Source organism: Oceanobacter sp. 4_MG-2023 (assembly GCF_030689165.1).
Classification (GTDB): domain Bacteria; phylum Pseudomonadota; class Gammaproteobacteria; order Pseudomonadales; family Oceanobacteraceae; genus Oceanobacter.
In genome coordinates this window covers 1-57,671 of sequence record NZ_JAUYVV010000005.1, presented here as the reverse complement: position 1 = coordinate 57,671, position 57,671 = coordinate 1, and the positions used below count along the sequence as shown (strand labels likewise).

The following is a 57,671-nucleotide window of genomic DNA, read 5'->3' as shown; positions in this document are numbered from 1 at the left end:
TTCGATTAACCAGGCGCAGGCTGCACAACTGATACCATCGATCACCAGGGTGGCTTCTGCCATACCATTGTCCAGCCGGGCAACAAAACGTTGCTGCATGGCCTCGCTGTCGTATAGCGCCAGTGATTCCCGTGCTTGCAGTTCATGGTCGTCCAGTTCGGCGGGAGACAGTTCTGGCAGCGCGGTGCGGTGCTTGTAATAGTCTTTCAGGCCGCTGGCGACAATGGTTTCGGCAATGGCCTTGCAGCCCGGGCAACACATGGGCTGTGATTGACCATCAATCAGGGCTGACCAGCGTTTTTCGTCAGACGGGCTGACGTTTTCACCACAGTGAAAGCACCGGGTGTTATTGGCATGCTCTGTCATTGGGCGTTCAGTTGTACGACCTTGCTGTATTCCAGCTGTTCTGTGGAGCGTATCCGCCAGCCCTGATCCGGGCTTTGTAACCAGACATAACGCCGGGATGGCAGTTGTATATCGGCGGCGGCAATATAAAGCCCGGGCTCTGTGCGCTGCAGAATGATTTCAAGATCCCGCTCTTGCAGGGTTGGGTGGATCAGTTCCAGCAATAAGGTATCTGGCTCCTGTTCCAGCTGGCCGTCGAGAACCAGGCGGGCTTCATGATTGGCAAACACCAGACTGCTACGGATCTGCAGACGGCTGGCCTGATGGTCCATTTCGACATTTTCGGTATAGCTGACACCGTCTTTATAGTAGCTGTCGCTTACCAGTGAATCCTTGCTGCTGACCGCCAGGGTAATCATGACAACACCCCAGCAAACGGTAACGGCAGGAATTCCGGCAACCAGCCACATCAATGGCTCTTTGTACCAGGGTTGGGCTGGCTGGGTATCTGATTTCATAGTGCTCTCTGGGTCTGGACTGCTGGCAGGGTCTGTTTGGGTATGGTATTGCTTTTGAGTTCCACTGCCCGAAAAAAAAGCCGCCCAAGTGTAACCACTTGGACGGCGACTCTCTAGCAACTTTGTCATTCCTGTTGTCCGATCAATGGCAGAATTGGATGCAGTTGATCTAACAACAGGCTTTTGGAGTGACATTGCTGCGCCAGAATGGATTTTCTGGCGCAAGCCGATAGTCGCCTGATGGCTGACTAGGTTCTTGGTGCGATAAAGCGGCTTTCTTCACGGGCGACTTCTTCGCCGCTTTGTTGGTCTACCACAATAAACTCAATATTGGTTTTACTGGATGGTAATTTGGCGATTGCTGGGTCAATTTCAAGGTTGACGGAGATCTCGCGCAATTCGTTAACCCGAATGTTGTAGGTGTCTGGAGCATCCATGGTGGCGTTTGGCAGCCCTTCAACCTTGAGGAGATAGGTACGCGGTTGCTGCGACATATTCATCATTTTCAGGGTGTAGCTATTGGTGACGGTATCGTTCGGTGTAACGCGGTACAAGCTGCCGCGATCCCGGGCAATATCCAGTTCAAACGGCACCCGACTGGCAATGGCATAGACAAAGGCTCCCATCATCACCAACAACATAAAGGCATAACCCAGCAGTCTGGGGCGCATAAGGTGCGTTTTTTGGCCTTCCAGCTCATTTTCGGTGGTATAGCGTATCAACCCCTTGGGTTTGTTCAGCTTGTCCATAATGGAGTCGCAGGCGTCGATACAGAGCGCACAGCCAATACACTGGTATTGCAGACCATCACGAATATCAATGCCGGTGGGGCAGACCTGAACACAGAGGGAGCAGTCGACACAATCGCCCAGCTGGCTGGTGTCGGTCTCTTGCTTGGCTTTTTTGGTGCGTCTGCCCCGTGGCTCGCCACGGTTCAGGTCGTAGGATACGGCGAGAGTATCGGCATCGTACATAACAGACTGGAAACGAGCGTAAGGACACATGTAGATACACACTTGTTCACGCATCCAGCCAGCATTAATGTAGGTAGCCAGGGTGAAAAATGCGATCCAGAATATTTCCCAGCCATTGAGGTCGGCTGACAACATATCCGGTATCAATTCACGGATAGGAGAGAAGTAGCCAACAAAGGTGACCCCGGTAGCCAGTGCAACAAAGAGCCAGAGGGTGTGCTTGAGTGCTTTTTTACGCATTGTGCTGGGGGACATATTGCCCTTGTCCATCTTGATACGCTGGTTACGGCTGCCTTCAACCCGTTCTTCTATCCACATGAACAGGAACGACCAGGCTGACTGGGGGCAGGTGTAGCCACACCAGACCCTTCCTGCCAGGTTGGTGATGGTAAAGAGGCCAAAGGCTGCAATGATCAGTGCGAAGGACAACAGAATAAAATCCTGGGGCCAGAAGGTAACACCAAAGATATTGAATTGGCGTGCGGGCAAGTCGAAATAGACGGCCTGGCGACCGCCCCAGTTAATCCATACGGTGCCGTAGTATCCTAGCATTAATGCCCATAGGCTGTAGGTTCTCAGTTTCTGGAAAAAACCGATAATTTCCCGGACATATATTTTTTCACGCTTGGCGTACATGCTCTCGGTTTTCGGCGTGACGTCTTTGACAGGGATGTTACTCATGGCAGCTAATCACCTTGGTTGCTTGTGTTGGCTGGCGTAGCAGGTGGCGCCTCAAACGGGCACCTTCGGGAGCGTCAGCAAATCTATATAATGGTGTGATTATATAGTTCGTATACGGTTGATATATCTAAAAAAAGCGGCCAATGGCCGCTTTTTTCCTGTTCATTGTCACAACTCAACATCGTGTTGGTGTGAGAGGCTGGTTGCGACAATCATGAATCACTGGTGAGACAGTGAATACACGTAGGTAGCCAGCAGATGAATTTTGGCATCTGCATTGTCACCAAGGATTTCCTTGTGAGCTGGCATATTACCGTTACGACCATGACGCAAAGTCATTTCAATCTGTTTACTGGAACCACCATATAACCAGATTTCGTCGGTCAGGTTTGGCGCACCCATCATCTGGTTACCTTTACCATCAGCGCCGTGACAAATGGCACAGTTTTGCATGAACTTGGGCGCTGCTGCTTCCACCAGCGTTTCATCATGCTTCAGGCCGGACAGGCTACGTACATAGCTGACCATTTCGGTAACCCCTTCCTCGCCCAGAATCGCGATCCAGGCAGGCATGGCACCCTGGCGACCATTGGTAATGGTCTGGGTGATTTGTGCTGGAGCTCCACCGTACAACCAGTCATTGTCGGTCAGGTTGGGGAAGCCCAGTGCACCTTTGGCACCACTGCCGTGACAGACCGAGCAGTTGCTTTTGAACAGGCGTTGACCAGTTTGCAATGCATCATCGTTATGGATCAGTTCCTCAATCGGGGTCGATGAGTACTGGGCATAAAGAGGTGCAATTTCTTTCTCAAACGCCTGGACTTCGGCTTTCCACTGGTTTTCCTGGCTCCAGGCCACTTCTTGCCCGTCAACAGTAACGGTGAGGAAGCCCTTGTAGTTACCCAGGCCAAAAGAAGCCAGGTAGCCGAGACCAAAAATAATGGTGCCCCAGAACATGAACACCCACCAGCGAGGCAGAGGGTTATCAATTTCTTCAATGCCGTCGTAGCTATGACCGGTGGTCTGGTCGGTTTCTTCTTTGCGCATGCCGCGACTGGTGTACGTGATCAGCACACCACAGCTAATAATGGATCCCAATATGATGACGGAAATCCATACTTGCCAGAAAGTACTTAACATAATTACTTGCTCCGATCTTTATCGCCGTGCATGGGAAGGCCGTCGTCATCCTCAAGAAATGGAATATCTCCATCTTCTTCAAAACGTTTCCTCCGGCTGGAGCCATAGGCCCACCAGAAGATTGCCAGCATTGCAACCAGAGCAAAGATCGAACCTAGCCCGCGCACGTCGTTAATATCCATGGGATTACCGTTTAGTGATCACTGTGCCCAGCTGTTGCAGATACGCAACCAGGGCTTCGATTTCAGGTTTGCCATTAACTGCCGCTTTAGCACCTTCGATGTCTTCATCTGTGTATGGCACGCCGACCATTCGCAGGGCTTTCATCTTTTTCGGTGTATCACGGCCATCAACCTTGTCTTCAAACAACCAGGGATAAGACGGCATGATGGACTCAGGTACAACGTCACGGGGGTTATACAAGTGAGCGCGGTGCCACTCGTTGGAATAACGTCCGCCAACACGAGCCAGGTCTGGACCAGTACGTTTGGAGCCCCACAGGAACGGATGCTCATACACGGATTCGCCGGCCACAGAGTAAGGACCATAACGCTCGGTTTCAGCACGGAATGGACGAACCATCTGGGTGTGACATACATGGCAACCTTCACGGATGTAGATGTCGCGACCTTCCAGCTGCAGCGCATTTAATGGTTTCAGGCCTTCAACCGGTGTGTTGGTGTCTTTGGCGAAGAAGAGAGGAACAATTTCAACCAATCCACCCCAGCTAAGAGCGATGACGATCAGTATTACCATTAACGGCATACTTTGTTCGATAGTGTCGTGCTTAATCATCTGAATAACTCCTTACGCCTGAGCGATTGCCGTGGCGGCAATGTCTTTCTTGGCTGCACGAACCGTCATGTAGACGTTGTAAGCCATGATCAGCATGCCTGTCAGGAACAGGGCACCACCGATAACACGACCAACGTATCCAGGGTGTGACGCCGAGACAGACTCAACAAAGCTGAATGTCAGGGTACCGTCGGCGTTGACTGCACGCCACATCAGGCCTTGCATGATGCCGTTTACCCACATTGCAACAATGTAGAAAACCGTACCGATGGTCGCGAGCCAGAAGTGAGCATTGATCAGGGCAATGGAGTACATGTCACCTGCCTTGCGACCGAACATGATCGGAATCAGGTGGTACATGGCACCGATAGAAACCATGGCAACCCAACCGAGAGCACCGGAGTGCACGTGACCAATGGTCCAGTCGGTGTTGTGGGACAGGGCGTTAACTGTTTTGATCGCCATCATCGGGCCTTCGAAGGTCGACATGCCGTAGAACGACAGGGAAACCACCAGGAAGCGCAGGATGGGGTCAGTACGCAGTTTGTGCCAGGCACCTGACAGCGTCATCATGCCGTTGATCATGCCGCCCCAGCTGGGCGCCAGCAGAATCAGGGACATGACCATGCCGGAGGTTTGTGCCCAGTCTGGCAGGGCAGAGTAGTGCAGGTGGTGAGCACCGGCCCATACGTAGATAGAAATCAGTGCCCAGAAATGCACGATGGACAGACGGTAGGAATATACCGGGCGGCCAGCCTGTTTGGGAACGAAGTAGTACATGATGCCGAGGAAGCCAGCAGTCAGGAAGAAACCTACCGCGTTGTGACCCCACCACCACTGCACCATGGCGTCAACGGTACCGGCGTAGAGAGAGTAGGACTTGGTCAGTGTGACTGGCACCGCCAGGTTGTTACCAATATACAGAATCGCAATCATGATCATGAAAGCCGCAAAGAACCAGTTGGCAACATAGATATGCTTTTCCTTGCGGATAGCCAGTGTGCCGAGGAAGTTCACCACGTAAGCAACCCAGACAATCGCTACCAGAATATCGATAGGCCATTCCAGCTCAGCGTATTCCTTGGTGGATGTCAGGCCCATCGGCAAGGTGATGGCAGCCAGTACAATGACGGTATTCCATCCCCAGAAGGTGAAGCTGGCCAGAGTGTCCGAAAACAACCGGGTACGACAGGTACGTTGCACAATGAAGTAAGACGTAGCGAAGAGGGCGCTACCGCCAAAGGCAAAAATAACCGCGTTGGTGTGTAATGGGCGTAAACGTCCAAAAGACAGCCATGGGGTATCGAAGTTAAGTGCGGGCCAAGCCAGCTGGGCAGCGATGAATACACCGGCTGTCATGCCAACTATGCCCCAGACAACCGTCATGATGGCAAATTGTCTTACCACCTTGTAGTTGTATTCGGGATGGTCGATTGCTGTGCTCATGATTGGATTCCAATAACAGCGTGGGATTGAGGGTTCTAAATTTTGGCGACACATTATCGGGTGGTTATTGCCGCTTTGCAATAAACGTCCGGCAACTGTCTGATATTTCAGGGATATAACATTCGCAGAATGTACCCTGATTGCCCATTGTAATTGAGAATTAATATCATTAAATGATATGGCCTGCTCGACTGTTATTCGGGCTGTTATCCGTTATAAATACCGGTAATACGGCGTTTATGGCGGTGTCGGTTATGATAAGGCGGGTGTCTTTCCTGATCTTGACTTAACGCAATGAAGCCAAAAACGATCACCAACGAGTAGCGGAAAATGGAACTTGAGACCAAAGTGGTAACACTAAATGACCGCTAAAAATTATAGCAAAACAGTAAAAAAACCGTCTGATCCGGTTGTTGTACTGGTTCATGGGGCGGGTGCAGGCCTTGATTCCGGGTTTTTGGTCGCGGCAAAAGCGGGTTTTGAAGCCCGGGGGCTGACCGTTATCGGTGTTGAATTTGATTATATGATCCAGGCTCGGGCTGCGGGCAAGCGTCGTCCCCCGCCAGCAGTGGCCGGTCTGGTTGTGGAGTTGCGCGAGGTCGTTGAGGCGCTTGGGAAGCCAGTGGTGATTGTTGGTAAATCGATGGGCGGGCGTATTGCTTCCATGCTGGCGGCGTCTGATGGTATGCCAGCCAATGTATTGGCCGTCAGTGTACTGGGTTATCCCTTTCATCCAACGAGTAAACCGCACCAGCTCAGGGTTCAGCATTTTGAACAGATCCAGGTGCCCTTGATGATTTTCCAGGGCAGTCGGGATCCGTTTGGCCGAGCAGCGGAAATCCAGCCATTATTCGCTGCATCATCCTGGCCGGGCACTATTGAGCTGCACTGGCTGGAGAGTGGGGATCATGATTTCCAGCCGACCAGGCGTTCGGGAAAAAGCCGCGAGGATTTGCTGGATGAAGCGCTGGACGCCACCGTGACATGGATGCAGCAGCGGCTTGCTGAACGCCTTGGGAGATAGCTCAGGCAGTCAGAATGCTGAACCGTTCTTCGCGCATCAGGATCGGCTGGATCGCAGCGATGACTCTTTTGCGTTCACTGGATATGGCCCAGGCTTCCCAGTCTCTCAGGCTTTTCCAGTTGGTAATAATAATGCGATGACGGCTATCCTTGGCGTCTTTGTAAGAGGCCCCGGAGACATAGCCCGGAGCTTCAAGGATGGCTTGCAGCGTTTGTTTGATGGCATCTTCATAGGTCGATTCCATATCGTCCGCGATACGACGATCGATAATAACCTTGATCATGTGGTGCTGTTCCTGAATCGGTTGGTTTTGCAGACACTAGTGCGATGGTGGTTACAAAGCAAGTCCGGACGCAGACTCTTTGGTTGGGTGGCTGCAGGGAATCGGGCTAGCCAAGCAGGTCATGCAGTGCATTGACTGCGGTGGATGTTTCTTGCAATACCATACCGAGATTGGCCGAAGGCGTTGTTGATACCGCCAGTACGGCGTTGAGGCCGATATGGGTCAATAGCATGACTCCCTGGCTGCCCATGACCATCACCTGATTCAGCTCGCCAATATCAACCTCCTGGGAGGCGCGTTCCGCCAATACCAGCAAGGAGGCGCTCATGGCAGCAAATATATCGCTGTCAATGCCCTTTCCCAGCGCTGAAGAAATGATCAGGCCATCGGTTGTCATGGCTGCGGTAGCCAATATGGCTCCCTCAGAGTTGGTAATCATGTCGCTTAAAACAGTAAAAATCTGTTTCGCTTCAGGATGAGGTGCTGCATCGTTCATTATTTAACTTCCTTCTGGGATCGGCGTCGTTTATCAGGGCTGAGTACCCGGCAAGGTTGGTCTTTCATTTACTTGAGGCCCAGTTCCAGAATCGAGAGCATGCTCATCAGCATGACTTCGACGTCTTCTGATTTACGGGCATCGACTTCATAGACGGGCGCATTGATGCCCATTTCCTGCAGTTTGTTGATGTAGGCTGACAGCGGTGGTGTGGCAGAAATATCCATACGGGTAATGCCGACTACCAGCGCGTTGTTATCGATGAATTTACGGAATGCATCGATATAAACCACCATGTCATCGATCGGGTTTTCTGACACGTTATCGATCAGTAATACCAGCCCCAGACCACCGACGGTCAGGACGTCCCACATAAAACTGAAACGTGTCTGGCCGGGAGTACCAAACAAGTGGACTTTTTCCCCACCAGGCAGATTGATAAGACCATAATCCATTGCCACCGTGGTGGTGTCTTTGCGTAATGCAACGTCATCGCTGGCCTTGGCTTCGGTTTTAACAACCGGTACATCGCTAATGGCGGCAATTGCGGTGGTTTTCCCCGCGCCTACTTGCCCGCCAAAGATAATCTTGTAGTCCATTTTTTTCTGTGGCCTGAGTATGTGAATCGGTCCGATAGTCTACTGATCATTTTCTTTCAGCAATGAGGTTTTTGCCGCAAATTTGTCAGATTTTGCCTGGCTGCTGGAGAATTCAGGGGCGGTTGCTCGCCAACCTTCCCCTGATCCAGGGCTTCTGTCCCGGGCAGAAAACCGTCACTGACGCCCGAAGGGGTCAGAGAGAGACAGGTTTGTCCCACCCGGAGATATAAATTTCCTCATCGCTGATGGTCAGGTCGTCCGGGCCTAACACCTGTTCACCGAAGTGATAACGTGGCCGGGTTTTACCTGCGATCGCATCCTTATCGTATTGGTACGCCGTTTCTACCACTAGTTCGTTACGATGCCAATAGCGGTTGATCTCGTTTGTGCTGTAGCGCTGTTCTATTAATTGCCGGGTATGGGCTGGGGATATAATCATGGCGGATGCATTGTTGCCACCAAAGCCCTTGGCATTGATAAAGGCCACTGGGAGTTCTGCCGGGTCAACCGGCTTGTCTTGCAAGACAAACTCGAGCTGCTGTTGGTGTACGTCGTCGGCAATGGTGTGTACGGTTTTGATGCCGGGAATCACGCCTTCGGACCAGGTACCCAGCGTTGCGGTGAGCTGATCTGCTGAGGCCGCAGCGAGGGAGTGGCCCACGTATGCCTTGACGGCTGTGATTGGCCAGTTTTCCAGTTTGAAGGCCCCGGCAAGCTGCTGGTAGATATGGGATTCCGTCACCCGGTTCTGCGGTGTGCTGCTGCCATGGGCATGGACAAAGCTGCCGTTGCGCAAGATATCATCACCGAGCAGGCGGCGGGCATTGGCGACGACTTTACCCATGGTCAGGTAGTTACCGATGCCCGGGTTGGAAATGGATTTTTTATAACCATCGGCATTGATCTGTACGTCACCGATGCTGCCATGGATATTCAGCCCCAGTTCCAGCGCCAATTTATCATCGGTCAGAATAAAAAACTGTGCCGATTCAGCCAGGGTAAAGCCACAGTTTTCACCAAATGGACGGCTGGCGCGGCGGAAGTCAGCGTCTTCGGTGTCTGCGACCTTGTCGAGATCCCGTAATTTGTGTTCGGACGCCAATGCCGTCATGGCATTGTAGCCTTCGACGATTTCAGGCATCAGGGGGGCTTCTGAATTACCGACAATCACAATACGGCGCTTGCCGCTTTCGATATCGTCTTTGGCAAGGCGCAGGTTGTACAGGAAGGTGGCGCAAGCGGCGGTCATGCAGCCAGTGGTGCCCACGTTGCCAAGGACATAGGCGTTAATAAAGTCGGCGGGCATCTGGCTCATGCTCATGGCGCATTGTTTGGATGACGTGCGCTTGCCCAGCAATGCCGCTTGCATCATGCCGCCGTTGCCGGTCGCATCAGGTTGGCCCATGGAAGAACCGGCGTAAACAGCAATCTCATCAGGGCCTACCTGTTGGCACAGGGTTTCCCATTCAATGCCCAGCGATCCCAGTGCATCGGATGCGCCATAGACCGCCATTTGCAAGCCCCGGGGGTGGTGTAATGAGCGGTACAGAGTGGCCGGGTCAAAACCCAGTGGCAATTGCCCGGCACTTTGTACCGGTAAGCGCTTGTGCGTCAGACGCCAGCAGGGGTTGCCTTCTTCATCTTTAAATGGTTTGTGGAAGGGCACGGCCTTGGCATCCCATGACACGTTGTCCCATTCGCGAACCAGTGTGCCGTTCAGAATAGTGTGCTCATCGCTGGTGGCCATCAGGCTGGCGAGGCTGGTGAGGGTTTGTTCGCGTTTGGCCCCTGTCAATGATTCAAAGATCATACGACGGAATGCGTGGTGGCCTGAACTGCGGCCTGCGGCGTTGATGCCGCCAAAGCCGGTGATGACTGCCAGATTTTTCATAGTTGAGACCCCTGGAAAATTTTCCCTATCTTAAGGGGATAGAAATTCGATCAAGTAGATTAATATAGACAAAAGATAAAACAATAATGCCATTTTCAATGATATGGGGGAGACACTTTGTTGCAACATGTGACGGTGCTGCTGGTTGATCAGATGTTGGCCTCCAGTATTGCCATTCCGATTGAGATGCTGGAGGCCGTACGCGCCCGTTTGCAGGTCGCTCGTCAGGGTAATGTCAGCTTCCATATTGAGACCGGGGTTGCCAGGCCGGGAGATGTGGTGAGTCTGGGAGGACTCAAGCTTTGCCCGGACCGGGCGCTGGCGGATATTGAATCAACCAGTCTGGTGGTGGTACCCGCCCTGTGGCGCAATCCGCGACGTGTCTTGCAGACACACGGCAGTGTGATTCGCTGGATTGCTGAGCAATACCGACAGGGTGCCAGTGTGATTTCCGTTGGCACCGGGGTTTGTCTGCTGGCTGCCAGTGGCATCCTTGATGGCAAGCCAGCCACCACCCATTGGCATTATCAGGATCGTTTTGCGGCTGATTACCCAGACGTTTTGTTGCAACGACAGCATTTGTTGACTCAGGCCGGGCGTATTTATTGCGCTGCCAGTGTTAACTCCGGGGCAGACATGGTGATTCATTTTATCGGTCAGACCTGGGGGCGGGATATGGCGTTACAGATTGAGCAGCAGTTTTCACCGGAGGTACGGCAGCCGTTTGAAAACCGGGTGTACTCTGACGGGGAAGACTCCCATCATGCTGATGAAAGTATTGCGCTGGTTCAGGGCTGGATGCGTCAGTACTTGCGGGAACCTTTTTCATTGGCCCAGCTCGCAGACAAGGCCGGTTTGAGTGAACGGCAATTCATGCGCCGCTTCAAACAGGTCGTGGGGGTGACACCGCTGGTGTACCAGCAAGCCATTCGCTGCCAGGCGGCGAGGGAATTGTTGCAGCACAGCAATTTATCGGTGGCGGATATCGCCCAGGAGTTGGGATTTGGTGACAGCAGTTACTTTATCAGGATCTTTCGTCGCCTGCAGGGACAAACACCCGGCGAGTTCCGTAAAAAAGTGCGCGGTAAATTATTTACCAGTAGTTAGTTGAAACGTGCCTGAAATATTATTCTGAAATCGATTCTGGTATCGAAATCATCTATAGTTTTGGGTGATTATCGTTATTTTCCATGCTTATAGTTCAGTGATCATGGGCTGTTTAGCGCTGTATTTTGTTTTTTGATCTCGGCTTATCCAGGATTGAAATAAACAACCCTTTTTGTAAAAAAATTACGAGAAGGCGTTGTTTTCTTGTTTGTGACACGGCAGACTGTCGCCCGTCACTTGGGATTGGTACTCTAGACTGACTGGGTATTACGACCAGAGACCAAGAATTTTCAGCCTGTAAAACAGCGTCCGTTGTCGTCACTTGCCCATACGTTCAAGTACGTATAAAGAGACAGTAGACAAGACCAGATTTTAGGGGCTGCCAGGCTCACAAGGCCGTCACCCGCGCCTGATCCGGGCGCATGAATAAGAAGATGGGAGTTCCGTATGACACAAGATGTCGATATCTACGAAACACAAGAATGGCTCGACTCACTCCACGCTACCATTCGCCATGCTGGCCCCGAGCGCGCGGCTTTCCTGCTGAAGGCCATGTTTGACCACGCTTTGGCGAAAGGTGTCACCTTGCCAGCAGCGATCACCACACCGTATCGCAACACCATTCCGGTTGATAAAGAACGCCGTATGCCGGGCGACCTGTTTATGGAACGCCGCATCCGTTCGCTGGTTCGCTGGAATGCCCTGGCCATGGTAATGCGTGCCAACGATAACGATGAAGGCCTCGGTGGTCATATTGCCTCGTTCTCCTCAGCTGCCACCTTGTATGACATCGGTTTCAACTATTTCTTCCGTGGCAACGATGACGGCCATCTGGGTGATCTGATCTACTTCCAGGGTCACTCATCCCCTGGTATTTACGCCCGTTCCTACCTGGAAGGGCGTCTGGATGAACAACAGCTGGATAACTTCCGCCGCGAAGTCGACGGTGAAGGCCTGTCCTCCTATCCACACCCCTGGCTGATGCCGGATTACTGGCAGTTCCCGACGGTTTCCATGGGTCTTGGCCCGATTCAGGCGATTTATCAGGCGCACGTCATGCGTTACCTGTCTGCCCGTGATCTGGTTTCCCGTGGTGATCGTAAGGTATGGGCATTCCTGGGGGATGGCGAGTGTGACGAGCCGGAAACACTGGGTGCGATCTCACTGGCGGGCCGTGAACAACTGGAAAACCTGGTATTCGTGATCAACTGTAACCTGCAGCGCCTGGATGGACCGGTGCGCGGTAACGGTAAAATCATGCAAGAGCTGGAAGGCGTTTTCCGTGGCGCTGGCTGGAATACCATCAAGGTGGTGTGGGGACGTCATTGGGACGTTCTGCTGGAAAAAGACAAGACCGGCCTGCTGCAAAAACGCATGGATGAAGTCTGTGACGGCGAATTACAGAATTATAAAGCCAACGGCGGCGCTTATACCCGCAAGCATTTCTTTGGCAAATATCCTGAGCTGCTGGAACTGGTTTCGGACATGTCTGATGAAGACATCTTCAAGCTGAACCGTGGTGGACATGATCCGTTCAAGGTGTACGCCGCTTACGCAGAAGCCATGGCCAACAAAGGATCACCGACGGTGATTCTGGCTCAAACCGTCAAGGGTTATGGTTTGGGGGATGCCGGCGAAGCCGCCAACCCGACGCACTCAGTGAAGAAACTCGATAAGGACTCGCTGAAGCAATTCCGTGATCGTTTCGGTATTCCGTTGTCTGATGATGAGCTGACCAAGGTACCTTATTACCGTCCAGCACCAGACAGCCCTGAAATGAAATACATGAAAGAACGTCGCGACAAGCTCAACGGTGTTGTACCGTCACGCCGCGTCGATTTTGATGCTTTGAAAGTACCACCGCTGGAAGCCTTCAAGGGTCAGCTGACTGGCTCTGGTGAACGTGAACAATCGTCCACCATGGCGTTTGTGCGGGTACTGTCGCAGCTGGTGAAAGACAAGGAAGTCGGCAAGCGTATCGTACCGATTGTGCCGGATGAAGCGCGTACCTTTGGTATGGAAGGCATGTTCCGCCAGCTGGGTATTTACTCCTCAGCCGGGCAGAAATACACGCCTCACGATTCCAACCAGATCATGTACTACAAAGAAGACAAGAAAGGCCAGATCATGGAGGAAGGCATCAACGAAGCCGGTGCCATGTCTGCCTGGGTCGCGCTGGCAACTGCGTACAGCAACAGCAACTGCGCCATGGTGCCGTTCTACGTGTTCTACTCCATGTTCGGCTTCCAGCGTATTGGGGATCTGGCCTGGTTGGCGGGCGATATCCAGGCTCGTGGTTTCCTGATTGGTGCCACCGCTGGTCGTACCACGCTGAACGGTGAAGGTCTGCAGCACCAGGATGGTCACAGCCATCTGATGGCCCATACCATTCCCAACTGCAAATCCTATGATCCTACCTACAGCTTTGAAATGGCCGTTATTATCCAGGACGGCATGAAACGCATGTACGAAGACAAGGAAAACTGCTTCTACTACATCACCGCCATGAACGAAAACTACGTTCATCCGGCAATGCCTGTTGGTGCCGAAGAAGGCATTATCAAAGGCATGTACAAGCTGAAAGAAGGTAAAAAATCCGACGCTGCCCGGGTTCAGCTGATGGGGTCCGGTACCATTTTGCGTGAAGTGGAAGCCGCGGCTGACATTCTGCGTGAAGACTTTGGTGTTGAATCCGATATCTGGAGTGTGACCAGTGTGAACGAGCTGACCCGTGATGGTCAGGCCTGTGAACGCTACAACATGATCAACTCCGAGAAAGAAGCACGGGTACCTTACATTACCCAACAGCTGGCTGAGACAGATGGCCCGGTTATTCTTGCCACAGATTACATCAAGACCTATGGCGAGCAATTGCGCGGATACATACCCACAAGCTACAAAGTACTGGGAACCGATGGTTTCGGTCGCTCTGACACCCGTAAGAAACTACGTCACTTCTTTGAAGTGGACCGTAGCTTCGTTGTTCTGGCAGCACTGACAGAATTGGCAAAACAAGGCAAGTTTGATGCTGCCGAGTTGCCAAAAGTCCGCGCCAAGATGGGTATTGATGAAAACAAAGCTGACCCAACCACGGTTTAACAGGAGGCTGACACATGAGCAAAGTGACTGTAGCAGTACCTGATATCGGTGGTGCTGAAAACGTAGATGTTATTGAAATTTCCGTAGCGATTGGTGATACCGTCACCGTCGACCAGGATCTGATCGTACTGGAAACCGACAAAGCGTCAATGGAAGTGCCTTGTCCACAAGCGGGCACCGTGGTTGAACTGTTGGTGAGCGTTGGTGACAAGATCAATGAAGGCGACGCGATTCTGGTACTGGAAACCGCGGCTGTGGAAAGCGCGCCCGCTGAAGCCCCGGCAGCTCCTGCCGCCATTGCTGAGCCAGCAGTGGCATCTGCTGCTGTCCCCGCAGCGGCAGCAAGCACTGCCAGTCAGCGGATTGAATTGACCATCCCTGACCTCGGTGGTGCTGATGAAGTAACCCTGATTGAACTGTGTGTTGAGCCGGGTACTGAGGTGGCGTCTGAGGACTCGCTGCTGGTGCTGGAAACCGACAAGGCGTCCATGGACGTACCGGCTCCGGAAGCGGGCAAAATTATTGAGTTCAAGGTCTCGGTAGATGACAAGGTCAAGGAAGGGGACGTGTACGCCGTGATGGAAGTCGCGGGTGCTGCTGCCCCGGCATCCACCGCCGTAGCTGAGCCTGCTGCCAGTGCGCCAGTCGCTGCTGTTGCACCGGTCGCAGCGCCTGCGGCACCAGCCGCTGAAATAGAACTGGCCTTGCCGGATCTGGGTGGCGCTGACGGTGTAACCGTGATCGAACTGTGTGTCGCTCCGGGTACCGCAGTGAGTGCAGAAGATTCACTGATTGTGCTGGAAACCGACAAGGCGTCCATGGATGTACCGGCTCCGGAAGATGGCATTCTGGTCGGCTTCAAGGTGAAAGAAGGCGATACCGTCAGTGAAGGCGATCTGTATGCTGTCTTCAAACCTGCGGCGGCCTCTGACGCTGTGACTCCGGCTGCTGTGGCACCGGCTCCAGCAGCACCAGCCCCTGTGGCTGCGGCACCTGTTGCGCCAGTGGCTGCTCCAGCAGTGTCACCGGTTTCGGAAAACGGTGCGGTTGCGGTTGAGGAAGAGACAGTCTCCAACGACATTTACGCTGGTCCTTCGTCCCGTCGTCTGGCGCGCCAGTTGGGTGTTGACCTGACCAAGGTGAAAGGCACCGGTATTCGTGGCCGTATCACCAAGGACGATATCCGCAGCTACGTCAAGAACGCCTTGCAGCGTACGGAACAGGCACCAGCTGCCAAAGCGGTGACTGGTGGCGCGGGTATCCCTGCGATTCCAGCGGTTGATTTCAGCCAGTTTGGCGATATCGACATGGTCAAGTTGAGCAAGATCAAGAAGGTGACGGCGGCCAATATGTCGCGTGCCTGGTTGAACGTACCGCACGTAACCCAGTTTGATGAAGCCGATATCACCGACCTGGAAGCATTCCGCAAGTCGATGAAAGCGGAAGCCGAGAAGGCCGGTATCAAGCTGACGCCGATGCCATTCCTGATCAAGGCCGTGGCAATGGCATTAAGGGCAGAGCCAAGCTTTAACGTATCACTGCATCATGACGGTGAGCACATGGTTCACAAGAACTATGTACACATTGGTATTGCCTGCGATACCCCGAATGGTCTGATGGTACCGGTACTGCGTGATGCTGATAAAAAAGGCATCTACCAGATTGCCAGAGAAGCCAACGAACTGATCAAGGCTGCTCGGGATGGCAAGTTGAAACCTCGCGATATGCAAGGTGGCTGCTTCACTATTTCCAGTCTGGGTGCCATGGGTGGAACAGCCTTCACTCCGATTGTGAATGCACCGGAAGTAGCGATTCTTGGGGTTTCCAAGGCGCAGATGAAACCGGTCTGGAACGGCCAGGAATTTGTGCCACGTAATATGCTGCCGCTGGCGGTGTCGTACGATCACCGTGCCATTAACGGTGCGGACTGTGGTCGTTTCTTCACCACTCTGGTGGCAATGATTGCGGATATCCGTCGGGTTCTGCTGTAAATTCTTCACCTCGCGTGTGAAGTGGAAGCAAGCCGGTCCTTGGCCGGTTTGTTTCGAAGAGCCAATCATTTGGGGGTTGGCTCTGTCAGGTTCCAGCGGTGTTACGCTTGCTGTGGACTGTCTGTTTACCGGCCACCTGGCCGGTTTTTTTATGCCTTTCTTATCGTAATGAGCCATTCAGATGCTGGCCGTTTTCCACGATTTGTTTCATTTCCTGACATCGGATGACAACGGGATTGGTAAAATAAAGGCTCATTAACAGCGTATTGGAGAAAGCTTCTGATGAAGGATGTGACGGTTATTATGTTGGTGTTGTGCGCTACAGGTAGTGTGGCGTTTGCTGATGAGGGGACATATGGCGATCAAAGCCGCCAGCAGAAGCGTTTTGCTGCCCTTGATACTGATTCAGATGGCGTTATTTCCAAAGCGGAGGCCGAAGAGGCTCCTCGCTTGGCCAAGAATTTTGATGAGATGGATAAAGATGGCGATGGCTTCCTGACATTAGAGGAAATCAAAGCCGGCTTTTCACTGCTGCGGAAAAGCTGATCGTAGTGGAGAAGTGCTTTTAAAGCAGTGTTCTGAGGAGTTGTTGCCAGATCACTGCTATAGCCCGCCTTTAACCCGCCTTTAACCCGCCTTTGTGGCTGGGCTACCCGAACCAGGAATTCTGGTGTCTATATTCTGCAGATGCCGTCTCAGATCACAATCAATGCCAATGACGCCAGATGCCAATTCTTTCTGATGCCAGGCTGTATCGTCATCGTGCATCCCCTTGTCTGGCCAATAAACACCAGCCTGTTACCTTTCATGCCCTGTTCTGGAGTGGTGGAGGTCTTCCTGTTCCAAACATCCCGTTTATTATCATTTGCCATTGCGTAATAAACCCGACAGTCAAGAGAAGACAGAGTAAAACCCCTGGCGCGTTGGGATCTCTTAATAGCTCACAATAGTGCCGTGATTGCCTTGTTGTTGGGAATGGCTGCAAATTGTGTTTAGTGCGCTAGTCTTAACGGGTAGGATAGACTGGTTTCGTTATTTCCCGGAGCGCCATGCGCAAGTATCTTCTTCTCCCTGTTTCGCTATTAATCGGCTTGGGTCTGGTCTTTCTGTATATGGACCGGTTACTTATTGCAGAGCAACAGGCATCCGAGACCATTATAGCCAAGACTCGTGTCAGCGAGGTAAGCAGCCGATTATCTGCGGTGGTTAACCAGCATTTACAACTGGCTTACGGGCTAATGGCTTTTGTGCATGTGCGGCCGAATTTTACCGAACGCGAGTTTGAGATTTTTGCGCTCAACAGCCAACGGGCGGCTGACAGTGTGATGAGTTTGCAGTTGGCACCCAATGGTGTCATTACTTACATGACCAATAAAAACGACCACGGCAAGGCGCTGGGTTACGACCTGATGAAAGATCCGATCCGTAGCCCGCTGATCAAACAGGGCATCAATGAGCGTCGTTATATTATTGCCGGGCCATCTCCCTTGTTAACAGGAAGAAAGGCAATTATTGCCCGTATGCCGATTTTTTTATCCGACGGTAGCGACGATTCTTTCTGGGGCTTCTCGACGATTCTGCTTGATATTGATCAGCTGCTGCTGGATGCCGGTTTATCGAAGCAGGAATACTGGCTGGATTTTGCCGTGCGCGGCAAGGATGGATTGGGAGCTGACGGCGATGTCTTTTTTGGCGACCCTGATGTTTTTGAGCGTGATCCGGTACTGGCGACGGTGTTATTGCCAGGCGGTTCCTGGCAAATCGGTGCCAGCCGGGCCGAGGGCTACCACCACTTGCCGATGCAACGAATCATCTTGTGGCTGGTGTTTTTCCTTGTTGCACCCTTTTTAAGTTGGCTGCTCTGGGATTTGATGCGCAAGCCCGAGGAGCTCAAGCGTGAAGTGGCGGTCGCCACTGCGGAATTACAAGAAGCGTGTGCTCAGGGTGAAGTGGCCTTGTCGGAAGCCGAAGTCGCCAACCAGGCCAAGTCTGAATTTCTGGCCAATATGAGCCATGAGCTACGCACCCCGTTAAATGCCATTCTTGGTTTCACCACACTGATCGATGCGTGTACCAACGATTCCGATGTGCATCGTTACGCTAACCAGACGCTGACCTCATCGCGGCATTTATTGGCGTTGGTTAATGATATTCTCGATTTTTCCAGAATCCAGGCCGTGGGTGTCGAAATAGAATCGAAACCCTTTCTGTTGCGGCCGATGATGGATTCCGTGCAGGGGAGTCTGAAAGCGCTGGTGAGCGAGAAGCCGGTCAAAGTGTTGTTGAGTATCGATGAAGGCGTGCCGGAGCAAGTTTGTGGGGATGAACTGAGGCTGACCCAGGTATTGATGAATTTTGCCAGTAACGCCGCAAAATTTACCGCTACCGGGACGATAACACTGGCAGTGCAATTGATCCGCTGTAGCGCCGACGAAGTGCGCCTCCGGCTTTTGGTGACGGATACCGGACGTGGTATCCCGGCGGATAAACTGGCCCTTATTTTTGAGCAGTTCCAGCAAGTGGATGGCTCCGACACGCGCCATTATGGAGGCACCGGTTTGGGCCTGAGTATTACCCGGGCGCTGGTTGAAGCCATGCACGGTGAATTGCTGGTGAGTAGTGATGAAGGGAAAGGCAGTGAGTTTGGGGTGTCGCTGACACTGGCCTTGCCGAGTGAACCCGCAGAGTCATCAGCGTCGGCTACACCGGGGTTGTCCAATGCCCAGGTCCGTCACGAAGAAGATGAAGGCCCGGCGGTACCGGAGCATTTGCTGCTGCACGGGATTCACGTTCTGGTGGTTGATGACAACGTGGTCAATCGCAAGCTGGCCTGCGAAATGTTACGTCGCCGCGGTGCGTCGATGACGTGTGCCAGCGATGGGCAGGAAGCCATTGATATGCTGCTGGATGGTTCAGATGCTATCGATGTGGTGCTAATGGATATTCAAATGCCAGTGTTGGGGGGCTTGGAAGCGACCCGGTTATTGCGTGAGAAATACCAGGTCCGGACACCCGTGATTGGCTTGTCGGCCAATGCCTCGGCACAGGATGAACGTATCAGTCTGGATGCCGGGATGGACGCTTACTTGAGCAAGCCATTCAAGCTGCCAGAGCTGGTGGCGCGGATACTGGCGTTGGTGAAACCTGTCTGACTATCCGAGCCGGGCTGTATTGCGGTTAACGAATCATGGAAAAACGCCGCAGCGAGCGTTGGGCATGGCTTTCAAAACGACTGCTTTGCTGCAACGCCTCTTCCACAAATACCAGGTGGCTATTGACCGCCTGACGGGCGCAATCTTCATTGCGGTTAATCACCGCATCTTTCAGGGCCTCGTGCTGCAAACGAATGGCATCGCGGCGGCCTTCCTCGGTATACAAGTAGGTCAGGTTGGCAGCAATGGTCTGTTTGAACAGGCTGAGTAATGCCCGCATCGAATGTAGTAGCACCGCATTATGTGATGCTTCGGCAATGGATAAATGAAAACGCCAGTCGAGCTCCGCTTCGGCTTTGGCTCCCAGGCGGGCATTATGACCATCGAGCCATTCCTGATAGCGGCGGTTGATAATCGCGTGATCCGACTCCGTGGCCCGCAGCGCGGCGTAATGGGCGGCGACTTCTTCCAGGGCGTGACGATATTCGAGCAGGTCGTAATTGAATTCCGGGTGGCTTTGGAACAGCTCCAGCAAGGGATCGGACAGCGACCGGCCGATACTGTCGGCCACATAGGTACCGCCACCCTGGCGACGAGTAACCAGCCCCTTGGTATCCAGTTTGTTGAGAGCTTCTCGCACAGAAGGTCGGGAAACCTCAAAACGGGCAGCCAGCTCCCGCTCTGTCGGCATCTTTTTCCCTGGCTCCAGACTGCCCTCAATAATCATGCCTTCGAGTTCGGCAGCAATCATATCGGAAATTTTCTGGCTTTTGATGCGGCTCGGGGTCATCAGGACTCCTGTTGGAATTCGGGCCAATCGATGGATGAGGCGCATTCCGGGCACTCCTTGGCCAGCTCATACATTGACCAGCCCAAGTGATATGCGGTAACTTACGCAATAACATTTGGGTAATTGGTAAGACCAATTTAACCAAGAACAATAAAAACTGCAAGACACCTGTACAAATACCTTTGTACAAACCGCTACCGTGGAGTCGTTATGACCATTACTTCTTCACCCATACAGAGAACCTGTCCGGCCAAGCCGACGCAGGTTTATTTGATGGGTACCTGCCTCGTTGACAGCTTTTTTCCGCACGCCGGAATGGATGCCATTACGGTGCTGCGCCAATTGGGCGTTGAGGTCGTTTTTCCTCAAGGCCAAACCTGCTGCGGCCAGCCCGCCTGGAATTCGGGCTACGAAGACGAAGCCCGTGCCGTGGCTCGTCAACAACTGGCGGCGTTTGAGGCCGATATCCCGGTGGTGGTGATGATGGGGTCCTGTGCGGGTATGGTGCACCTGGAATATCCAGACCTGTTTGCCGGACACCCTGAAGAAGCCCAGGCCAGGGCGCTGGCTGCCCGAACGTATGAGTTCAGTGAATTTATGATTAATGTCCTGGGGCTGGATAACGAGATCCTGAGTATCGCCCAACCGCGTTCAGCCGACCAGCCGACCCGGACAGTGGCCTTGCATACCTCCTGTTCTTCGCGCCGCGGAATGGGGGTTGCGGCACAACATATGGCGCTGGCCACCTGCCTGCCCGGAGTGACCGTGGTGGAGCCAGAGCGGGTGACGGAATGCTGTGGTTTTGGTGGTACCTTTGCCGTTAAGCAGGCCGATATATCGGCCGCCATGGCGGAAGGCAAAGCGCTGGCCATGGACGCTACCGGCGCGGATGTGATTACCAGTGCCGACTGTGGTTGCATGATAAATATCGGCGGCACACTGGACCGACTGGCAGAGCAGGGGAAAGCCCGCTCAATACCCACACAACATCTGGCGACGCTGGTAAAAGAAGCCCTGACCGGTTACGCCGCTGCAACCAGTGGAGACCCGTCATGAGTACACCCACTTCAACCCCATCGTTTATTGAACTGACAACGATCGTTGACCAGGAAGATCACGACTTTGCCGATATGCAGTCCCGGCACTTCAAGGCGCGGGCAAAAATGTCGCTGGAAAACGATACCTTGCGGGCCAGTTTCCGGGGCGCCAGCGATTTTCTGATGGGAAAACGCAAAAGCGTCTTCCCGGACGATCAGGAACTGGAAGCACTGCGAGACCGTGGTGAAGCCGCACGTCAACGCAGTCTGGCCAACTTGCCCGACTTGCTGGAGCAGCTGGAAACCAACCTGGTGGCCAATGGTATCCAGGTGCACTGGGCCGAGACTGCGGACGAAGCCAACCGTATTATTCACGGCATCCTGGACGCCAATCAGGCGCGTACCGTGGTAAAAGGCAAATCGATGGTCAGTGAAGAAATTGAACTGAACCATTACCTCGAAGCCCGCGGTATTGAATGTCTGGAAAGTGATATGGGCGAGTATCTGGTGCAGCTGGCCCATGAAGCACCGTCCCATATCGTGATGCCGGTGATTCACAAAAACAAACAGCAAATTGCCCGCTTGATGCACACCCGAGCCACCACACCTGATGGCGAGGCAGTGCCATACAGTGAAGACGTGGATGACCTGATCGGTAATGCCAGGGCCATTCTGCGGCAGAAATTCCAGCGGGCTGATGCCGGGATTTCCGGCGTCAATATGGCCATCGCAGAAACCGGCACCCTGCTGCTGGTTGAAAACGAAGGCAACGGCCGTATGTGTACCACCGCACCGCCGTTACATATTGCCGTGACCGGTATCGAAAAAGTGGTGCAGGGGCTGAGTGATGTCCCCGAACTGCTGACACTGTTACCCCGTTCCGCTACTGGCCAGCTGATTACCACCTACGTCAATATGATTTCCGGCCCTCGTCAAAAGGGTGAGCTGGATGGCCCGGAACAGGTGCATCTGGTGCTGGTGGATAACGGCCGTTCGAAAATGTTTAACCACCCGAATTTGCAACCAACGTTACAGTGTATTCGTTGTGGTGCCTGTATGAACCATTGTCCGGTGTATGCCCGCGTCGGTGGCCATGCCTATGGCTCGACATACCCGGGGCCGATTGGTCAGGTGGTCACGCCACAGCTGGGCTCTGCCGGAGGACTGGCCGCCAATGGCGATATGATCAATGCCTGCTCGCTGAACGGTGCCTGTGGTGAAGCCTGTCCGGTGCGTATTCCGTTGCCGGACCTGATTCGTAACTTGCGTGCTGAAGCGGTTGCTCCGGTGGCCACCCAGCAAAATGGTCAACCCCATGTTAATGGGACCGGCAGTCAGCGTTCACTGGGCGAAAGCCTGATCTGGCAAGGCTGGAGTCTGGTACACAAGGTGCCGTTTTTATACCGCAGCAGCACCCGGGTAATGACCCGTGGCCGTGGCCTGATGCCCGGTAAGCTGGCTCCCTGGACCAATACCCGGTCGATGCCCAAACCGGCCGCCCGGAGTTTGCACGAGTTGGCCCGAGCGGCCGACATTCCGTCGGTAGTTACTTCAGAGGAGCAACACTGATGTCTTCCAGAAATACCATTCTTGCCCGCCTGCGTCAGGGTCAGGCCAATCAGGCAAGCGCTGCCAGTCGCACCGATTTACCACCCATGCCTCGGCTGGACAAAGCAGCATGGCGCAGCCGTTTTATTGAACTGCTGGAAAGTAATCACGCCGATGTGGTGCCCTGTAGCGAAGACGACTGGCAGCAACAGCTGGCCGAGGTACTGCAACAGCAGCAGGTGACATCCTTGTGTCTGGGCAACAGCCCGGCCAATCGTGAACTGGCAGACGAGTTGACAAGCCGTGTTGCAACGCTGTCGGTGCAATTGTTTGACGACGCGGTTGCTGCTCCTGCCGACAGCGGCATGCGCCAGCAGCTGTTTGAACAGCTGGATGCCGGATTCAGTCGCGCCAGCGCCGCCCTGGCAGAAACCGGTTCACTGGTGCTGGCGACTGGCCCGGAAGAACCACGGACCGTCTCGCTGGTGCCACCATTAAGTCTTGTACTGGTACGGCAGAGTACTCTGGTGGCCAATTTTTCTGCATTGATCGAACAGCCACGCTGGCAAGGGAAACTGCCGACCAATTGGTTGCTGATATCAGGGCCAAGTAAAACGGCGGATATCCAGCAAACACTGGCCTATGGCGCTCATGGCCCAAAACAACTGGTGGTCTTGCTGCTGGATGACAGTACCGGCGCCTGAGCGGTTTTTCCTCTTGAATTTGATGTGGCTGGTGCCCGTGCGCCAGCTCGAAGGACACTTTATGAAACCCGAATACAGTCTGTTTCTGAGCGATCTGGCTCACATTATCAATGCTGAACGGATCGTCACCGATCCGTTACGTACGTTGGCACTGGGTACTGACGCCAGTTTTTATCGCCTGATACCGCAGGCCGTGGTAATGGTCGAAACCGAGCAGGAAGTCATCGACCTGTTGTTGCTGGCCGGGAAACACAAGGTGCATGTGACCTTCCGGGCGGCGGGTACCAGTTTGTCTGGTCAGGCCGTTACTGACGGTATTCTGGTACGCCTGGCTCCCACCTGGAACGGCATGGAAGTACTGGAAGAAGGGGGCAAGTTGCGGGTACAGCCCGGAGTGATCGGTGCCCATGCCAACCGTAAGTTGGCCCCGTTCCAGCGTAAGATTGGCCCTGATCCTGCCTCCATCAATGCCTGTAAAATCGGCGGTATTGTGGCCAACAACGCATCCGGTATGTGTTGTGGCACGGCGCAGAATACCTATCAAACCATTGAATCCATGCGCCTGGTCCTGGCTGATGGCACGGTGCTGGATACCGCGGACCCGGAGTCCCGCACGGCCTTTATGGCCAACAAGCCCGAGTTGATCGAAGCACTGGTATCGCTGCATCAACAGGTGAGCAGTAACGCTGAGTTAAAAGCCCGTATTCAAAAGAAATTTTCGATCAAGAACACCACCGGCTACAGCCTGAATGCCCTGGTTGATTACCACGATCCCATCGATATCCTGATGCATCTGATGGTGGGGTCGGAAGGGACGCTTGGTTTTGTTTCGGAAGTGGTTTATCGCACCGTGGAAGAACACGCGCACAAAGCCTCCGCCTTGCTGATGTTTGCCGACATCGAAAAAACCAGCCATGCGGTGACGGCGTTGGCTACCAGCCCAGTGGCTGCCGTCGAATTGATTGACCGGGCCGGGTTACGCTCCGTACAGGACAAACCCGGCATGCCGGACTATATGGCTTCCCTGAGTGATGACGTTGCCGCACTGCTGGTCGAAGTACGTGCCACCACCGAACATGAACTGGAGCATAAGCTGGCCGATGTGCTGGCCGCGTTGTCTGACTTCGATACCCTGCACGGTAAAGCCTTTACCACCGACCCGGCCACGTGTCAGCTGTACTGGAATATCCGTAAAGGCATGTTCCCGGCGGTGGGTGCCATGCGTGAAAAAGGCACCACAGTGATTATTGAGGATGTCGCCTTTCCGGTTGAATCCCTGGCTCCGGCGGTACTGGAACTGCAGAGCCTGTTCAAGAAATACCACTACGATGAAGCCATTATTTTTGGTCACGCCCTGGCGGGTAACCTGCACTTTGTTTTTACCCAGAACTTTACCGATCCGGCAGAAATCCAGCGTTATGCGGACTTTATGGATGAAGTGTGCGTGCTGGTGGTCGGGCGTTACGATGGCTCGCTCAAAGCCGAGCACGGCACCGGGCGGAATATGGCCCCGTTTGTGGAGCTGGAGTGGGGGGCACAAGCGTATGACCTGATGTGGCAAATCAAACACGCCCTGGACCCGGACATGCGCTTGAATCCAGGGGTAATCCTGACCCGCAACCTGCGTGCCCATATTGAAGACCTGAAACCGATCCCGGAAGCCCATGACCTGATCGACAAATGCATCGAATGCGGTTTCTGTGAGCCGGTGTGCCCATCCAAAAACCTGACCCTGACCCCTCGGCAGCGTATTGTGGTGATGCGCGAGCTGAGCCGTCTGGATCGTGCCGGGCATGATATCAGCAGCGATCCCCGTTTCCGCGAAGTGCAGGCAGAGTACCAGTATCAAGGTATAGATACCTGTGCCGCCGATGGCCTGTGCAGTCTGGCCTGCCCGGTAGATATCAATACCGGTGACCTGAGTCGCTATTTGCGCAGTGAACGGAATCAGCGTTATCAAGGTCGGGCCAACTGGGTGGCCGGGCATTTTGACACCATCGCCAATACCACCCGTACTGGCCTCAAACTGGTGGATATTACCCGTGGTGTGATCGGCGACAAGGCACTGGCGAGCGTCAGCAAGGTGGCCTCTGCTGTGAGCATGAAAGCCTTGCCGCTATGGCACGATGCCATGCCACAAGCCAGCCACAGTGCCAAACCCATTGCACCGGCAGTGGCAGATGCCGACCTGGTGTATTTCCCCAGTTGCGCCAGCCGGAATATGGGCCCGGCGAAACAGGATCAGGACCAGCGCAGCTTGCAGCAAGTCACGTTGGCGCTGGCAGCAAAGGCTGGCGTGACCCTGACCCAGTTGCCAGACCAGCAATCATTCTGTTGTGGCATGCCGCTGGAAAGCAAAGGCATGTTCGAGCAGGCCGATGCCATGCGTGATCAGCTGAATCAGGCCTTATTGACCATCAGCGACAACGGCCGTATACCGGTACTGATCGATACCAGCCCTTGTGTTTTCCGTATGAGTCAGCAGCTTGATGAACGTATCCAGTTACTGGACCCGGTAAACTTTGCCAATCAGTACCTGGTGCCGCAGCTGGACATTAAACCGGTAGACGACGCTGTGGCAGTACACGTGACCTGTTCAACCACCAAGCAAGGCCTGGGTAACGAGCTGATCGCTCTGGCCAGACATTGCTCAACCCAAGTCGTGGTACCGGAAGATATTACCTGTTGTGGTTTTGCCGGCGACAAGGGCTTTATGGTGCCGGAACTGAATGCCTCGGCACTGGCTCCGCTCAAGAGGCAGGTGAAAGACTGCAAAGAAGGGGTGTCTACCAGTCGTACCTGTGAAATTGGTCTGGCCCGGCATGGCGAGATTCCTTATCACTCGCTGTTCTATTTGCTCGACCGGGTCAGCAGCGCCAAAGCGGCGGTTGCGTCCTAGCGGATGTGATGCGGATGTAATCGTTGCTGGCCACTCCTGCTTCAGCGGAATTTTCCTGTCAAGAAACTCCGCTGGGGCATTTGTTTGATATGTTTGAGTTCTGGTTAAAAAATGTTCAGAATCTCTGTAAATATCGGACATTCTCGCCATAGATGCTGTATTGTGGCGACCAATGTACGTCATGCAGCAGGAGGATATTATGAGTAAATTAACAGGCTATGGTCAGGGTGTTGTAAACGACCTGTCCAGCCGCTATGGACTGTCCAGTGACGCGGTCATTTGCATGATTCAGGCTGTTATCAATGGTAACGGCACCATGGCTCAATTCAACTGCCCGGAATTGGGCGGTGGCGGCCAGTGGATGAGTGGTGGCATGACCATGGTGGGCGATATGTTCAACAATGGCCTGAAAAACACCGTCAATAATCTGTGTAGTGAAATTGCCTCGATTCTGGGTAATGGCCAGATGATCTTTGAACAGCCGGCAGCGGGCCAAGGTGGTTTCCAGTCTGGAAACTGGTGGCCGTCTGAACTGGGTAACCCGTCGTCATCCGGTTCACAAAACAATATCCGTTATGCGATTTTCCCCCATTGTCAGCGTCTGGCACTCGACTCCAATGGTCAGGTGAGTGTTTACGATACCCAGCAGCACCAGATCGGTGGTGTCAGCCAGCAGCAGGGTGGTGGTAATTCACTGACCTTCAGCAGCCAGTTCGGTACCGTGTATCTGACCAGCTTGCCGATTGTGTCGGGTCATAACCCGTTTATCAGTCAAGCGCCAGAGCCGGCACAGCCAGCACCCCAGCCAGTACAAAATACTCAACCGCCAGCACAGCACAATAACCAGAATACCAACACTGGTAACCGGGATGATGTGTTTGCGGCACTGGAAAAACTGGCCAGCCTGAGAGATATGGGAATTCTGTCGGAACAGGAATTTTCCAATAAAAAATCCGAGTTGTTGCAACGTCTGTAGTGCGTCTGTAGTACGTTTGTGGCCAGAGGGCAGTCGTATTGCTGGCTAACCCGGCGGGCGGGCATTTTTATCACTGGTGATAACAATGCCCGCTGCCTTGGGGTTCATCGTCACGGTGCGTACTGCCCGCACGGATACGACAATGCTGTCTTATCCTTCCCAATGTGAAAAAGCCAACACCTTTCTGACAGAAATTCTATTACTATCGGTAGCCTGAATAATACGGGAGCCATCATGAACCTTGTCTGGATTGCGCTGTTGTTGTCGTGCCTGATAGGGTCACAGGCTGTGGCCGAAGTCTATCAATGGGTCGACAGCGATGGCCGTCGCCACTTCTCCGATCGTGCACCGTCCGGGCGTAATACCCATAACCCGGCTGAGCAATCGCTTTCCCGGCCATCTTCCCAGGCTACGTCCATAGGGGTCTCTGCACTTGAAGGTATTTCCAGTCGTGACTACCAGCATTTACGCAAGCTGCTGCGGGCGCGTCAGTTCGGGATTCTGAATACCCGGCTGGAAAAATACCATCAGATTCTGGCGGAGGATATCAGCACGGAATCCCAAGTCCGGGCAATCTACCAGGTGTTTGATATGGGCAAGCCGGGGCTGGAACACTATTTTAACGACTGGGTACGTACCTACCCGAATCTGGAATTTCCTTATCTCGCCCGTGCTACTTACCTGACCGGATTGGGCTGGGACAGCTACGAGCAAAACCGGACACATCGCTCCGATGAACAGGCCGAGGCTATCCGGAAGTATTTTTATGCGTCGTTGACGGATATCGATGCTGCCTTGCGGGTGAACCCGCGTTCGGGTCTGGCCTATAGCCTGTTGATTGGTGCAGCGGTAGCGCTGGGAGATGACGAGCAGCATCAGCTTTACTTGCAGCGGGCAGCAGAGGAAATACCGGCATCCCTGTTGGTCGCCAGTACCGAATTGGGGTTCATGACTCCGCGTTGGGGTGGTTCCAAGGCCAGAATGCGGGCCTATGCCAACCGTGTGATCGTGCATCAGAGCAGTAATCCGGCACTGTCGGTATTACCCGGTTATGTGGAGGCACTGCTGGCGGAAGCCCAGCTTGGACGTCAGCAGTATGCTGCTGCCGAAGCCGGTTTTACTCGTGCCCTGAAATACGGACACGTCGCCAGTTTTTATCGCCATCGGGCGGAAGCCCGTATGGCCATGAAACGTTATTCTGCTGCTCTGGACGACTTTGCCCAGGCATTACGCCTGGAGTCTGCGGATGCCGACAGTTATTTGGGGCGAGCACAAATTTATGGCAGCTTGCGGCAATACCGCAATGCCGCCGCGGAGCTGGCTTATGCCACCGAAATTGATCCGGAATCGCCGGGGATACACAGGTACCGCACGCAGTTGCTGACCAGCCTGACCGGGTTGGGGATTCGTGCCCGCACACGGGGACAGTTGGAGGAGTCGCTGGACTTTCTTGGCAAGGCATTGATGCTTGATCCGGCCGATGCGGTGGCCAGCTATCAACGAGCCGTCACCTGGATGGAGATGGGCAAGATGGCCAACTCGGAAAGTGACGCCAGTGTGGCTCTGGCAGCAGACAGTGCCCGCCCCGAATGGTTTGTGCTGATGGATAACTTACTGGCCCGCCGCCAGCGCTGGCAAGATATGATCGAACTCTGGGATGATTATATCGACCGGTTCGGGGAGACGCAGGATGCCCTGCTGGCCCGGGCCAACGCTTATGTTGGCAAGCAGGAATACCAGTCAGCCATGGCCGATGCCAACCGGGCCGCGGTGCTGGGCGCGCCAGCGGCGGCTGGCATGATCAGCAAGGTAGAGTCGTTACTGGCAACACATTGACGGACAGGGTTCAGGAAGATTGGCTCTGGCGCCGGGCCAGGGCTGCTTTGGTCAGGGCTGTTGCCTCGGCGCTGAGTGGATCTTCCGGCCAGGGGTGCTTGGGGTAGCGGCCACGCATTTCCTTACGTACCTCGGCATAGCCATGACTCCAGAAGTGGGGTAAGTCCTGGGTCACTTGTAATGGTTTCCGGCCCGGTGACAACAAATGGATCTTTAACGCCATTTGGCCGTTTAACACCGCGGGTTGCTGCGGATAACCAAACATTTCCTGTAACTTGACTGCCAATACCGGCGGTGTCTCAGTGTAATCAATACGAATACGAGAGCCGCTGGCCACCCGCCAGTGTGTCGGAGCCAGCTGTTCCAGCTGCTGCTGTTGCGGCCAGTCGAGCAGGCTGGTCAGCAAGGTCACCAAATTCAGCTGCTGTAGCTGCCGTTCATGGCGGCAGTTATCCAGAAACGGTAACAACCAGTCATCCAGGCGCGCCAGTAAACCCTGGTCGGACACATCCGGCCAATCTCCCGCAGCGGAACCCTGTTTCTGGGAGTGGCTGGAGGAATGGCCGCCATGGTACTGGTGTAACAACTGCAAGCGCTGACGTAATTGCACCGCGTCGTCTGTCCAGTTGAGATTGGCCAACCGCTGCTGTACCCGGCTGTCGGAATTGACCGATGGACAAAAATAATCCCGCCAGGCCTGACGCCATTGCTCAGGGTCCAGTGTCTCCAGGGTGCGCCGACGCCAGATCAGTTCACCGATCTTGTGTTGCTCTTCTGCCAGCAAACGGCCCTGGGATTGCCATTGCACCACGGTGTGGTGCGACAGCCAGTGAGGGTGGTCGCTCAGCAGGTCTGCCAATTCGGCCTCATCAATGGCAATGGCGAGGCGTATCCGGTGGCTGCCGGCACCGGACAGATCAAGAATCACCAGCCAGGGGCAACCGGCCAGATCCGAGTCTGGCGATAGTTCGGCACCCGTGCCGTTGGCCATCAGATAGCGTAATGCCTTGTTGTTGGCTTTGCTGGAGTGGCCGGTCGATTGATTACGACAGCGGGCGAGGCGTTCCGGGAATGCCAGTAATGCCCAGCGTGCCAGACTGGCCTGATGACTGGCGCTTGCCGTGGCGGCAGTAGTTGCGGTGGAGGTAGTCTGGCCAGACAAGCCCCGGAGCCAGCGCTGGGCCAGCGGGGCCACGCGTTGCTGCCACAAGGAAGTTGAGCGGCTGGCATGCCATAGCCGTTCAACATCATCACTGCGGCGTTGTTTGTGCGGCCATTCTTGCAGCAGGGCGATTAACTCGGCCGAGTCGCGAGCTTGTCCTTGTTGGTGGGCCGTTATCAGTGCCGATGCCCAGCGCGGTTCGATACCGAGACGGGCACACTGGTGGCCGTGTTCCGTCAGTCTCTGGCTATCGATACTGGCCAGGTACCCCAGGCGACACAACAGCGCCCGAGCCTGATTCAGCGCGGCAAGTGGCGGAGGGTCAAGCCAGAGCAAGTCATCAGCGTCGGCTCCCCATAACAACAGCTCCAGCAGCAGTGGTGCCAGATCGGCGGTTAATAGCTCGGCTTCAATATGGCGTGGCCGCCGTGAGTGGGTACTTTCTGGCCACAGCCGGTAGCAGTAACCGGCTTGCTGTCGCCCGGCACGGCCCATTCGTTGGGTGGCTGAAGCCTGGCTGATATCGCGTGTGGTGAGCTCACTGAGACCATTGGCCGGACTGAATACCATGCGCCGTTCAAGACCGCTGTCGATCACGCCGGTGACGCCATTCAGGGTCAGAGAGCTTTCGGCGATATTGGTCGCCAATAATATTTTACGTTGACCCTCTGGCACATCCGCCAGAGCCCGCTTTTGTTCCTGTTCGCTGAGCTGGCCATGAAGTGGCAGGATATGAAGGTGGTTATCTGGCAGGTCATGTCGCTTCAGCTCATCATGCAGCCGCCGGATATCCGCCACACCGGGCAAAAACACCAATAGATGGCCATGGCTGTGTTGTAAGGCTTCATGAATAACCCGGCTGGCGTGATGACTGAGGTATTCGTTGGCTGACGCAGCTGGCCGGTAGGCCAGCGTGACAGGAAACCCCTGGCCCGGGCAATGAAGCAGGGGAGCCTGCAGTTGTCGGGACAAGGCATCGGTATCCAGCGTGGCTGACATTACCAGCAACTTGAGATCCGGGCGTAACAGCTGCTGGCATTGATGCGCCAGTGCCAATGCCAGGTCACAGTTCAGGTGACGTTCGTGGAATTCATCAAAAATAACCAGACCAACGCCGGTCAGCTCGGGGTCATCCTGCAGCATTCGGGTGAGAATGCCCTCTGTTACAATCACAATACGGGTACGAGCAGATTCCTTGTTGTCGAGCCGTACCCGGTAACCGACCCGCTCACCGACAGCCTCGCCCAGTTGACGGGCCATAAAGACGGCGGCGTTACGGGCTGCCAGTCGCCGCGGTTCGAGCATGATGATCTGTTGCCCGGCCAGCCAGGGCGCATCCATCAGCGCCAGCGGCACACGAGTGGTTTTACCCGCACCGGGTTCGGCAGTCAGTAGCAGGGCGGGGTGGTCGGCCAGTTGTGCAGAGATATTGGCGAGCTGGGTATCAACAGGAAAGGCAGGACGGCAAGGATTCATTGGTATAATTACGAGTCTATAGCTAGCATTCAAGTATATACCGGTCAGGAGGTAAGCCGTTATGGCAAGTGAGACTGTGGTTGATTTTGCTGCTGCCAGTGAAAAGCACCGCCATCAACGTGATCACCGCGACAAGGAAGCCAGGGTTGAAGCGATTCGGGAGCGCTTTGAACAGGCGTTACCGACTCGTAAAACACCGGTCAAGGACTATTTACGTAAAAAGCGCGCCAAGAAAAAGCGCTGACCCCATCACATGATTTACTGATTTGATTGCCAGGAGAGACCTTTGAGTTCGTCAGACACTACCCCCCATTTACCGATTCAGCATCAACTGGACACCCGCGGCCTGTTTTGCCCGGAGCCGGTGATGATGTTGCATAACCTGATGAACGATGCTGCCCTGGGGGACTGTATCGAAGTATTGGCAACCGACCCCTCGACGCAGCGGGATTTCACCCGTTTTTGCGGGTTTCTGGAGCAGGAGATGTTGCTGCAAGAAGACCTTGACGGGGTGTACCGTTTTATTATTCGCAAGGTCTCTGATACCGCCTGATCAGCTTCTGGTTATATTGAGCGATTGGACGTACTGGACGTACATTGCCGGTGCCTGTGCCGGTGCGCCGTTCCGGGCTGGCCCCGGAATCCACGCGAATTAATCAAGCCGCTGGCGTCGGTGCCGCCAACCTCAAAATACCTGCATACGCCTCTCTTGTGACGATAGCGCCAATTAGCCACGCAATTGGCGCTGATAATCATTTTCCCTCTTGCTTATCCAGCTAATACTAACTGACAGGTGTGACAAAAAGCGTAGCCAACAACACGCTTGCAACGGCTCTGAGGCCCCTGATTTGAGGCTTGATTGATGAGTCTGGAGACTATAAGTGTTGGCTCATATGGAACTATCCCTGTTTTGAGGGGTGTTTTTATACCCCGCCAGCGGTCAGGCAGGTTGATGATTGGGGCTAATATGGCAATCCAGGCAGTAGAGCGTAATAAGTTGACTTGAATCAATATTCTGGCGTCTTGATGCGTGCTAAAGGCTTCATTTTGAGCCAAAACTGGCTCTTTTGGGTGGTTTCAAGGTTTTTGTCTCAAGGGATATGTCTTTGTGGCGGAGGAGTTCGGCGGTCTGTGAGCGCTGAAACAGCGTTATTTTGGGGCTGGGAGCAGCTGAATATTGGCGTCAATAGCCCTGTCTACAGCGAAGTCCATAATTATAAAAGCACTACATTTGCCTAATCGCAATTTCCAGATTCCTGGTCTATTCTACGCGGCACCATCCACTTGCTTTAACCAACCGTATTTTATTTTGCGTAGCAACTATGTTGCTGGAGAAATCATGACCGCGACACCGAAAGATAAAGATAATAGTCCACCAGGTGCAGGGCAGAAAACAGATACTCAAGCCGTTTCTGGTAGCTATCAAGAGCTGCACAAACCCAGCTCTGAGTTTAATAGCCGAGAAGAGTACCTTGAGCATGAGTTGCAAATCATGCAGCCCAAACGCTGGCGTCCAAACTTGCCTTTCCGGGATTATCGTTTCGAATTTGAAGATACGATTCCGGCCATGGCCGCGACCATTGGTAAAGTGGTTATGGTTGCCGCGATTGCCGCCACGTTTGCTGGCCCGTTAGGGTTGGGTGAATCGTTTATTCTAGAGAATGTTCGTTACGAGCTTCTTATTGTTTCTGTTTTTATTTTATTGTTCTCCGGCTTTATTTTACCGACCGCCAACCTGGCCGGTACCCACGGCCCCTTGATTCCGTTAATCCCTATTGTTGTGGCAGCAGGGGGGCACCCGATGGCTTTCGGGCTATTGATTGGTGCCTTTGGTCTGATCCTCGCCATCAGTAAAGGGGGGAGCCTGATGGCACGGCTGACCAGTAAGGGCGTGTGTGGTGGCCTGCTGTTGTATCTGGGTTTTATCGGCACTATCTCGCAGGTGAAAAAACTGTTTGCCTGGGCGGAAGCCATTGATATGACGCATATCGCCTTTATTGTGATTCTGGCGACTATTTTGCTGTATGCCTTGTTGGAACACTTCCAGAAACGCTGGCTGGCGGTACCGCTGAGCTGCTTCCTGGGTGGTGGTGCAGCATTTGCTCTGGGCGCACCGTTTGAATTCCATACCGCGCCTGGTCTGCCACATATGGACCCGATGTACTGGTGGGGTGAAAGTACTGGCTGGATGCTGGGTTTGCCAACCGTGGAAAGCTTTATTGTGGTCTTGCCGTTTGCCATTCTGGCGGTTGCCATGTGGTCTCCTGACTTCCTGGGGCATCAGGTCTTCCAGAAAATCAGCTACCCGCAACGTACTGAAAAAGTGCAGATGAACATTGATGACACCATGATGAGCGCATCTGCCCGACAAACCTTCGGCTCTCTGCTGGGTGGTGCCAACTTTGCTTCTTCGTGGGGTACTTATATTGTGCCTGCGGCGATTGCCAAGCGTCCGATTCCTGCTGGCGCCATTTTAACGGCCCTGTTCTGTATCATTGCTGGAATCTGGGGTTATCCGATGGACCTGGCGATCTGGCAGCCTGTGCTGTGTGTGGCCTTGATTGTGGGTGTCTTTATTCCACTGCTGGAAGCCGGTATGGAAATGACCCGTGAAGGTAAAACCACCCAGTCCGCTGCGATCGTGGTTTTTGCTTCATCACTGGTGAACCCTGCCTTTGGCTGGTCTTTGACCATGCTGCTCGATAACCTGGGCTTGATCGGTTGTAAGGAACGTAGCTCGGAATTAAGCCATATGAGCCGCTGGATCATCCCGTTGATCATGTTTGTACTGCTGACCAGTGTGATGGCAATGGTAGGTATGCTGCCTGGTATCCCGGCCTTGATGTCAGACTTCCAGCACTAATGGCATGACGACATAGTCCGTCTATGACTCAATGACGGACGAATAAAGCGGCAAGTGCATCAGGATGCCTTGCCGCTTTGCTGTTTTCAGGGGGTTATGATTCTGATATCGGCCGCAAGCGGATCAGTTTGCCGTTATCGTCGTCAGTGATCAGATACAACCAACCATCCGGCCCTTGTGTGACGTCGCGAATACGTTGGTCAAGGCCAGGAATATCCAGACGCTCTTCTGCGATTACCTGTTTGCCGTCCAGCTCCAGCCGGACCAGTTGACGAAATTTCAGCGAGCCAATAAAGACATCTCCCTGCCAGTCAGGAAAAACCTCACCGCTATAAAATGCCATGCCGGAAGGTGCGATTGAAGGCACCCAGTAGTACAGCGGCTGTTCCATCCCTTCCTTATAGGTACCTTCACCAATACTGCCGCCAACGTATTCCTTGCCGTAAGTAATAACAGGCCAGCCATAATTACGGCCTGGCATGATCAGGTTGAGTTCGTCGCCGCCTTTGGGGCCGTGTTCATGTATCCATAATTCGCCGCTGTTGGGGTTAATCGCCGCACCTTGCGGATTACGATGGCCATAACTCCATATCTCGGCCCTGACACCGGCTTGATCAACAAAAGGGTTGTCTGCTGGTGTTGTACCGTCGGCATTCAGGCGAATGATTTTACCGAGGTGGTTGTCCAGGTTCTGCGCTTCATCCCGGGGGAAATAGCGTTCCCCCAATGTAATATACAAATAACCCTGTGGATCGAAGGTCAGCCGTGAACCGAAGTGGGAGCGGGATACATACTTGGGTGCTTGCCGGAACAGCACTGTCTGCTGCGTCAGGTGATAACGATGATGGCCATCATCAACCAGGGTGGCGCGCATCACCGCGGTCGAGTTGGTCATCAGGTTGCCCGGCTCGGCGTAGCTGAAATAGACCTGGCCATCGTGCCAGGCAACATCGAGTAATCCGCCCTGTCCCCCGGTCGATACTTCCGGGACACCGGCAATGGCCGGGCTGAGCAAATACTGTGGCTGGCCATCCTGAATCGTATGGCGGGCGATACGTAGCTGGCCCGAACGTTCACTGATCAGGAGCGTATTGGCATCGATAAAATCCATTGCCCAAGGGTGGTTCAGGCCTGAGATTATTACCTCGGGGATAAAACTTCCTTGCTGGGAATGGATAACCGCCAATGGCGAGGGGGTGAAGGATTGTGGGGCCGGGAGTGGGTCTGCAGCGAGTGCTGCGTTGGCGCAACCGCTGATCAGTAGCAGTCGCAGGGTTGCTGTCAGCAGACCGGGAAAAATGCCGGATTGGCCAGGGATTAGAGTCGTTGTGCTGCGGCGTATTGGGGAAGCGGCCATGCAGTACTCTCCGGGTGGTGTATTGGAGTGGTGCTGTGATTATGTTTCCAGCAGAACAGCCTGAACAGTAGCGGATGGCGCTGAACAAAGTAAGGGGACAAAGCGGTTGGTGGCAATCGTGGCAGGGCAGTCGAGGGAGAGGGGATAACTATCAAGGCAAAGCCAACGCCTCATCGTACACCAGCTCGAGTGGCGCTCAAGCCACTGACTCTGAAGTACGGTGAAGGTTGCCGGGAGCCAGCCAATTAGCCAATACTGGCTTTCAGTGCCTGGATAAAGCGCTGTTGCTGAGTCGTGCCAGCGGGTGTTGCAAGCCATTCCAGCACCAGGGCGAGGCGTTCGTCACTGTGGCCGATACTTTGGCCCATGGCTTGCGCCAGCCGCTGCACCTGCAGTTGCATCCGGCGGCCTTGATCCGCTGCCGGAGACTCCAGTCCACTGATAACTTCCATACGAATACACAGGTCACGGGCGGCGTCGGTATCGATCGCAACCGGGGTATCCTGATCCTGCTGCCAACGTTGCTCAAACGCGGCGAGCGGGTAGCCATCCGGGAGTTGATCGGCATCGTGCCAGAGGCTTTCATTGTGATCTGCCAGTGCTTGCAAGCGATCCAGCAAACCTTGCCAGCGTTGACGTTCTTCGGCCTGTGATTGTGCCACCTGGCGGTCGTCCAGTTGCGCCGCGATGTCAGCCAGCTGTTTGCGCAGGCGCTGGTGGGCAGAGCGTGGCAGTTCGATCGCCGCAAACTGTTGCTCGTACTGCTGGAATTGCTCAAGCACGTCAGCAGCCGACAGGGTGCTGGCTGGCAAGGCGGCAGCCTGATTGACCAGCTCTTCTGCTTCAATGACCCTGTTGTTCAGCTCCGCCTTGCGCTCGTTACGTTGCTCGTCCAGACGGGCAAATACGGCATCACACTGGCTGCGGAATTGACGCCAGTACTTCTGGTCTGGTGCGCGTGGTGTGATGCCAATTTCTTTCCACTGCTGTTGCAGTTCCTTGACGCGCTCTACCACGTCGGTCAGATCTTCTTCTTCGGCCAGGTCGGCAGCGGCTTCAACCAGGGCGGCCTTGGCTGCCAGGTTGCGGTCGTATTCTGCCTTGAGGTGGCTGTAAATGGCGTCGCAAGCGGCGCGGAAATGTTCCTGGGTGTGCTTGTGTGCAGCTCGATCCACCGGCGAGTAGCCGCGGAACACTTCCCGAGCGGTCTCGAGGGTTTTTTGTACGACTTTCCAGTCGGCCTGATCCCAGTCGAGATTGGCTTCGTAATGGCGCAGTTCCTCGATCAGCTGGTTGCGTCGTTCAACGTTGACTTCCCGTTGACGAGCGACGTCGGCAAACCAGGCGCGGCAAGGTTCAAAGGCTTTGTCGCCAGCTGCCTGAAAACGATCCCACAAGGCTTTGTCGGGCTGGGAAGAGTTGAGTGTTTTCCACTCGTCCTGCAGCACCTGGATCTTGTCGGCGAGGACATCAGGGTTGATATCGGCATCGATCAGGGCTTCCATCGACTCACACAGGGCTTCTTTTTTGGGGGTTGTGACAAACCCTTGCCAGTCGCGCATTTCGTTGAGTCTGGCAGCCAGGCTCTTGATGCGGTTCTGAAAGTTATAGGCGGCTTTGCCATCTACCTGGCGCAGGCTCTGATGCACCTGGCCGTAGAGTTTGCCAGCGTCTTTCAGGTGGCCGTTGTCGATGTGTTGTTCCAGTTTGTCGAGCTGGCGCTGCAGGGTATCCATACGCGCGGTTTGCTGGTTTTCCAGTTCCGTCAGACGGATTTCAGCGATCTGGCGTTTGCCTGAGAGAGCCGCTAGCCACTCGGGTGCTTCCAGCTGTGATGGCCACTTCAATTGGGCTTGCCATTTTTTACCGCTCTGGATTACCTGTTGCAGGCCGCGCATGTCGGCAGGCAAGTCTTTTTCCAGCCACTGGGACAACTCTTGCTGTTTGGCGCTGACCTGCTCCAGAGTGGCTTGCAGGGCTAACGCCTGTTGCATGGTGTTCTCGAATGAACGCAAGGCGTCGGCGTCGGCCTTGTGATCAGTCTGTGTGGCGCGCCAGCGTTCATCAATGGCTTGCAGTTGTTGCTTCAGCGCTTCCGGATCGGTACTTGAAGGGGCGGCTGCCAGGGCGTCGTTCAGCTCTGAGACCAGTTGTTGCTGGGCTGCCTGGGCTTCGGCCTGACGCTGCTGCTCTTCGGCCTGACGCTGTTCCTCCGCGGCGTGTTGTTCCAGAATCCGGCTCGCGTCAAGCAATGCGGATTCGAGCGTGTGTCGCTGCTCATCGGTCAGGCTGTCGTTAAGTTCTTGCTGCTGGCGCTGTATGACTTGCAAGCGACCGTTAAAGTCGGGGCCATAACCTACCCGGTTCAGGTAAGCGGCCTGTTCCAGCAAATAGGTGATTTGCTGCTTGCGGGCGGCAATGGCTTCCTGGTTGGCTTTGGCAGCGGCCAGGCGTTCCTTGCACAGGCGATAGACGGCTTTATCTTTCGCTTGGGCAAATTCCAGCAGTTGCTGTAACAGGGCGTGTTGATCGATGCCTTCGGCAGCGGCCAGACGTACTTTGGCGACCGGGTGTTCGCGAGCAATTACCAGGCGTTCGTTCTGGTCAGAGATCCGGGCAATGGCATCGAGACGTAATTGCTGGTCTTTGGTCAGCCCGGCAATACGTACCAGTGTGGCGCTGTGGGTGATGCTGTTGAGGTCTGCCGATGATGGCAGCAGCAGGTTCAGCCAGTGTTCCCGGGTGGTATCCCGAACATCCGGCAGGTTGTGCCCCAGCAGGCTTTCCAGCAGGGCCTCGTCACGAATGCGTACCACCGCGGCCTTGCGCAATGCCTCGTCAGGCTCTGTGTCGATAAAGCTGATGAGTTGCTCGGCAGCCATTTCGGCCAACGCCTGGCGTCGAACATCCGGGTTGGAATGTTGCCATTTTGGTTTCAGAAACTTCTTGAATAAAGACATCGAGCTGATCCGTCCAACCTGTCACAAAGGAAAAAAGCGTGGCCATTGTACAGTGCGCGGCATTTTAAGGAAGTCTGGCACGACTTAATCGCACCGGAGGATTGTCCTGCACTGTATTGTGACTCGTGGTGTGGACGTGATTGTTACACAGAAGCCGGGAGAAGTGGTGCCGCTATCGCAACCAGAGCCGGGTGCATTGCGTCAGGGTAAGCATGTTATCATCGGCGTTTATTTGGCCAGCCAGTATGACCCGGATCTGGGGTGGCAAGAGCAGGAGAATCATGTGAGTAGCATTGTCTGGTATGACTACGAAACCTTTGGTGCCAGTCCGGCGTGGGATCGTCCGGCGCAGTTTGCTGCGATTCGTACCGACGAAGACCTGAACGAGATTGAGCCTCCGGTCGAGATTTTTTGCAAACAGAGTGATGACTATTTACCGCACCCGCAAGCGGTGCTGATCACTGGTATTACCCCCCAGGACTGCCAGCAGAAAGGTCTGCCAGAAGTTGAGTTTATTGATCAGATCAACAGGGTTTTTTCGGTACCGGGTACTTGCAGTGCGGGTTATAACAGCATTCGATTTGATGACGAGTTCACTCGTTACACGTTATATCGCAACTTTTTTGATCCCTACGCCCGTGAGTGGCAAGGGGGGAATTCCCGTTGGGATTTGCTGGATGTTGTTCGCTGTGCCTATGCCTTGCGGCCGGAAGGAATCGAATGGCCACAACACGAAGATGGCCGGATCAGTTTCAAACTGGAGCACCTGACAGCCGCCAATGGCCTCGATCACGGCAAGGCCCACGATGCGGTATCGGATGTGCGGGCAACCATTGCACTGGCACGATTGATTCGAGATAAACAACCAAAATTATACCGTTATCTTTTTGGCTTGCGTCGTAAACAAGCGGTTGCAGATCTGATTGATGTGGTGCAACACAAGCCTCTGGTACATATTTCGGGCATGTTTCCGGTTGAACAGGGCTGTATGGCGGTTGTAGTGCCCTTGTGTATGCATCCTAAAAACAAAAACAGTGTGGTTGTTTTTGATCTGCATCAAGACCCAACTCCTTTGTTTGAACTGACCGCTGAAGAGATACAGCAGCGAGTGTTCAGTAAAGCGGCAGATTTGCCAGAGGGGGTCGAACGGTTGCCATTAAAAGAGATACATCTGAACAAGTCTCCGGTGGTTGCTCCGGCCAAAACCCTTACGCCTGATCAGGCTGAACGCTGGAACCTGAGTGGTGATACCTTGCGTAAGCATCTGGGTATGATCAAGCAGGGTGTCGACCTTACCAGCAAGCTGCAGCAGGTGTTTGACAGTCGTTCGTTTGCGGCCGCCAGCGATGTGGATGCACAGCTGTACGATGGCTTTTTCTCGCCAGCGGATCGTAATCTGATGAACCAGCTGCATGACGCCTCGCCGTGGGATTTATCCGGCTTCCAGAAGCGCTTCAAAGATCGCCGCGGTGATGAGATGTTATTCCGTTATCGCGCCAGAAACTTTCCGGATACGCTGGAGGGGGATGATCGGCAACGCTGGGAAACAGTACGTCGTGAACGGCTGTTTCATACCAACCCAGCCTGTCAGGCGCTGAACTTCGAGCAATTTGCCCAGGAATTAAAACGGGCTGCGGAACAGGTGATTGAAGATCCCCGCAAGCAACAGTGGATGCAGGATTTGCAGCTTTACGCCGAATCAATTTATCCGCTGGATTACGACTGATTCGGCATGGTTGATGAAAAACCCGGCGTCAGATTCCAGATGCAGGTTGGACACTGGGCAAACTGAATAAAAAAAGCCCTCGAAGAGTTACCTCTCCGAGGGCTTTTTATTCAGCAGGTCGGGCCGGATTATTGGCAGATGGCGCCAGTAATGACGGCACTGGGGGTTGAACTGCCTGCTTTGTCACCCTGGAATCCAAAGGAAACCGTCTCTCCTGGAGCAATGCTGCTGTTCCAGGAAAGAGGCGTTGCGGTGATCGGGCCACTGCCGCTGTAGTTGGCATTCCAGCCGTTGGTCATGGTGCTGCCATCCGTGAATGTCCAGCTGACTTCCCAGCCGTTGATGGTGCTGTCGCTGGTATTGGTCAGGTCGATACGGCCGGTGTAACCGCTGTTCCATTCGCTTTCAATGGTGAAACTGCAGGCGGCCAGACCAGTGCCGGTATCTGTTCCGGTATCTGTTCCAGTATCCGTGCCAGTGTCTGTTCCAGTATCCGTGCCGCTGTCCGTGCCGCTGTCCGTGCCGCTGTCCGTGCCGCTGTCCGTGCCGCTGTCCGTGCCCGCCGCCGCATCGCTGCAACCGTTAGAGCTGAAGTTGCCGTCATGTTCCAGCTGGAAACCAAAGCTGTAGGTCGCAGCCGCTGCCAGGTTGCTGCCGCTGGCAATGATGTTATTGCCACTGAGGGTTACGCTGGCTCCCCAGCTATTGGTGATGCCAGTGACACCACTGACCGGTAGGATCACGCTCCAGTCAGCCTCGCTGTCGCCCAGGTTGGTGACAACAATATTGTTAAGGACTGCGCCGGTATTCCACTGGTCGATGCTACCAATGCTGCAGTCAACACTGCCAGGTTGGGCTTCGGCGACCGTTACTGTTTGTGTTGACGTATCACTGTCTTCCCCATCACTGACGGTCAGGGTGATATCGTAACTGCCGGCGCTGTTGTACTCATGGCTGGCCGTCAGTCCGGTTGCAGTATTGCCATCACCCAGATCCCATTGGTAGGTCAGGGTGTCATCATCGTCATCGGTCGATGCACTGGCATCCAGGCTGATGCTCAGAAAACTATCGCTGACACTGAACGCAGCAACCGGCACGTTATTGGGTGGTGCAACGACGGCATTGAGTGTCAGTGTGGTGCTGGCTCCGGTCGCCGCGCCGCTGATATCGAGGCCAGTCAGGGTCACACTAAAGCTGCCGGTGCTCGATGGCGCGGTCAGGGTGACCGAACCGCTGCTGTTGGCACTGGCCACCGGGTTGCCGTTGAGTGTGATCTCGACAGAATTGACATTGGACATGTCGAAGGTCAGCACAAAATCACTGCCTTGAACAATGTCGCTGCCATTACTCGGCGTGCTGATGCTGACGGCAGGCACAATGGGTTCTGCCACTGTCAGGCTGACGCTGGCCGGGTCGGAGCTGGCACCCTGATCATCAATTACAACATAGGTAAAGCTGTCGCTGCCAAAATAGCCGCTGGCGGGGGTGTAACTGGCGATGCCGGAAGTGATGGTGACGCTGCCGTGGGCTGGTGCGGTATCCACTTGATAGTCACTGATGGTGCCATCTTCGTCACTGCCACTGAGGCTGATGGTAACGGCCGTTTCATACGGCGTGGTGGCACTGGTGGCCTCGGCCGTCGGGGTGCAGTTGATGCCGGTATCAACACCGCAAGCCGGGGTGGGTTCCGTCCCCCAGACCAATTCGCCATTGTCATACAGGGCGATTTGAGGGGCATTGGCCAGCGTGCTGCTGTAATCGTCCCAGGATGGGTCAGCGCTGTTGTCCCAGTCGCTGTTGTCGGTATCGGTGGGCAGTGATAGACGGAATTGCACTTCTTTCTGTTCGTCAGACTGGCCACCTGGAAAAATATCAATCCCGGCAAACGAAATGTCGACGTAGTAAATATTGTCTGCCGGGTCGCCCCAGGCGGTCAGCGGGCTGATGCTGCTGGCCTGACTGTAAGCGGCGGATACGGTGATATCGCTGGCGCTGTATCCTGCGGCTATCTCGTGATTAAGATCAACCCAGTAACGCATGGTGAGGTTATTGCTGATCCGGGCTGGCCAGGCGGAGCGGTTGTGGACTGTGGTTGCCAGCTCAATAAAACGTGGGCCGCTGGCGTTGACCTTGGCTTCAACAAAAAACTCGGTATCACGAGTTTCTGCGGCAGGAAATTCGCTATCAGGAATAGGGTCGCCGCCAAAATCCAGATAAAGCCGTGCCAGTGCCGAGGTAAAACCGGCGTTGTAGTCGGTAGCGACTTCGTTGGAAATGTAATCGCTGCGGTCATCGCTATAACCGTCACCGCTGGCAGGGCCACCCACCAACGCGCCGATCAACAGGTGGCGACTTTGGCTTGGGCTGCTGATGTCATCTGCCCAGCTGCCATGAGCCGTACGATGGTGCGGGTTGAGTGGGCCGGTGGAGCTCAGGCCAATCTGGTAGGGGTGGCCCATCGGGTTGTCACCGAGCAGGTATTCCAGCTGGCTGGTGGCGAAGTTGTAGTAGCTGCTGATACGGCTGTTGGATGGCTCAATGCTGCGGAGGTAGTCGGAATACACCAGTGCCACCCAGGCGGTGTTGGCGGCGTAACGAGTCGCGCCCCATTGATCCAGTTGCGCCAGGCCACCGGAGGTATAGGGAACCTGCTCGCCGTTGTAGCCAGTGCTCCAGTAATCAAGCCAGCGTTCGGCATCGGCCCGGTATTGGCTGTCGCCAGTCAGCTGCGCCAGTAAAACGTAGGAGCCGTAGGATTTGTCATCCCAGGCTTGCGTCCACTTGTAGGCTTTGTTGCTGCTTTGGCCTTCGGTACCGAGTTGGTTGTAGTCGCTTTGGGCGTTGTTCAGATAGGTGCTGTCGCCGGTCGCCTTGTAGAGCCAGGCGGCAGACCAGACCAGTTCATCCTGATAGCCACTCCAGGAGTTGTAGAAGGATTGGGCATCGGTAATGCAGTCGGAATATTTGCCCTGGAATTGCCGGGCAAAAGTATACAGTTGTTCGGCATGGGTCAGCAGGGTGGTGGAGTAGGCCGGGTCATCGCTGGCAAACACCATGGCGATTGCAGCCAATGCCGCCGCGGTTTCACCGGCGAGGTCGGAACCGGGGCAGGATTCGGTAATGGCATATGAGGGCCGGGTCGCGGCAGCACCAGAGGTGGCGTGCATGACTTCTGCCGGTCCCCACCAGGCATGATCGCTGGAACCGGTTCCAACCTGACCATACAGGACGTTAGGGGACGGATGGGCATTCACAAAATAATCGGCAACAAATCGCAGGTTGTTCTTGATGTGGACCATTTGGCCCGATTGGGTATAAGCCGATGGGTTTTCAATCACACCCCAGGCCAGCATGGTGGCCGAGGCGGCCATGGGCAGGCCAAATTTGACATGGTCACCGGCGTCAAACCAGCCACCGGTCAGGTTAACGCTGTTGTCGGCACCGTCGTTGGGGGTTGAGTCACCACGCCATTCGACCCGGTTCCAGGCGGGCAGCTCACCTGCTTGTTGTGCTTCGTAGAAATAAATGGATTTTTGCAGGGCTTCGCCGTAGTTGGGGGTGGCGTAAGCATGTGTTCCGAGTGACGCGATGGCGAGCGATAACAGTGTTTTCCTCAACCCTGAAAGCGTTGTATGAGTCATGGGCCATATCTCCTGTGGACCGTTTGGCTGATGGGGCCAAATATAGGTGGCCAGCATAGTCGGCAGCCAAGATGCTGGATGTGCGACAAGTCACGAACCTGATTGTTGGGCAATTTGTTTGCCATAGAGGCCAAGACCTGGCGGTACCGTCTGGGTGTGTCGAGTGCAGCGCTGCTGTTTATCCCGCTGTTTATGCCACCTTGAGTCTTGATAAAAAAACAGACACTAAAGACTCTATGAGAATAGTAAGGTATCGGGGGAAGACAAGGTATCGGGGCTAGAGTTCGCTTTGTGGGTTGCCTGGCAGCGAATGACACCGGCAAATGGGGAATGGATAGATAACGTCGGTCAAAGCCGGTGGGCACCGGCGTTATTGGCACCCGCTGGATGTTTGTAGCGGATGAATGGCGGTGCCCAGGACCGAGGACTGGAACAGGAATTAAACCGGTTTGCCAATACCGTTATCGAGAGCGTAACGGATCAGTCCGGCAGAATTGTTAATGCCCAGCTTTTGCTTGATCTTGAGGCGATGGGCTTCGACCGTGCGCACGGAAATATTCAGCTGACCGGCAATTTCCTTGTTGCCCATCCCCTCCGTCAGTAGTGATAACACGTCGGTTTCCCGTGGGCTGAGTGCCTGATGACCCTGGCTGCTGGTGTTTCGTGCCGGGGCGGTACCAAATTCGCTGAACAGGGTTTTGGCCACGCTGGAGCTGAAGTAGGTGCCTCCCTGAAAGACGGTTTGGACTGCCAGTAGCAGTTCTTCGGTGGGGACGTCTTTCAAGACGTAACCGGCGGCACCGGCTTGCACAGCCTTGAGGATATATTCCCGGTTGTCGTGCATGGTGACAATCAATAAGCGAATTTCCGGAAAGCGTTGCCGAAATGACTCACAGGCTTCCAGCCCTCCCATAACGGGCATGGAGATATCCAGCAAAACCACGTCGGGCCCTAACAGGGCAGCTTGCTCCAGCGCTTGCTGGCCATTGCTGACATCGGCAAGGACTTCAATCAGATGCTCGCTTTCCAGACTGACCTTCAGGCCTTCGCGCACCATGGGGTGATCGTCCGCGATCAATAGGCGAATGGGCGGGCGGGCGCGTGTGGTGTTCATTTCGATTCCTTACTGAGTTCGGGGTCCCTTGCCAAGCCTGGCTCCGGATTAAGCAAAAACGCTGCTTTTATGAGTGTACCTTTGCTGCGTCGACTACGGACACTAAACTTTCCTCCTAATAGCTCGACCCGTTCGCGCATATTCATCAAGCCAACGCCACTGCTGTCTTCATCACTGGCAAAGCCACATCCGTTGTCGCCCATGGTCAGCACCAGCTGTTGGGCGCTGGCGGTCAGGCTCAAGCTGACCTGGGTGGCCTGGGCGTGTTTGTGAATATTGGTCAGAGCTTCCTGCACGAGCCGGTAAACGGTCATTTCGATGGCGTCTGGCAGGCGTTCCCGTGGTAGCCGGATGCGGCGACGGGTGGTGATGTCCGATTGTTCTTCCAGTTCATCCAACAGGCCGTGCAAGGCCGCTTCCAGACCGAGATCATCAAGTAAAACCGGCAGCAGGTTGTGGGAGATGCGGCGCACTTCCTGGATGGCGATGTCCAGTTGTTCGACCGCCTTGGTCTGGTGCTCGAGTGCCTGGCGCTCAGGCCATTGCTTGTTGGCCAGATTCAGCCGCAACTTGGCCGAGACCAGCAGCTGGTTGATGCCATCGTGTAATTCGCGGGCAAAATGACGACGCTGAATAACCTGAAAGGAGACAAAGCGGTTGGCGAGTTGTTGTAAATGTTGGTCGGCCAGTTGGGTTGTATGCATGTTGACCAGTGTGACGATAAGCACCACGGTTGTCAGTGTCACAATCAGCAAAATGGTTGATGCCCAGAAACTTTTGCGCACATTATTGGCGACCTTTTGCTCCATCAAGGCGATTTCCTTGGCGATGTCGTCGACGTACAAGCCGGTACCCATCATCCAGCCCAATGCCGGAATCTGTATGACGTAACCGAGTTTGTTGACGTCGTTACCGTCGGTGGGTTTACGCCAGAGGTATTGGTAGAACCCACCACCGGATTCGGCAATATCAAGCAGGTCCCGAATAACAAATTGACCGTTTTCATCCTGCAGGTCGATCAGGTCCTGTCCTTCCAGATGGGGTTGGGTGGGGTGGACAATATTGGTGCCAGCTTGGGTGTAAACAAAGAAATAGCCGTCACTGCCATAGCGCATGCCACGTAGCTGATGCTTGATCCGGTATTCGGCGCTGGAGCGCTCCATACCGTTCTCGAGTTGTTCGAGTGTGGGGGATATCGAGTTCATGGCCAGTAGTGTGTAATTCTTGAGTGCCTCGCGGCGGCCGGCCATCAGGTTTTCTTCAAAAACAGCGACTTGCTGGTAAGCCAGTTCCTTGGCCTGGCGTTGATACAGCCAGCTGATCGTTAATGACAGGGCGATCAAGGGCAAGACCGTCAGTAACAGGATTTTTGCTTTGAGTGACAGGTTCACCGTAATGTCGATTCTTGTTGTTGTGAAGTGATAACGACAGCCCATGCTGGCGCATGGGCTGTCCAATGTTATCCGGGAACGGCTAGTCGATCAGACCGTAAAACTCCGGAAACATCATGATAGACACTACCAGGCCTACCTGCATCACAATAAAAGGCAAAACCCCTTTATAGATGTCTGTTGTTTGCACCTGTGGAGGCGCGACCCCTTTGAGATAAAAGAGCGCGAACCCGAACGGCGGTGTCAGGAAGCTGGTTTGCAGGTTCATGGCAATCAGAATGGCAAACCACAGTGGGGCGATCCCCAGGGCATCTGCAACCGGCGCCAGAATCGGCACAATGATGAAACTGATTTCAACAAAGTCGATAAAGAAGCCAAGAATCAGAATAGCGATCATCGACAGGATCAGGAACCCGAGTTGTCCACCAGGCAGGCTGGTCAGGATTTCTTCAACAATGTAGTCACCACCGGTGTAGGTGAAGGCCATGCTGAACGCTGTTGCACCCAGCAGAATCGCGAAAACCATTGCCGTGATCTTGACGGTTTCCTGCGCCGACTGGTACAGCATTTTCCAGCTGAACTGGCCGTAAACAGTGGCCAGGAAGATGGCACCAATGCCACCCAATGCAGACGATTCTGTCGGGGTTGCGATACCGGCAAAGATTGATCCCAGTACCACCAGAATCAGCGCCAATGGCGGAATAATGGCAATAATCGCCTGGGTATACATCTGGGCCTGGGTGGTGCCATCGTCTTCGACAGGCAACGCAGGCGCGGCTTCTGGCTTGAGGAAGGAATAAACCAGAATATAGAGAATATAAATGCCAATCAGCATGAAGCCGGGCATGACTGCTGCCTGGAACAGATCGCCGACAGGAATCCCCATCACGTCACCGAGAATGATCAGGATGATGGATGGCGGGATGATTTGTCCCAATGTACCTGACGCACAAATGGTGCCGCAGGCGAGGGATTTATCGTAGTTGTATTTCAGCATTACAGGCAGAGAGATCAGGCCCATGGCGACAACGGAAGCACCGACCACACCGGTTGAGGCTGCCAACAGCGCCCCTACCAGAACCGTCGAAATCGCCAGGCCACCACGGACGCGTCCAAACAGCTTGCCCATGGCTTCGAGCAATTGCTCCGCCAACTTGGTGCGCTGCAGCACGATGCCCATAAAAATAAACAGCGGAACCGCCATCAGCGTGACGTTTTCCATAATGCTTTGAATGCGGAAGGGCATGAAGGCAAACATGTCCGGGCCTTCGGCAATCACACCAAAAATCAGTGCTACACCACCAAAGGTAAAAGCCACAGGGAAGCCAAACATCAGCATCAGCAGGGCCACAACAAACATTACAATACCAATCACAGTGCAGCCTCCTTGTGGTGCTCGTGTTTGACGCCGCGCAACTCATTGATTGAGGTGAGTATCATGCCAACACCTGAAATGGCGGTGGCAAAAAAGGCCACGGGAATAACGGATTTGATGATCCAGCGAGCAGGCAAACCACCGGGGTCTCCTGAGGTTTCACCCAGTTCCCACGCTTCGTGGGCAAAGCCGATGCCGTAGTAACCGACCAACAGGCAGAACGGCAGTAATAACAATAAGCCGCCAGCAATATCGATACAGTTTTTCTTTGGCATGGACAGGCGTTCATACACCAGGTCAACACGGACATGGCCTTCGGCTCTCAGAGTGTAGGGAACGGCCAGCATGAACATGGCTGCAAACAAGTGCCATTCCATCTCCTGAGAACCGATATAAACAACGTTTAGCGCGTAGCGCAGGACAACGTCGATAAAGACGTTCACCAACATGATCAGAAACAGTACGGCGGATATCGTACCGAGCAGATCGGAAAAGCGATTAATCGCTCGCTCAAGCCGAACCAACATAATTTTCTCCCTTGGGGTACTGGAGGGAACAGAGCAGAGGGTGACTCTGCTCCAGCAAGCCAACGGTCGGGGTTAACCCGGTTGTTGACTTGCATGAATCACCGCAGGCTTATTGGCCGACAGAGACGCTGTTCAGGTAGGCCTTGTCGGAAATATCCGTCCAGGCACGTGCTTTTTTCATGTAGTTGGCTTGGGAATCAAGAATTTCCTTGGCCAGTGGGTCTTCAGCCGCTTTTTCTGTCAGCAGTTTGTCGTTGGCTTTGCGCATGGCAGCCATGACATCAGCAGGGAAGGTTTTGATTTTGACGTTCGGGTATTCAGAGTTGATCACGTCCAGGTTAATGGCGGATTCGTGGTAAGACTGAATGTACATTTCATAAGATGCGGCACGCATGGAAACACGCAGGATTTCTTGCAGATCTTCTGGCAGTTTGTCCCAGGTGCGCTTGTTAACCAAAAATTGCAGCTCAGTGGCTGGTTCATGCCAACCGGTGTAGTAGTACGGTGCAATTTTGTGGAAACCCATACGCAAGTCCAGTGATGGACCTACCCATTCCAGAGCGTCGATGGTACGACGTTCAAGTGCGGTGTACAGCTCACCTGGTGGAATGTTGGTTGGGCTGACGCCCAGTTCTGCCAGAACTTCACCGGCGAAACCGGGTACGCGCATTTTCAGACCTTTCAGGTCATCAAGGGAGTTGATTTCTTTCTGGAACCAGCCGCCCATCTGATTACCGGTGTTACCACCCGGGAAACTCATCAGACCAAACTTGCTGTATACCTTGTCCATCAGTTGCATGCCGCCACCGTAGTAGAACCAGGCGTATTGCTCAGGTGCGGTCATGCCGAATGGCATGGTTGTGAAATACAGGGTGTTGGGGACCTTGCCTTTCCAATAATAGGACGCTGAGTGCCCCATATCGTATTGTCCGGCACGGACCATATCGAAAACACCAAACGGTGCTTTGTGCTTGTTGGCCGAGTCGATGGTGATTTGCAAACGGCCATTGGACATTTTCTCTGCCATGGCTGCCATGTTGCGTGGAGAATCACCAAAAATAGGGAAGTTGGCACCCCAGGTTTCGGCCATTTTCAAACGGTAAACCTTGTCTGCTGCCTGGGCACCAGAGGCGACAACCAGACCACAGAATCCGGCCAGCAGGCCGCGCTTCAGTTTCGATAATTTGAGCATCTTGTTGTTATCCTTTTTTATAGTCCGTCGGAACGACGTCGAGGTGGCAACTGCCTGCACGACCATCAATCGTCTCGTGGAGGCAGTATAGTCGTTGCAGATGATTGTTTCGGCTATTCGTTGGACTGCGGGGGTTACTGGTGTTTTTACTATGTTGGTGATTATTGGTAAGTAAATTATCTTGGTGTAACTACGTAAGTAGTATGCGAATGTGACTGGAAAGACAGCACAAAATCAGCGTAAAAAACAGCTTCAAAGTCCCATTGTTATTGGGTTTTCCATGCTTTGGCGCAATGAGCTTGCGACAAGTTTGGTATTGCTGTTTATAGGAATAAAAGTTCAGTAAATATCGTGTACTACTTTAGGCTTATGTTGGGGGTGGGTTGGCCTGTCTGGCCCTTTCATCAGGAGAACCAGCAAGACGCTGGCCCCGATTTACCGATTGAGGGCCTGATGTCGATGTCAAATCAGCTTGGATTCAATGTCCTTGACGTTTTCCATCACAACAAAAGTACTGGTCTGGGTGACGTAAGGCAGGGAAGAAATTTTTTCTCCCAACACGGCGCGATAGGATTCCATGTCGGAAGTGCGGACTTTTAACAGATAGTCAAAGGTCGCGGCGGTCATATGGCATTGCTCGATTTCAGGGATGGTACGCACGGCATCATTAAAGGCTTTGAGCGCACTGGTGCGAGTATCGCTGAGCGACACTTGCACAAAGGCAACGTATTTGGTGCCAAGTTTCTTTTGATCAAGCAATGCCATGTAACCGAGAATATACCCTTGTTCTTCGAGCCGTTTCATACGGATTTGACAGGGAGTTTTGGATAATCCAATCAGCGAAGCCAGCTCGGTTACGGTGATTCGGCCGTTTTTCTGCAGCTCGCGAAGGATGGCCATATCGAGCTTGTCAAGATTTTCTTGAGAATCCATGAAGTTTTGATGTCCTTGTCGGGCAGTAATGGGTCATTTACAGGAACGGGAAAGAGCCATTGTAGTGGGAAATGATGCGTATTTTGTTCTAAATAAAACAATAATATTAGAGAAATTATCTCAACCTATTGGTTTTGATTAACAATTATGCCTTTCTGATTATGCACTGACATGGTGCTTTTGCGTGTTGGGGATGATTATGTTGCACATTGGTGATGCATCGGTGAAATTATCTTTACACGCATAAAACTTGGTCGAAATGCAGTTTAAAAAACAAATTTAAAAACAAATAGACCATGAAATATTAAAAAACAGCCAATTCGACCACTGGCTCTGCTTTAGGCTTTATTTCCCATGGGCTCGAACCTGACAGTATTGGCTGGATAAGGTGAGATGTCTCTCTGCAAGAGCGGTATCTTCTTGATGCGATACCTCAATTAATAGCAAACAATGAAAGAGGACGATCCATGGTTACTTTGACGTTTATCGTGTATCTGGCAGTCATGCTGGGTATCGGCATTATTGCTTATCGACGCACTCAAGACTTGTCGGATTATGTATTGGGTGGCCGTAATCTCGGGCCAATTCCCAGTGCCCTGAGTGCCGGCGCCTCGGATATGAGTGGCTGGCTGTTGCTGGGTTTGCCAGGCTACGCCATGAGTGCAGGTTATGGTGCGTTTTGGTTGGCAGGTGGACTGCTGATTGGCACCTGGGCCAACTGGTTGCTGGTTGCCCAGCGTCTGCGGGTTTATTCCCAGCGAGCCGGTGATGCGCTGACCTTGCCGGCTTTTTTTGAAAAGCGGTTTGAAGATAAAAGCCATACCTTGCGGGTAGTGTCTGCGATTTTTGTGCTGGTATTTTTCCTGTTTTACACCAGTTCCGGCCTGGTGGCAGGAGGCAAGCTGTTTGAAACCGTATTCGGCCTGGATTATCAGCTGGCGGTTGTGCTGGGGGCTGTGGCAGTGATTTCCTACACCATGTTTGGTGGCTTTCTGGCGGTGTCCTGGACGGATGTCGTGCAAGGCTTGCTGATGGTCGGGGCGATGGTTCTGGTACCTGTGATTGCCCTGTCCGAGATGGGTGGCATATCGGCAACCTTCGACAAGATAGCCAATAGCAACCCCGAATTGCTGGATGCGTTCACCAATGCAGACGGCACACCGATTACCCTGATTGGTACCCTGTCATTGATTGGCTGGGGTTTTGGCTATTTTGGCCAGCCGCATATTCTGGCGCGTTTCAAAGGCATCAAAAGCAAGGATCATGTACCGGCAGCCCGTCGCATTGCTGTTGCCTGGACCGGGGTGGCGATGATCGGTTCGATGGCCATTGGGCTGTTTGCCGTGGCTTATCTGAAAACAGGTCTGGGAGACAATGAAACGGTCTTTATGGTGATGGTGGATGCCATCTTCCATCCGCTGGTTGCCGGTGTTCTGCTGGCCGCTATTCTGGCGGCGATCATGAGTACGGCGGATTCCCAGTTGCTGGTGTCTTCTTCAGCATTGGCGGAAGACTTCTACAAAGCGCTGTTCCATAAAGACGCCAGTTCCGAACAGTTAGTAAAAGTCGGACGTTTTGCGGTTGTGGGTATTGCCGTTATCGCTACTGTTCTGGCGTTAAATCCGGAATCCGGAGTGTTGGATCTGGTGTCTTATGCCTGGGCAGGTTTTGGTGCAGCCTTTGGTCCGGCCCTGATCTTGTCGTTGTATTGGAAACGGATGACGCGTCAGGGTGCGCTGGCTGGCATTGTTGTCGGCGGTATTACCGTGGTGGTCTGGAAACAGCTGGAAGGTGGCTGGTTTGATTTGTACGAAATCATCCCTGGTATTCTGCTGGCGACCCTTGCAGTGGTGGTTGCTTCCATGGCGACCCGCGAGCCAGAGGATTCAATCCAGCAGAAGTTTGATGATGTGGTGACTGAAGTACGTAGCTGATTTTTGTAGTTGAGGTTGCCGGGGCTAACAGAGCCCAGTGAAGGCGACGTATTATGGTCGTCTTCAACGGTACGACCGGCATGGTGCAATGGTCAGGGAAGGAACCTGGCCTTGTGCTGCGGGTATTCTCTTGTTGATCTTTCACTTCGACTGCAAAGTCTGCTGTCTCTCCGCCGTACCTGTTGCGGGTCTCTTCCCGGTCATTCCCGGCAGCTCTGTCAGCTGCTCTTCTTATGTCTTTCTCCATCGTTTTTTTAATGGCTTTCTTGATCGTTTTTCGAGGTCTATGGGAGTGATTCACTGGTTTTTTCTTTTTAGTGATTTTCTGCTTGTATTGACTGTTTTTTATTGTGTTTTTTCTTGTTTTTTAATAAAAATTAGTCTTAAAATAATGTTAATTAATATATTTTAGGAAAAAATAAACACAAAAATGCGGCATATTCAGCTTAATGTTTTGTATCCATGAGGGCTGTAACATGAGTGCCAATATCCCTGCCATTCGCGACGCGATTCGCGATCATTATTTAATGGATGAACGTCAGGCGCTGACTGAACTGGTCACCGATAGCCGTTTGTCTGCGCCACTGCGCCAGGAAATTTCAGCTGATGCGGCTGCCTTGGTGCGAGCGGTCCGCAGCCGCAAGCGTTCCACCATGATGGAGAATTTTCTGGCGGAATACGGCCTGACCACTCGAGAAGGGGTGGCGCTGATGTGCCTGGCCGAAGCGCTGTTGCGTGTGCCGGATGCATTTACCATCGATCAGTTGATTGAAGATAAGGTGGCTCCGGGGCAATGGAGTGAGCATCTGGGGCAGTCCCGCTCTGGTCTGGTGAATTCTTCTACCTGGGCGCTGATGCTGACTGGCAAACTGATTTCGCCAACAGGAGCGGAAGGCTTGCGGTCAACGTTGCGAGGTCTGGTGAAACGACTGGGAGAGCCGGTGATTCGGGTGGCCGTGGCGCAAGCCATGAAAGAATTGGGTCGCCAGTTTGTGCTGGGCAGTCATATCCGTAATGCCACCGAACGGGCACGCAAGCTGGAAAGTCAGGGCTACACCTATTCCTACGACATGCTGGGTGAAGCGGCTCGTACCGCAGACGATGCCAAAGCCTACTTCGATGCTTATAGCCAGGCTATCGCTGCTTTAGCAGCTTCTTGTACCGGCGCAACGATGGCTGAAAACCCCGGCATATCGGTGAAGCTGTCGGCCCTGCATCCTCGTTATGAATTTGCCAAACGGGAGCGGGTCATGATTGAGCTGGTGGCACGTACCCGCGAACTGGCACGTCAGGCCAAGCAGCACAATATGGGATTCAATATTGATGCGGAAGAAGCTGATCGGCTGGATCTGTCGCTGGATGTGATTGTCGCAGTGCTGGAAGATCCGCAACTGGCCGGTTGGGATGGCTTTGGGGTTGTCGTACAGGCGTTCGGCCAGAGAGCGCCGCATGTGATTGATTTCCTCTATGCCCAGGCGCAACGGCTGAACCGGCGCATCATGGTGCGATTGGTGAAAGGCGCCTATTGGGATGCCGAAATCAAACGGGCCCAGACCTTGGGGTTGGCAGGATTTCCGGTGTACACCCGTAAGGCACATGCCGATGTCTCCTACCTGTGTTGTGCCGAAAAGCTCTTGGGCATGACTGATCATATCTATCCCCAGTTTGCGACCCATAACGCCCATTCAGTAGCGGCAGTCTTGCGGATTGCCCAGCACGTCGGCAAGCATCAGTTTGAACTGCAGCGACTGCATGGTATGGGAGAAGCACTTCATGATGAAGTCTTGAAGCGCGAAGGCACCCGCTGTCGTATTTACGCCCCGGTGGGCGAACATCGCGATTTGCTGGCCTACCTCGTGCGGCGTTTGCTGGAAAACGGAGCCAACAGCTCGTTTGTTAATCAGATTGTCGATACCCGCATTACACCTGAGGTGATTGCCCGGGACCCCTTTGATATCGCAGCGGTGTGGCATGACCCCAAACCCAGCAGCTTGATTGTTGCGCCGTCACAATTATTTGGTGATCAGCGCCAGAACGCCAAGGGCTGGGACGTGACCGATGTGGTCGAGGTTGAGAAAATTCTTGCCGCCCGTGCTGCCTTTGCGACCAGCCAGTGGCAAGCCATACCCATGGTCGCCGCTGACACAGCAGCCAAGGAGAGTACAGAAAGCGCTGCATGCTCATCGGTCATCAACCCGGCTCAACCCAATGATGTTGTCGGGCAGGTCACTGCCGCCAGTCCCGCTGATATCGAGTCGGCGATTGTTGCCGCAGTGGCAGCAGCCCCGCGTTGGGCAGCGGTTCCGGTGGCGCAGCGGGCAGCCTTGCTGAACCGGGTGGCTGACCAGTATGAACAGCATGCAGTGGAGCTGTTTGCACTGGCACAGCGAGAAGCTGGCAAAACCCTGCTGGATGCCGTGGGCGAAGTACGCGAGGCCGTGGATTTCGCCCGTTATTACGCCGATCAGGCACAGCAACTGGACGACCGCTTGACCGCCAGAGGGGAGGAGGTCAACGCCCGTGGTGTGATCAGCTGTATTTCTCCCTGGAACTTCCCTCTGGCAATTTTTACCGGACAGGTGTTAGCTGCCATTGCTGCCGGGAATACAGTACTGGCAAAACCCGCCGACCAGACCCCGCTGATTGCGGCGCGGGCGGTAGCCTTGATGCATGACGCCGGTATCCCACTGGACGTGGTGCAACTGTTGCCGGGCTCGGGGCGGGATGTCGGTGCACCATTGACCGCGGATGCCCGTATTCAAGGCGTGTGTTTTACCGGTTCTACCGCAACGGCTCAAACCATCAACCGGGCAATGGCGAGTGCGATGTCTGCAGAAGCGCCACTTATTGCCGAAACCGGCGGTCTGAATGCCATGATCGTCGACTCAACTGCACTGCCGGAACAGGTTGTACGCGACATACTGGCATCGGCATTCCAGAGTGCCGGTCAGCGATGCTCAGCACTCCGGATCGTATATTTACAGGAAGATATTGCCGACCATTTGCTGCATATGTTGTACGGCGCCATGGACGAACTGGCACTGGGAGATCCCTGGTTGTTATCAACGGACATTGGCCCTGTGATTGATGACGCTGCTCGCAACAAAATCAATCAATACCTGGATGAACATGCCGCTGCCGGACGACTATTGAAGCGTATGACAGTGCCAGAGCAGGGGCGATTTGTGGCTCCGGCGGTGGTTAACGTCAATGGAATTGCCGATATGCCAGAAGAGATTTTTGGTCCTGTACTGCATGTGGCGAGATTCAGGGGAGAGGATGCGGAACAGGTTGTTGACGCAATTAACGCACGTGGATTTGGCCTGACTTTTGGTTTGCATACCCGTATGGATTCCCGGGTTAATGCCTTGTCCCGTCGTATTCGTGTGGGTAATACCTACGTCAACCGCAACCAGATTGGTGCTGTGGTGGGGTCTCAGCCATTTGGTGGTGAAGGGTTGTCGGGGACAGGTCCAAAAGCCGGTGGGCCGCATTATGTTGAACGTTTTATCGCACCGTCTTCTGCGCGAGAAGTGCTGGCTATCGATCACGCCACCATCACCGCGGCGACGTTGCAACAAGCATTGGATGATGTCGCCGGGCAAGGATTTGCTGCCGCCAGGCAACACGCCGAACCATTATCGCAGCAGATTAATGACAGCTTTGCTGCCCTGGGTATTCAGGTCGTACTGGAAGATCCGTCGACACTTGAACTCCCCGGACCAACGGGTGAACTCAATCGGTTATCGTTGCATCCTCGTGGTGTGATGCTGTGCCTTGGGCCAACGCTGGCGCGGGCTCTGCATCAGGCGGCGCTGGCATTGGCTTGTGGTAATCGGGTGGTTGTTATAGCACCGGGTGCCGAACAAGCCGTCGCATCGTTACGCGGACACGAGTGGCCGGTGGTTGCGCTCGATGGCGCATTGCAAGCGGCTGCACTAACGCCAGTAAAAGGCATTGATGCGGTTGTTTGTGCTGGTCAGGAAGAGTACATGCGAGCGTGTCGTATCGCACTGGCGCAACGGGAAGGAGCCTTGCTGCCCCTGATTGATGACGATAAAAACAGCCATCGTTACCAGCTTGAACGGCATATCTGTATCGATACTACCGCTGCTGGTGGCAATGCCAGCCTGATAGCGGCTGCGGAATAGTCATATCAATATGGTCATCGGCCTGACAAAGTCAGGTGGGTGACCATTGCCTGAAATCTGCTGGTGCTGGGTGTCTCCACTCACTGGCCGATCCTCCATATACCGATCCTCCATATAAAAATGGAAGATAGCGAGAGATATTCAAAGCAGTGGATTATTTGCGGCAGATTTGTTGCTGTTTTGTGCTAACGGGTGACACTGAGTCTAATCGTGGCCGATCGAATAACGAATAAATATTCGCTGAGGTCTGACCAGCATAAAATACGGGGGGCATTTATTTATTGATACCAAATCAGTCTTTGACTGATGAGATAATTTTTCCTGTTTTTTATACTGCTTCTTAAATTATTTCTAAATTACTTCGATATTTTAGACCTATTTGGCATCTTAGTGCTTTGCTAGTTGCTGAGTATGGACGCCTGAGTTTCTTAATGATAGAAGTGGCCGCTATTTCCAAGGATGAGCTCTGGGTGGCCACCCTATTAAACAAGGAATGATTACATGCCGATTTATCGCGTAGCCGTTTTTAACCCTCTTA

At 53.9% G+C, this 57,671-nt stretch carries 40 protein-coding genes (1 of these 40 running past the window's edge); 18 read left to right on the top strand and 22 right to left on the bottom strand.

Translation table 11 applies throughout. From position 1 onward, the window contains the following. The 7 genes from Q8W24_RS05585 to ccoN form a co-directional block, all read right to left on the bottom strand. A protein-coding gene (locus tag Q8W24_RS05585) for a heavy metal translocating P-type ATPase (protein ID WP_305474655.1) crosses the window boundary here: on the bottom strand, positions 1–366 show its 5' end (the start). 2,109 nt of this gene lie to the left of the window's left edge; 366 of the gene's 2,475 nt are visible here — the first part of the coding sequence; it begins with the start codon at positions 364–366; its stop codon lies off the left edge, out of view. Next, entirely contained in the window at positions 363–863 is a 501-nt protein-coding gene (locus Q8W24_RS05580) for a FixH family protein (RefSeq protein WP_303434294.1), read from the bottom strand. Before Q8W24_RS05580 ends, Q8W24_RS05585 begins: the two co-directional genes overlap by 4 nt. Positions 864–1,111: 248 nt before the next feature. Continuing rightward, a complete protein-coding gene (gene ccoG, locus Q8W24_RS05575; protein WP_305414877.1) occupies positions 1,112–2,518 on the bottom strand; it encodes a cytochrome c oxidase accessory protein CcoG in 1,407 nt (468 codons plus the stop codon). Positions 2,519–2,737: 219 nt separating this feature from the next. Continuing rightward, entirely contained in the window at positions 2,738–3,658 is a 921-nt protein-coding gene (gene ccoP, locus Q8W24_RS05570) for a cytochrome-c oxidase, cbb3-type subunit III (RefSeq protein ID WP_303434292.1), read from the bottom strand. Between the two features lie 2 nt (positions 3,659–3,660). Further along, positions 3,661–3,840: a cbb3-type cytochrome c oxidase subunit 3 gene (locus tag Q8W24_RS05565; protein ID WP_303434291.1), complete on the bottom strand. Its 180-nt coding sequence runs from the start codon at positions 3,838–3,840 to the stop codon at positions 3,661–3,663. A gap of 4 nt (positions 3,841–3,844) precedes the next feature. Then, positions 3,845–4,453, bottom strand: coding sequence for a cytochrome-c oxidase, cbb3-type subunit II (gene ccoO / locus Q8W24_RS05560; protein ID WP_370693306.1), 609 nt, complete (start codon positions 4,451–4,453; stop codon positions 3,845–3,847). A gap of 12 nt (positions 4,454–4,465) precedes the next feature. Beyond that, a complete protein-coding gene (ccoN, locus tag Q8W24_RS05555) occupies positions 4,466–5,899 on the bottom strand; it encodes a cytochrome-c oxidase, cbb3-type subunit I (RefSeq protein WP_303434290.1) in 1,434 nt (477 codons plus the stop codon). A gap of 361 nt (positions 5,900–6,260) precedes the next feature. Between ccoN and Q8W24_RS05550 the strand changes: the two genes are divergently transcribed. After that, the gene (locus tag Q8W24_RS05550) at positions 6,261–6,923 is read left to right on the top strand and encodes an alpha/beta fold hydrolase (RefSeq protein ID WP_305474652.1); all 663 of its coding nucleotides are present in this window, start codon (positions 6,261–6,263) and stop codon (positions 6,921–6,923) included. 1 nt (position 6,924) lies between these two features. Here the strand turns inward: Q8W24_RS05550 and Q8W24_RS05545 are convergent, their stop codons facing one another. The 4 genes from Q8W24_RS05545 to Q8W24_RS05530 all read right to left on the bottom strand — a co-directional run bounded on the left by Q8W24_RS05545 (position 6,925) and on the right by Q8W24_RS05530 (position 10,192). Continuing rightward, positions 6,925–7,206 (bottom strand): antibiotic biosynthesis monooxygenase, encoded by a 282-nt coding sequence (locus Q8W24_RS05545; protein ID WP_303434288.1) that lies wholly within the window; start codon positions 7,204–7,206, stop codon positions 6,925–6,927. A gap of 106 nt (positions 7,207–7,312) precedes the next feature. Continuing rightward, a complete protein-coding gene (locus tag Q8W24_RS05540) occupies positions 7,313–7,702 on the bottom strand; it encodes a roadblock/LC7 domain-containing protein (protein WP_303434287.1) in 390 nt (129 codons plus the stop codon). A gap of 68 nt (positions 7,703–7,770) precedes the next feature. Further along, the gene (locus tag Q8W24_RS05535; protein WP_303434286.1) at positions 7,771–8,301 is read right to left on the bottom strand and encodes an ATP/GTP-binding protein; all 531 of its coding nucleotides are present in this window, start codon (positions 8,299–8,301) and stop codon (positions 7,771–7,773) included. Between the two features lie 193 nt (positions 8,302–8,494). Continuing rightward, positions 8,495–10,192 (bottom strand): beta-ketoacyl synthase, encoded by a 1,698-nt coding sequence (locus Q8W24_RS05530; RefSeq protein ID WP_303434285.1) that lies wholly within the window; start codon positions 10,190–10,192, stop codon positions 8,495–8,497. A gap of 117 nt (positions 10,193–10,309) precedes the next feature. On the opposite strand from Q8W24_RS05530, the gene Q8W24_RS05525 reads away from it, so the two are divergent. The 5 genes from Q8W24_RS05525 (at position 10,310) to Q8W24_RS05505 (ending at position 19,541) form a co-directional block, all read left to right on the top strand. Continuing rightward, entirely contained in the window at positions 10,310–11,299 is a 990-nt protein-coding gene (locus tag Q8W24_RS05525) for a GlxA family transcriptional regulator (protein ID WP_303434284.1), read from the top strand. A 447-nt stretch (positions 11,300–11,746) separates the two neighbouring features. Continuing rightward, positions 11,747–14,398 carry a pyruvate dehydrogenase (acetyl-transferring), homodimeric type gene (gene aceE / locus Q8W24_RS05520; RefSeq protein ID WP_303434283.1) on the top strand — a complete coding sequence of 884 codons (2,652 nt, stop codon included), beginning with the start codon at positions 11,747–11,749 and terminating at the stop codon, positions 14,396–14,398. Between the two features lie 14 nt (positions 14,399–14,412). Further along, the gene (gene aceF, locus Q8W24_RS05515; protein WP_305474650.1) at positions 14,413–16,389 is read left to right on the top strand and encodes a pyruvate dehydrogenase complex dihydrolipoyllysine-residue acetyltransferase; all 1,977 of its coding nucleotides are present in this window, start codon (positions 14,413–14,415) and stop codon (positions 16,387–16,389) included. Positions 16,390–16,671: 282 nt separating this feature from the next. Continuing rightward, on the top strand, positions 16,672–16,935 hold the full coding sequence (locus Q8W24_RS05510; RefSeq protein WP_305414885.1) for a hypothetical protein: 264 nt from the start codon (positions 16,672–16,674) through the stop codon (positions 16,933–16,935). Positions 16,936–17,501: 566 nt separating this feature from the next. Beyond that, positions 17,502–19,541: an ATP-binding protein gene (locus tag Q8W24_RS05505; RefSeq protein WP_305474648.1), complete on the top strand. Its 2,040-nt coding sequence runs from the start codon at positions 17,502–17,504 to the stop codon at positions 19,539–19,541. A gap of 25 nt (positions 19,542–19,566) precedes the next feature. Here the strand turns inward: Q8W24_RS05505 and Q8W24_RS05500 are convergent, their stop codons facing one another. After that, positions 19,567–20,331 (bottom strand): GntR family transcriptional regulator, encoded by a 765-nt coding sequence (locus tag Q8W24_RS05500; RefSeq protein ID WP_303434279.1) that lies wholly within the window; start codon positions 20,329–20,331, stop codon positions 19,567–19,569. 273 nt (positions 20,332–20,604) lie between these two features. Between Q8W24_RS05500 and Q8W24_RS05495 the strand changes: the two genes are divergently transcribed. The 6 genes from Q8W24_RS05495 (at position 20,605) to Q8W24_RS05470 (ending at position 29,331) form a co-directional block, all read left to right on the top strand. After that, on the top strand, positions 20,605–21,387 hold the full coding sequence (locus Q8W24_RS05495) for a (Fe-S)-binding protein (RefSeq protein WP_305474646.1): 783 nt from the start codon (positions 20,605–20,607) through the stop codon (positions 21,385–21,387). Next, positions 21,384–22,937, top strand: a complete 1,554-nt coding sequence (locus Q8W24_RS05490) for a LutB/LldF family L-lactate oxidation iron-sulfur protein (protein WP_303434277.1) — start codon at positions 21,384–21,386, stop codon at positions 22,935–22,937. Before Q8W24_RS05495 ends, Q8W24_RS05490 begins: the two co-directional genes overlap by 4 nt. Then, positions 22,937–23,620, top strand: coding sequence for a lactate utilization protein C (locus Q8W24_RS05485; RefSeq protein ID WP_305474645.1), 684 nt, complete (start codon positions 22,937–22,939; stop codon positions 23,618–23,620). The genes Q8W24_RS05490 and Q8W24_RS05485 overlap by 1 nt, the downstream gene beginning before the upstream one ends. A 61-nt stretch (positions 23,621–23,681) precedes the next feature. Next, on the top strand, positions 23,682–26,519 hold the full coding sequence (locus Q8W24_RS05480; RefSeq protein WP_305474643.1) for an FAD-binding and (Fe-S)-binding domain-containing protein: 2,838 nt from the start codon (positions 23,682–23,684) through the stop codon (positions 26,517–26,519). Positions 26,520–26,718: 199 nt separating this feature from the next. Then, positions 26,719–27,495 (top strand): SHOCT domain-containing protein, encoded by a 777-nt coding sequence (locus tag Q8W24_RS05475; RefSeq protein WP_303434274.1) that lies wholly within the window; start codon positions 26,719–26,721, stop codon positions 27,493–27,495. Between the two features lie 234 nt (positions 27,496–27,729). Further along, positions 27,730–29,331 carry a DUF4124 domain-containing protein gene (locus Q8W24_RS05470; RefSeq protein WP_305474642.1) on the top strand — a complete coding sequence of 534 codons (1,602 nt, stop codon included), beginning with the start codon at positions 27,730–27,732 and terminating at the stop codon, positions 29,329–29,331. Positions 29,332–29,341: 10 nt separating this feature from the next. Here the strand turns inward: Q8W24_RS05470 and hrpB are convergent, their stop codons facing one another. Further along, positions 29,342–31,969 carry an ATP-dependent helicase HrpB gene (hrpB, locus tag Q8W24_RS05465; protein ID WP_305474641.1) on the bottom strand — a complete coding sequence of 876 codons (2,628 nt, stop codon included), beginning with the start codon at positions 31,967–31,969 and terminating at the stop codon, positions 29,342–29,344. Between the two features lie 61 nt (positions 31,970–32,030). Here hrpB and Q8W24_RS05460 point away from each other — a divergent pair, with 61 nt between their 5' ends. The 3 genes from Q8W24_RS05460 (at position 32,031) to Q8W24_RS05450 (ending at position 34,832) form a co-directional block, all read left to right on the top strand. Continuing rightward, positions 32,031–32,213, top strand: a complete 183-nt coding sequence (locus Q8W24_RS05460; RefSeq protein ID WP_303434271.1) for a tRNA (uracil-5-)-methyltransferase — start codon at positions 32,031–32,033, stop codon at positions 32,211–32,213. A gap of 42 nt (positions 32,214–32,255) precedes the next feature. Then, positions 32,256–32,522 (top strand): sulfurtransferase TusA, encoded by a 267-nt coding sequence (gene tusA / locus Q8W24_RS05455; RefSeq protein ID WP_305414896.1) that lies wholly within the window; start codon positions 32,256–32,258, stop codon positions 32,520–32,522. A 786-nt stretch (positions 32,523–33,308) separates the two neighbouring features. Continuing rightward, complete coding sequence (locus Q8W24_RS05450) at positions 33,309–34,832, top strand: DUF3360 family protein (RefSeq protein WP_303434269.1); 1,524 nt, start codon at positions 33,309–33,311, stop codon at positions 34,830–34,832. Between the two features lie 94 nt (positions 34,833–34,926). Here Q8W24_RS05450 and Q8W24_RS05445 read toward each other — a convergent pair whose 3' ends face one another. Continuing rightward, positions 34,927–36,189, bottom strand: coding sequence for a PQQ-dependent sugar dehydrogenase (locus Q8W24_RS05445; RefSeq protein ID WP_305474640.1), 1,263 nt, complete (start codon positions 36,187–36,189; stop codon positions 34,927–34,929). 245 nt (positions 36,190–36,434) lie between these two features. Further along, positions 36,435–39,149: a DUF349 domain-containing protein gene (locus tag Q8W24_RS05440; RefSeq protein WP_305474638.1), complete on the bottom strand. Its 2,715-nt coding sequence runs from the start codon at positions 39,147–39,149 to the stop codon at positions 36,435–36,437. A 283-nt stretch (positions 39,150–39,432) separates the two neighbouring features. Here Q8W24_RS05440 and sbcB point away from each other — a divergent pair, with 283 nt between their 5' ends. Continuing rightward, positions 39,433–40,875 carry an exodeoxyribonuclease I gene (gene sbcB, locus Q8W24_RS05435; protein WP_305414914.1) on the top strand — a complete coding sequence of 481 codons (1,443 nt, stop codon included), beginning with the start codon at positions 39,433–39,435 and terminating at the stop codon, positions 40,873–40,875. Positions 40,876–41,003: 128 nt separating this feature from the next. Here the strand turns inward: sbcB and Q8W24_RS05430 are convergent, their stop codons facing one another. The 7 genes from Q8W24_RS05430 to Q8W24_RS05400 all read right to left on the bottom strand — a co-directional run bounded on the left by Q8W24_RS05430 (position 41,004) and on the right by Q8W24_RS05400 (position 51,048). Then, positions 41,004–44,516 carry a glycoside hydrolase family 9 protein gene (locus tag Q8W24_RS05430; RefSeq protein ID WP_305474635.1) on the bottom strand — a complete coding sequence of 1,171 codons (3,513 nt, stop codon included), beginning with the start codon at positions 44,514–44,516 and terminating at the stop codon, positions 41,004–41,006. Between the two features lie 439 nt (positions 44,517–44,955). After that, positions 44,956–45,630, bottom strand: a complete 675-nt coding sequence (locus Q8W24_RS05425; RefSeq protein ID WP_305414902.1) for a response regulator transcription factor — start codon at positions 45,628–45,630, stop codon at positions 44,956–44,958. Further along, the gene (locus tag Q8W24_RS05420) at positions 45,627–47,087 is read right to left on the bottom strand and encodes a cache domain-containing protein (RefSeq protein WP_303434264.1); all 1,461 of its coding nucleotides are present in this window, start codon (positions 47,085–47,087) and stop codon (positions 45,627–45,629) included. Before Q8W24_RS05420 ends, Q8W24_RS05425 begins: the two co-directional genes overlap by 4 nt. 16 nt (positions 47,088–47,103) lie before the next feature. Then, complete coding sequence (locus Q8W24_RS05415) at positions 47,104–48,396, bottom strand: TRAP transporter large permease subunit (protein ID WP_303434263.1); 1,293 nt, start codon at positions 48,394–48,396, stop codon at positions 47,104–47,106. Beyond that, positions 48,393–48,923, bottom strand: coding sequence for a TRAP transporter small permease subunit (locus Q8W24_RS05410; protein WP_368501400.1), 531 nt, complete (start codon positions 48,921–48,923; stop codon positions 48,393–48,395). The genes Q8W24_RS05415 and Q8W24_RS05410 overlap by 4 nt, the downstream gene beginning before the upstream one ends. Positions 48,924–49,032: 109 nt before the next feature. Further along, the gene (locus Q8W24_RS05405) at positions 49,033–50,115 is read right to left on the bottom strand and encodes a TRAP transporter substrate-binding protein (RefSeq protein ID WP_303434262.1); all 1,083 of its coding nucleotides are present in this window, start codon (positions 50,113–50,115) and stop codon (positions 49,033–49,035) included. 462 nt (positions 50,116–50,577) lie between these two features. After that, entirely contained in the window at positions 50,578–51,048 is a 471-nt protein-coding gene (locus tag Q8W24_RS05400) for an Lrp/AsnC family transcriptional regulator (protein WP_303434261.1), read from the bottom strand. A 467-nt stretch (positions 51,049–51,515) separates the two neighbouring features. Between Q8W24_RS05400 and putP the strand changes: the two genes are divergently transcribed. Together putP and putA are read left to right on the top strand one after the other, a co-directional pair. Beyond that, a complete protein-coding gene (gene putP / locus Q8W24_RS05395; RefSeq protein ID WP_303434260.1) occupies positions 51,516–52,982 on the top strand; it encodes a sodium/proline symporter PutP in 1,467 nt (488 codons plus the stop codon). Positions 52,983–53,458: 476 nt separating this feature from the next. Beyond that, positions 53,459–57,133, top strand: coding sequence for a bifunctional proline dehydrogenase/L-glutamate gamma-semialdehyde dehydrogenase PutA (gene putA, locus Q8W24_RS05390; RefSeq protein WP_305474633.1), 3,675 nt, complete (start codon positions 53,459–53,461; stop codon positions 57,131–57,133). Positions 57,134–57,671 lie beyond the last annotated feature (538 nt).

Coding starts and splice junctions, on each gene's coding strand:
- Q8W24_RS05430 (WP_305474635.1), bottom strand. CDS start 44,516: ATGACTCATACAACGCTTTCAGGGTTGAGGAAAACACTGTTATCGCTC.
- Q8W24_RS05450 (WP_303434269.1), top strand. CDS start 33,309: ATGACCGCGACACCGAAAGATAAAGATAATAGTCCACCAGGTGCAGGG.
- Q8W24_RS05505 (WP_305474648.1), top strand. CDS start 17,502: ATGGACCGGTTACTTATTGCAGAGCAACAGGCATCCGAGACCATTATA.
- Q8W24_RS05445 (WP_305474640.1), bottom strand. CDS start 36,189: ATGGCCGCTTCCCCAATACGCCGCAGCACAACGACTCTAATCCCTGGC.
- Q8W24_RS05440 (WP_305474638.1), bottom strand. CDS start 39,149: ATGTCTTTATTCAAGAAGTTTCTGAAACCAAAATGGCAACATTCCAAC.
- Q8W24_RS05535 (WP_303434286.1), bottom strand. CDS start 8,301: ATGGACTACAAGATTATCTTTGGCGGGCAAGTAGGCGCGGGGAAAACC.
- Q8W24_RS05495 (WP_305474646.1), top strand. CDS start 20,605: ATGGGTACCTGCCTCGTTGACAGCTTTTTTCCGCACGCCGGAATGGAT.
- Q8W24_RS05530 (WP_303434285.1), bottom strand. CDS start 10,192: ATGAAAAATCTGGCAGTCATCACCGGCTTTGGCGGCATCAACGCCGCA.
- Q8W24_RS05580 (WP_303434294.1), bottom strand. CDS start 863: ATGAAATCAGATACCCAGCCAGCCCAACCCTGGTACAAAGAGCCATTG.
- Q8W24_RS05410 (WP_368501400.1), bottom strand. CDS start 48,923: ATGTTGGTTCGGCTTGAGCGAGCGATTAATCGCTTTTCCGATCTGCTC.
- ccoO (WP_370693306.1), bottom strand. CDS start 4,453: ATGATTAAGCACGACACTATCGAACAAAGTATGCCGTTAATGGTAATA.
- ccoG (WP_305414877.1), bottom strand. CDS start 2,518: ATGAGTAACATCCCTGTCAAAGACGTCACGCCGAAAACCGAGAGCATG.
- Q8W24_RS05400 (WP_303434261.1), bottom strand. CDS start 51,048: ATGGATTCTCAAGAAAATCTTGACAAGCTCGATATGGCCATCCTTCGC.
- Q8W24_RS05510 (WP_305414885.1), top strand. CDS start 16,672: ATGAAGGATGTGACGGTTATTATGTTGGTGTTGTGCGCTACAGGTAGT.
- aceE (WP_303434283.1), top strand. CDS start 11,747: ATGACACAAGATGTCGATATCTACGAAACACAAGAATGGCTCGACTCA.
- ccoN (WP_303434290.1), bottom strand. CDS start 5,899: ATGAGCACAGCAATCGACCATCCCGAATACAACTACAAGGTGGTAAGA.
- Q8W24_RS05405 (WP_303434262.1), bottom strand. CDS start 50,115: ATGCTCAAATTATCGAAACTGAAGCGCGGCCTGCTGGCCGGATTCTGT.
- Q8W24_RS05475 (WP_303434274.1), top strand. CDS start 26,719: ATGAGTAAATTAACAGGCTATGGTCAGGGTGTTGTAAACGACCTGTCC.
- Q8W24_RS05460 (WP_303434271.1), top strand. CDS start 32,031: ATGGCAAGTGAGACTGTGGTTGATTTTGCTGCTGCCAGTGAAAAGCAC.
- Q8W24_RS05500 (WP_303434279.1), bottom strand. CDS start 20,331: ATGACCCCGAGCCGCATCAAAAGCCAGAAAATTTCCGATATGATTGCT.
- putP (WP_303434260.1), top strand. CDS start 51,516: ATGGTTACTTTGACGTTTATCGTGTATCTGGCAGTCATGCTGGGTATC.
- Q8W24_RS05490 (WP_303434277.1), top strand. CDS start 21,384: ATGAGTACACCCACTTCAACCCCATCGTTTATTGAACTGACAACGATC.
- Q8W24_RS05550 (WP_305474652.1), top strand. CDS start 6,261: ATGACCGCTAAAAATTATAGCAAAACAGTAAAAAAACCGTCTGATCCG.
- hrpB (WP_305474641.1), bottom strand. CDS start 31,969: ATGAATCCTTGCCGTCCTGCCTTTCCTGTTGATACCCAGCTCGCCAAT.
- aceF (WP_305474650.1), top strand. CDS start 14,413: ATGAGCAAAGTGACTGTAGCAGTACCTGATATCGGTGGTGCTGAAAAC.
- Q8W24_RS05480 (WP_305474643.1), top strand. CDS start 23,682: ATGAAACCCGAATACAGTCTGTTTCTGAGCGATCTGGCTCACATTATC.
- Q8W24_RS05565 (WP_303434291.1), bottom strand. CDS start 3,840: ATGGATATTAACGACGTGCGCGGGCTAGGTTCGATCTTTGCTCTGGTT.
- Q8W24_RS05425 (WP_305414902.1), bottom strand. CDS start 45,630: ATGAACACCACACGCGCCCGCCCGCCCATTCGCCTATTGATCGCGGAC.
- putA (WP_305474633.1), top strand. CDS start 53,459: ATGAGTGCCAATATCCCTGCCATTCGCGACGCGATTCGCGATCATTAT.
- Q8W24_RS05470 (WP_305474642.1), top strand. CDS start 27,730: ATGAACCTTGTCTGGATTGCGCTGTTGTTGTCGTGCCTGATAGGGTCA.
- Q8W24_RS05545 (WP_303434288.1), bottom strand. CDS start 7,206: ATGATCAAGGTTATTATCGATCGTCGTATCGCGGACGATATGGAATCG.
- Q8W24_RS05540 (WP_303434287.1), bottom strand. CDS start 7,702: ATGAACGATGCAGCACCTCATCCTGAAGCGAAACAGATTTTTACTGTT.
- ccoP (WP_303434292.1), bottom strand. CDS start 3,658: ATGTTAAGTACTTTCTGGCAAGTATGGATTTCCGTCATCATATTGGGA.
- Q8W24_RS05485 (WP_305474645.1), top strand. CDS start 22,937: ATGTCTTCCAGAAATACCATTCTTGCCCGCCTGCGTCAGGGTCAGGCC.